The sequence below is a fragment of the Vagococcus lutrae genome (assembly GCF_023299185.1).
In the GTDB taxonomy this organism is placed as follows: Bacteria; Bacillota; Bacilli; order Lactobacillales; family Vagococcaceae; genus Vagococcus_A; species Vagococcus_A lutrae.
In genome coordinates this window covers 1-57671 of the sequence record NZ_CP097017.1, presented here as the reverse complement: position 1 = coordinate 57671, position 57671 = coordinate 1, and the positions used below count along the sequence as shown (strand labels likewise).

The following is a 57671-nucleotide window of genomic DNA, read 5'->3' as shown; positions in this document are numbered from 1 at the left end:
TGTTTTAAAGCAAAAGTAATATTGTCATAGATAGACTTACTAAATGGATTTGGCCTCTGAAAAACCATTCCGATATGTTTTCTCATTTCGTAAACGTCGACTTTCGATGAATTAATATCTGTATGTTGATACATAATTTTACCCGTTACTTTAGTATTGGCAATTTCATCGTTCATTCGATTTAACGAACGTAGATATGTTGATTTCCCACAACCTGAAGGGCCGATAAGTGACGTAATTTTGTTTTTTTCAAATTCAAGGGAGACCCCTTTTATCGCTTCATTCTGACCATACCAGACATGAATATCATCTGTACTAATCGCGATTTCTTTATCTTGTAACGACACCACATGACGCGATGTCAAATCATAATTTTCCATGAATTTACTCCTTTATGCCGATGTTATCCGTTTATGGATTCGTTTTCCAATGAAGCGTGCCAAAATATTAAATAGTAAAACGGCGATAATTAAGACTGCTGACGCACCGGCAGATACTTGTGGTCCGTCGGGCATATTCCCTTCACTGTTGACTTTCCAGATATGTACCGCTAACGTTTCTGCTTGGCGGAAGATATTTAGCGGACTTGAAATACTTAATGGATTCCAATTAGTAAAATCTAAGGCTGGAGCACTTTGACCGGCTGTATAGATTAAAGCAGCTGCTTCCCCGAAGATACGTCCTGCACCTAAAATTACCCCTGTTAAAATGCCGGGTAAAGCTTCAGGCACAACAACACGTAATACCGTCTCCCAACGTGATAACCCTAATGCAAGACCTGCTTCGCGTTGCGTAAAGTGAACGGCGTTTAGTGATTCTTCTACATTTCGTGTTAGCAAAGGTAAGTTGAAAAACGTTAAGGCTAATGCACCTGAAATAATCGAAAAGCCCATCTCTGCTTTCACAACAAATACTAGAAAGCCGAATAAACCAACGACAACTGACGGAAGTGAGCTTAAAATTTCAATGGACGTACGAATGACATCCGTAAACCAATTTTTACGGGCATATTCAGCCAAATAGATACCTGCCCCTAATGAGATAGGGATACTAATTAACATGGTAATAATCAACAGATAGAACGAGTTAAATAACTGAATTCCAATACCACCACCTGCTTGAAACGATTTAGCTGGCGTTGTTAAAAATTTCCATGAAATATGAGGAACTCCTCTAAATAAAATATATCCGATTAAACTGGCAAGAATCAGCACTATCAAACCGGAAACGGCATATAAAATACCTGTCCAAATTTTATCGACTTTTTTTGGATTCATTATTTGAAGGCTCCTTTCTTACCAATCAATCGAATGACAATATTAAAGAATAATGACATCAGTAATAATAACAAAGCTAGCGACCACAGTACGTTATTTTCCAACGTTCCCATAATCGTATTACCAATTCCCATTGTTAAAATACTTGTCAAAGTTGAAGCCGGACTTGTTAAATCTTGAGGCATGATTGCCGCATTACCAATAACCATTTGTACTGCTAGTGCTTCACCAAAAGCACGCGCCATTCCAAATACGACAGCTGTTAAGACTCCTGGAATAGCCGATCTTAAGACTACTTTATAAATCGTTTGCCATCTCGTTGCACCAAGTGCTAAAGAGGCTTCGCGATAATGTCTAGGTACAGCATTTAACGCATCAACTGTCATAGACGTAACGGTTGGTAAAATCATAACAAACAGAACAAAAGTCCCAGCTAAGATACCAAAACCACTACCGCCAAATGTATTACGTACAGCTGGCACGATAACAGTTAAGCCTACGAAACCATAGACAACTGAAGGTATCCCTACTAATAACTCGATAACGGGTTGCAAGATTTTCTTTCCTAATGTAGGAGAAATCTCGGTCATAAAGACAGCCGCTCCTATAGCAAACGGAGTCGCGACAATTGCGGATAGCAAGGTAACTAAAAATGACCCCATTATCATCGGCAGTGCGCCAACGAGTGGCTCCCCATTTTCCCCGACATTTCCAGGACTCCATGTTGTACCAAACAAAAAGTCAAACAGGTTGACGCCATCTTTAAAGAAAGTAGCTAGACCTTTACTAGCGACAAAATAAAAAATAGCGGCAACGACAACGACTATAAATAAAATACAAAGAAAACTAATGAATTTACCAATCTGCTCTAATTTGGCCTTTTTAGATTTTTTTTGTAACTGTTGCTGGATGTTCTCCAAAACAACTCCTCCTCATCTACATACATTTTAACGCGCATTAATCTCTGTGATGTTCCCCGCTGCATCACGTTCCACTTTCATCTCGGTCACTGGAATGTAGCCTAACTGTGGCACCATCTCTTTTTGAATATGATCCGACAACATATAATCTAGATATTCTTTTGTTAAGCCTTTTGGTTCGCCTAATGTGTACATATGTTCATACGACCAAATTTTCCACTTGTTCGTCTTCACATGTTTGTCAAGCGGCTCTACACCGTCGACCTTTAACGCTTTAACCTCATCTGTCACATAAGAAAAAGCAACGTAGCTAATAGCTCCCGGCGTTGTCGCAACAATTTGTCGAACCATCCCAGTAGATTCTTGCTCTTGAGCAAGTTTTGACACTTCCCCATCTAAAACCCACTGTTCAAACGTATGTCGCGTACCACTTCCGCTTGCACGGTTGATTAAAACGATTGGCAAATCAGCCCCACCTAATTCTGACCAATTCGTAATTTTTCCTGTAAAGATATTTTTTAACTCCGTCATTGAAAGATTATTTAAGGATACTTCTTTATTAACAATCGGTGTAATGCCGACGACTGCTACTTTGTGATCGACGAGTTCGTCTGTTTTTAATCCTGATTTTTCTTCCGCAAACAAATCTGAATTCCCTATTTCAACCGCACCAGCTTGGACTTGACTCAGACCGGTACCACTTCCGCCACCTTGGACGTTGATAAATTTCCCTACATGTTCACTACTAAATTCTTCGCCCGCAGCAGCAGCTAAAGGTTGCATTGCTGAAGACCCAACGGCAGTGATTGATTCCCCATTATCGACTAAATCCCCACATCCAGTTAATAATGTTGACATGAGTATTACACTGGCCATACTTAAGATTTTTTTCACCGAAAAATCCTCCCTTATTTTCACAAGAATTACGTCTAAAAAAACCTAATTCTCTTTATTAAACATATAGGTTAGACTCAAAAAAATCAAGTCTTTTTCCTTGAATTTACAGTTTTTCAACTCTATTTACAGAAATCACTCTTTCATTCTTTTTTCACAAAAAAAACAGCCTATAAAAAACGGATTTTCTCCTCTTTTTATAGACTGCAAAACAAAGCATCTTAAATTTTTAAGAAACGACGCATAGACATGATTGACCCAATTGAGCCAATTACCACTCCAATGACTCCCATTAAGATATTCATTCCTAAAACTAAGTCCTGAGCGGGTATCAGTGAAAACGATTGACTGAGTAAAATTTTACTTACAATCGAACTGACTTCTGGATAACCAAACGTCATCATAAGCATAGGGATAACAGCTCCTAAAAGACCTATCCAAGCACCTTCTAAGAAGAATGGCCAGCGAATAAATCCGTTCTTTGCTCCAACTAATTTCATAATCTGAATTTCGCGTTTTCTTGAAATGATAGTAATTCTGATTGTATTTGAGATTAGGAAAATAGCGACAAATATTAGCAAGGCTGTCGCAACAAGTCCCCATGTACGAATACCTTTTGAGATTTTAAAAATCTTATCAGATGAAAGTCCGCCATAGTCGGCTTTATAAACAGCTGGTAACTTTTCAGCAATTTTTTGAACTTTTTTCGTGTCTTCTGGTTCTTTCGTACTGACAATAAACACGTCGTACAATGGATTGTCATCTTCATCAAATAATTTCCAAGAATCTCCATACTTTTCAATTAAGTTATTTAACTGCTCTTCTCGACCGGAAAATTTAACTTTTTCCACACTTGGAATTTTTTCTAATTCCGTTTTAAGCTGGTCCATTTCCTCTTTTTCAGTACCGTAATCAATGAATACGGAGATATCTACGGTTGATTCGATATCCTTAGCAATCTTTGCTACGTTTAAAATCACTGAAAGGAAAATACCAACTAAAATCAATGTCACTGTCACGGCACTCACAGAAGCTAGCGTCATCCAGCCGTTTCGTTTTAAACTTTTTAAACTTTCACCTAAATGGCGGAAAAATGTTCTAATCATCGTAACCGTATTCTCCTTCCGCTTGATCTCGAATAATACGTCCATGCTCAATCGCAATCACGCGGTGGCGGATGGTATTAACAATCGTACTATTATGTGTGGCCATTACAACAGTTGTCCCTTGTGTATTGATTTTATCTAACAATTTCATAATTTCCCATGAGTTTTCTGGGTCTAAGTTTCCAGTTGGCTCATCTGCAATCAAAACTTTGGGCGTGTTAACGATAGCACGGGCAATTGCCACACGCTGCTGCTCCCCACCAGATAATTCGGCTGGGAAGACACGGACTTTGTGTTTTAAGCCAACAAGCTCTAACACTTCCATAACTCGACGTTTGATTTCACGTGGTCGTTTACCAATAACTTCCATCGCATACGCTACATTTTCATAAACTGTTTTTTGATATAAAAGTTTATAGTCTTGGAACACAATCCCTACTTCTCTTCTTAAAAGAGGGGTTTGTTTATTTTTAATTTTTAGCAAGTCATAGCCGCAAACATTTAAATATCCTTTTGTTGCTTTTTCTTCACGATACATCAATTTTATAAAGGTTGACTTCCCTGCACCACTAGGGCCAACGACGTAGACAAACTCGCCTTGGTCAATCGTGATACTAATATTACGAAGAGCGGTTGTGCCGTTTGGATACTTCTTCGTAACGTTTTCCATTTCTATCATTAAGCATTCTCCTACCTTTTTTTGCAATACGCTACGCCTTATTATAACATTAGATGTGCGAAATATATCTTACATTACATTACAATTATGTTTCAAAGATTATGATAATTGTTGACGTAGGTAGGCATCCATAAATTTATCTAAATCCCCATCCATAACAGATTGAACGTCACCGACTTCATAGTTTGTCCGGTGATCTTTAACCATAGAGTAAGGATGAAACACGTAAGAACGAATTTGTGAACTCCAACCAATCTCTTTTGTTTCACCACGAATTTCTGATGCTAGCTCCGCCTTCTTATCCATTTCTAATTGATACAATTTCGCTTTTAACGTCGCCATCGCTTGTTCTCTATTTTGTAACTGAGAACGTTGAGCTTGACTGGCAACGACAATCCCGGTTGGTAAATGGGTAATCCGTACGGCAGATTCCGTTTTATTGACGTGCTGACCACCAGCACCACTCGCGCGATAGGTATCGACCTTCAAATCATCCGGTTTAATTTCTACCTCTACATCGTCCGTCAACTCTGGCATAACATTGATTGAACAAAAGGACGTGTGACGACGATTAGCTGTATCAAAAGGAGAAAGTCTGACGAGACGATGTACACCCGTCTCTGATTTTAAATAACCATACGCATTGTGTCCTTTAATTTGCAACGTCACACTTTTTATGCCGGCTTCTTCTCCATCGTGATAATCTAAATACGTCACATCAAATCCTTTACTCGCACACCAACGCGTATACATTCTAAGTAACATCGAACCCCAGTCTTGAGATTCCGTCCCACCTGCTCCTGGATGTATTTCCATAATGGCATTGTTAGCATCATAAGGTTCACTTAATAATTGTTCCAATTCGTACTGATTCATTTCCTCTTGATAAGTGGCTAAAGATTCTGCCAACTCTTTTTCAAGTTCCTCGTCAGGCTCTTCCACTACCATTTCATAAAGAACCATTAGCTCTTCCAAGTCTGTCGCAATCTTTTGAAATGATTGAAAACGAGCTTTAACATCGTTTAATTCTGATATAACCGTTTGTGCTTTTTGATTGTCATCCCAAAAATCCGCTTCGGTCATTTGATATTCTAAATTTGCAATGCGCTCTTCCATCTCTTCTAAGTCAAAGAGACCCCCTAAAGTCACTCACTTGTTGTTGATTTCTTTCTAATTGTTGTCTGATTTCACTTAATTCCATTTTTTCACTCCTAAAAATAAGCAAGGACTGGATTACTCCAGCCCTCGCTCGATTTGTTTTAGACTGGCTTACCATGACAGTTTTTATATTTCTTACCACTGCCACATGGACATAAGTCATTACGACCAACTTTTTCAACTCGAATAGGTTGTTGTTTTTCTGACCCTTTTACACCGTCAGCTGATTGCTCAGTCGGGTGAACGGCATCGCCTTGTGCGACTTGTTCACGTTGCACGTTTTGACGAATCTGAGCCTTCATGAATAGACGTGTTACGTCATAGTCAATCATAGCAACCATCGCATTAAACATTTCATATCCTTCTTGTTGATATTCAACAAGTGGGTTATTTTGTCCGTATGCTCGTAAACCAATGGATTCACGTAATTGATCCATCGCATCAATATGATCAGTCCATTTTGTATCTACCACACGTAAGATTACAACTTTTTGAAATTCTAAGAGTTGTTCTGGTCCATTTAAATGTGTGATTTTCTCTTGATACAATTCTTTTGTTTTATCCATTAATAAGGATTCGATTTCTTCACGTGTCTTACCTGTTAACTCTTCAACAGATAACGCATTTTCAGGTAATAAACAAGCATGAGCAAAATCGACTATACCTTCTAAATTCCAATCTTTTGTTTCTTCTAATTGTGTATGGTCTGCAACATTACGATGAATTGTGCGTTCCATCATACTCATTAACACTGGAGTTAAATCTTCTTCGGCACTAATGATTTGGTAACGTTGACCGTATATCACTTCACGTTGTTCACGCATAACGTCATCGTACTGTAAGATGTTTTTACGTGTATCATAGTTATTCCCTTCGACACGACGCTGTGCCCCTTCGACTTGTTTCGATAACATCTTACTTTGAATGACTGCATCTTCTTCTTCAACTTTCATCTTCTCTAACAACGCTTTAACACGATCAGAACCAAAACGACGCATTAAATCATCTTCTAATGATAAGTAGAATTGCGTGACACCTGGGTCTCCTTGACGACCTGAACGTCCACGTAACTGGTTGTCAATACGACGAGACTCATGACGCTCTGTACCAATTACAGCAAGTCCACCTAATTCAACAACACCAAAGCCTAGTTTAATATCGGTACCACGACCAGCCATGTTAGTCGCAATCGTAACCGCTCCCTTTTGACCAGCGTTCAAAATGATTTCTGCCTCTTTAAAGTGATTTTTAGCGTTCAACACTTCATGTGGGATTTTTTCTTTATTTAATAGTTGTGACAAGTATTCCGATGTTTCAACAGCTACTGTCCCGACTAACACTGGTTGACCTTTACGGTGACGTTCTTTAATATCCGCCACTACTGCTTTAAACTTGCTTTCCATTGTTGGATACAATAAATCAGGACGGTCATCACGTTGGATTGGACGGTTGGTAGGAATCTGAATAACTTCCATGTTGTAGATTTCACGAAACTCTTCTTCTTCTGTTTTCGCTGTCCCGGTCATCCCCGCTAACTTTTTATACATTCTAAAGTAGTTCTGGAATGTGATATTAGCCATTGTTTTTGTTTCATCTTCAATTTCTACGCCCTCTTTAGCTTCAATCGCTTGATGTAAGCCGTCAGAATAACGTCGACCATCCATAATACGACCAGTAAATTGGTCAACAATCATGACTTTTCCTTCTTGAACAACATAGTCAATGTCGCGCAGCATGATATAGTTGGCACGCAATGCATTGTCTAAATGGTGGGTTAAAGCTGTGTTATCCACATCATACAAGTTTTCTAAACCAAATGTTTCTTCAGCTTTTGAAATACCTTGCTCGGTAAGGGCAATTGTTTTTGATTGGACATCAATTTTATAGTCCTCTTCTTCAGTTAGACGTTTAATAAATGAATCAGCGCGGTTATACAACGCTGTCGATTTTTCAGCCTGACCTGAAATAATCAACGGTGTTCTCGCTTCATCAATTAAAATCGAGTCAACTTCATCGACTACCGCAAAGTTTAACGGACGTTGCACCATTTGTTCTTTATAAACAACCATGTTATCACGGAGATAGTCGAATCCTAGTTCATTATTCGTGCTGTATGTGATATCACAAGCATAAGCTGCTCGTTTTTCATCTGTTGAACGTGAGTTTAAATTTAATCCTACGCTTAAGCCTAAGAAGTTATACAGCTCTCCCATCTCGCTAGCATCACGAGTTGCCAAATATTCGTTTACTGTGACAACGTGAACTCCTTCGCCACTAATCGCATTTAAATAAACGGGCATCGTCGCTGTCAATGTTTTACCTTCACCCGTTTTCATTTCTGAGATATTTCCGTCGTGTAAAACAACGCCCCCCATCATTTGGACGCGATATGGGTATAATCCTAAAACTCGACGTGCTGCTTCTCTAACCGTCGCAAATGCTTCTGGTAAAAGCTCGTCTAGTGTTTCCCCTTTTTGATATCTTTCTTTAAATTCGTTAGTTTTATCTTTTAGTTGGTCATCAGTTAATTGTTCCATTGCGGTTGCGTATGATTCAATTTGATCCGCTATTTTTTCCAAACGTTTTAATTCATGCTTGTCGCTTTCGATGATTTTCTTTAGAAAATTCATGTTCACAGTCTTTCCTTTCTATTTAACTTAGCTAAAATAATTATTTTATCTAATTGGTATAATACATTCTCTGGCAGAATGCTCTATCTGTTTTATTCTAGCATTTTTAAACTTAAAATGGAATAGTTTTATATTTATCATAGCTGTATCATAACAAAAGAGAAGCAAAATGAATGAGCCCATCCATTTTGCTTCTCTTTTATGTATCATGCAGAATCTTAATCTGTTTCAATTAAACCATATTTACCATCTTTACGTGCGTACACAATGCTAATGCCATTTGTTTCCGCATCTTCAAAGATAAAGAAATTATGTCCTAACATGTTCATCTGTAAAACAGCTTCTTCACTGTCCATTGGTTTTAAAGAAAGTCGTTTAGTACGAACAATTTCCAATTCATTTTCTTTTTCAGCTGGTTCTTCTTTAGGTTCTAAGAATAGATTAGCAACCTCTTCTTTTGAAACCTCACGCTGTTTACGATTAATTCTTGTTTTAAATTTTCTAATTTGTCGTTCTAGTTTATCTACGACAAGGTCAATACTTGCATATAAATCATGAGATGTTTCTTCTGCTCTCAATACTAAATAGGGTAATGGAATAGTCACTTCCACCTTAGCATTTTTATCTGAGTATACTTTTAAGTTGACGTGAGCTGTTGCATCTCCTGCACGCTCGTCATCGAAAAATCGTTCTAACTTTGAAACTCTTTTTTCAACGTAATTTCGAATCGCCTCTGTAACCTCAATGTTCTCTCCACGGATATTAAATCTTAGCATAGCATATTACCCCTTTCGTCTACCAATTGAAGAAACGGTAAAACCACTTAGTGTTTCTTCTTACTTCTATTATATCAAAAATAGAAAAAAATACAATTTTTCACGTCTAATTATCGAAATTTATAATAAGACTATCTAAAAATAGTAAACCCTTCCAACTTTGTAACACCAACTTGTGAAAAAACATCCAAAGCATGGTACATCGTACTACCTGTTGTATAAATATCATCGACTATCATCAATTTATTTGTTTTTATACATAGCTCTTTGTTCAACTGAAAGGGCTGTACCATTTCAATGCGCTCCGTCCGTTTTCGTTGAGACTGACGAAGTGTGTCTTGACTTTTTGTCAAAGCGACGTGATAAGGTATCAAGGCTGACTCTAACATGGCGGTCACTTGATTAAATCCTCTTTCTTCTAAACGTTCAGTCGAGACGGGAATGGGCACAAATATATAATCGGAATGTTTCGTATAAAATGCGTGTAACATTTTAGAAAAAGTCGTTCGAAAACGATAGTCACGTAAAAATTTATAACGATGCAACCACTCCTTAGCGATTTGATTATAATAAAATAACGCGTGGTGTTGGTAAGTTATATTAGGATATTTTTCTGCCCACTGTTGACACTCTCCACATACATCTAATTCATGAGATGCGAGTTTTTTTAAACATTTTTGACAACGCTCCACCGTCACGTCGCTTATCGATTCAAATTGCAAGTAACAGTTTGGACAAATTGTTTCTTTGAATAGTGGCTGAAATGACAACAGTGACGTTAAAGAAAGAGCAGGCTGATAGTCACGCTGACATAATAAACACTTCATTTTTCAACTCCTTCCATTTGATTCATTCTTTTAATCTCACGTCGAGCGTTTTTTATAGCTGTAGTTTGTTGATCGTGAAAAAAATAGACATTCCCAGTTGGATAGTCAGCATGACGTCCCACTCTCCCTGCTATCTGAACTAATGATGCTGTGTTAAAGACCGAATGATTAGCCCCAACCACCAAAACGTCTATATCACGAAAAGTCACACCTCTTTCTAAAATAGTAGTCGTAATCAACCAATCACAACGCGCTTCACGCATTGCCATGGTCTTATCGTACCGTTCTGGATCACGCGAATGTGCTACCATAATACTCACTTGCTTAAAGTATTTAATTAAAAGTTGGTATAACTTTTCAGCTAACAAAACACTTGGCATAAAAATTAACATGCGTCGTTGATTACTCATAGCTTTTTGCAAAATAGCATACAAATTGGCAGGCATTTTCCCATCATTAAGACGCTCTGCCCACTTCCAAGACCAGACTAACTGAGGCTCTGGCAATGGATTACCATGATATCGTTTTGACAAAACTAGACGTTCTATTTTCCCTGTCTTCTCGGCTAGTAATAATTGACGGCTAGGTGTCGCTGTTAAAATAACATATACACCTCCCTTTGCTAAAGCCTGATTAGCCCCATAAGCTAACATCTTATTTCCTTTAAATGGGAAAGCGTCAACTTCGTCTATAATTAATAAATCAAAATGATGATAAAATCGTAACAATTGATGCGTCGTACAAATAACAAATGACGTATAATAATCAGGCTTTTCAGCTTTTCCATATAATAACGTCACTTCTTTTCTAGGAAAAGCTTGCTGAAGTCGTGGATGTAACTCCAAACAGACATCTACTCTTGGACTAGCCAAACCAATTCGCCACCCTTTTTCCAAAGCATAGGCCAATGATTCAAATAACATTTCCGTCTTACCAGCTCCTGTTACAGCATGGATTAACGTGTTCTTTTTTACTTCAACATTGTCACGTAATTTTTTTGATACAATTGCTTGACGAGAAGATAACTGGCCGTTCCATTGTAAGGCATTCTTTAACGGTTTAACCATTTGACTAGGTAAGTAATAAAATTGCTCATGACTTGTCACACAACCGAGCGTTAAACAGGCTGAGCAGTAATAATAAGTAAATAACTCATTCTGTACTTCTACTTCTTTTTTATTAAAACAACTCCCGCAGCGCAAACATTGTATCTTATCTTTTGATAATTCTCTCATACAAGGTAGACGTTGTACTTCTTCCGTGACGTCACATTTTCCCTGAGGTAATTCCGATGCTAGCAATCTTCTACCACGTAATATTTCCATATCATCACCTCTCTATTAATAGATACGCTTTTATTAGGGAGGCGTTTGGCTATTTTGACAAAATAAACTATAATAGAGTGAAAGAAAGGGTGACTAACATGAAGGAGAATTTTTCATTTCAATCCCACAGCGAAAACACACGTATTCAAGGTTATAAATGGGTACCTACTGATAAAAAACCCAAACTTATCGTTCAATTAATTCATGGTATGGCTGAATATGCGGAAAGGTATGAACCGTTCGCTCAATTTCTAACAGAAAATCATATGGCTCTTTATGCACATGATCATCTCGGACACGGCCGTTCTGTCAATAGCATGGACGAATTGGGTTTTTTCCATGAAAGAAAAGCAAAAGAAATTTTAATAGAAGACGCACACCTTGTGACAAAACACGTTAAACACGACTACCCTGAAATTCCCGTCGTTGTACTTGGTCACAGCATGGGATCATTTGTCTTACGCAATTACCTAAAAAAATATTCAACTGAAATTGACGGTGCTATTATAATGGGAACAGCTGGTTACAAAAGTGAGCTAGGGGTGGGGTTGAAATTAGCCCAATTACTCGCGCGTCTATTCCCTAAAAAACGTAATAAACAACTCGATGATTTGGCATTTGGATCATTTAGCGACTATTTTTCCGACCATTACTCATCCTTCGATTGGCTTAGTAAAAATCAAGAAAATGTCAAAAAATATTTACAAGATGACTACACAGGATTTATTTTTACCAACAATGGTTTTCATACCCTGTTTGATTTAATGAATGACGCCACACAAACAGATTGGGCAAAAACGCTTCATCCAGACCTAAGTGTACTTGTTATTAGTGGCGAACAGGATCCTGTCGGTGATTTTGGTAAAGGTCCACGTTCCGTTGCTAAAGAATTATCACATGCTGGTATAAAAGACGTTACCCTACATCTCTATGCGAACTTACGACACGAGATTCTAAACGAAAAAGAAAATCAAATGGTCATGGATGATATTTACGAATGGCTTTACGTCCGTTTTTTACACGATACTCACCATGAACATCATCATCACGCATAAAAACACCTCGCCTATGAGTTAAAAGTCTCATGGACGAGGTGTTTTTATGATTATATCATAGCTGAAACTACTGATATTTTCAGTTTTTTCATGACGTTTAAAAGTTCTGAAGGACGGTCAAAAAATTCTACGAGAGGTACCTCTTCTTCTCGATGTACTAAACATGACATACTATCTTGTTTATTTAAACAGTTTCCTTCCCCTAACACTTCGTGCTGTGTCCCGTCATGTAATAAAACCCGTAATTTTCGTGAGGCTAGCAGTTTTACTTTATGAACGTGTTTTAAATCTAATTCGCGTTTAACAATCCCATTCTCTTTTAAGTAATGAACAGAACGAGTGCTACGGACTTGCCCTTGCATAATCCCTTCTCGGGTCGCTTCTATTTCACCAGTGTGAGCATAAACAATTTGACTTGTTGTTCGCTCTTCTCCGTCTTCTGTTTGTATCATCACAGGAAAAAGCAAATAAGGGTCCATTTCAATCTTCACTTGTTTCACATCTTTTTCATCAATAATAATTTCGTCATTTAAGATAAATTGACCATTTTCATAAACATTATGATTATTCATTTTCACACCTCTTTCAATAATTAGTCATTTTACTCTCTTCACCGTCAACAGACAATCTAATCATTAAAAAACTTCCCTTTTTTAATCATTTTTTTAATATTTTTTAATGTGAACTAAATAACAATGTTGTCTACTATTTCATTATCTCATATCGAGTAAATATTGCAATTGTATTCACGACTTGCCAGCTTCCTGATAAACAAGCTATACTAAAAGAAAGGAGTGAGTCATCATCGATCAAACATACTTAACTGTCAAAGAAAATGGCACACACGAAATTGAAATAAAAAAATCCCGTTTTATTGCAACTGTGGCACGTATTTCTTCCGAAGATGAAGCAAAAGAAATCATACAATCCGTTCGCAAAGAGCATTGGAAAGCGACTCACAACTGTGTCGCTTATACATTAGGCAATCATCAAGAAATCCAACGAAGTCAAGACGACGGCGAACCAAGCGGAACCGCTGGTGTCCCAATGTTAGAAGTGTTAAAACAACGTGAACTAATTAACACACTTGTGGTTGTCACACGCTACTTTGGTGGCACGAAGCTCGGTGCTGGCGGATTGATTCGAGCTTATAGCAGTGCTGTGAGCGAAGCGATTGATGCTATCGGCATGGTGAGAGGTGTTTTACAACAAGCACTTTTTGTTACGGTGGATTATGCAAGCCACGGTAAGCTCGAGCACTTTCTCTCACTACATCCTGAATACTATTTAGCCGACACACAGTTTACAGACACTGTAACGCTTCAATTAATGATTGATGAACCAGATATCGAACAAGCTATTGAGGATTTAAATAATTTATTAAACGGTACGGCTACTTTTAAAAAAGGGGAGACGTCTTACGTCGAACTTCCCTATACCTTACCTAAATAAAAAAACTTCCCAAATAAATTGGGAAGTTTTTTATTGACTGAGCACAAACTCAAAGCGGTCTCCTACGTAAAACGAGCGAACTAACTCAAACGGTTGCTCATTATCAAAATAACTGATTTGTCTTAATTGCAGCATGGCTTCTCCACGTTTTATCGATAGGTGTTCGGCCATTTTTTCATTGGCTAATGTCGCAGAAATCGTTTGTTGCGAGTGGGCAATTGTATAGCCACCTTTTTGTTTTAATGTTTGATATAATGCTTGAGTAATTTCTTCTTTGTCAAACGGTGCGACTAATTTTTGTGGAATACTGGTAATTTCAAAACAAATAGGTACGCCGTCTGCAAAACGAACGCGCTCCATACGTAAAATACGGTCGCCCTTTTCTAATTGTAATTTTTCACTTTCAATAGAGTTTGGCGTCGTCACAAAGTAAGCAATCGCACGGCTCGAAGGTGTCTTACCTTGCGCACGGATGATTTCCGAAAAACTCGTTGTCCCCACTAAAGTCTCACTGACTTTTTTGGGTGCCACATATGTCCCCGAACCAATCTTACGTTCTAAAATCCCTTCATCTGCTAACGTCTGAACTGCTTGACGTAACGTCATACGACTCACATTAAAATGCAATGCCAACTCACGTTCAGCTGGCAATTTATCGCCAACTTCCCATTTACCTTCTTCTATCTCTTGACGTAACTGATTATGAATTTGTAAATATATCGGTAACGTTGATTTTTTCATTTCCTCGCTCCTTTCTATTGGTCTACTAATCAAAATGCTTTAAATAAGCGATTGTCTCTCTTTCATTATAACTGGTATATACCATATTGACAATCTTTTTTTATCGTAGGTCTACCACGTGATTGATTGAAAGTAGCACTAGTTTTACAGCTTTAACTGGTTCTTTCAGTGAATGTTCTAACGCTTTTTGATATAGATACATCTGACCACGATACTTTTTCACTACGCGTTCAATTACTTCAGCTGAAGCATTTTCTGGTAGGTAATCCGTTTTAAAATCATAAAGCACGACACCTGTCTCAGTTTTAAAATAACCGTCGATAATTCCATGAATTAATAATTGACTGTCATCCGTCTGTGGATAGTCAGCAAATATTTCATACGCTGGCATCATCATTGAAAATGGTTGCTCTCGTTTAACCACTTGATGATTAATAAATAATTCTCTTCCAAACTCAGATTCAAAAAATGAAATAATTTGAGATAGTGGCATTTTTTTAGCGACTTGTGCATCAATCGCTCCAGTTAGAACAAGTTCTGACGTCAAGGCTTCAAGCGATGAAAGGGTCGGTTGATTTGCTAATGGAAGGCGCTGTAAAAGTAAATGCATGGCCGTTCCAATTTCCGCCGCACTCACTGTTTGTTCCTGTTCAAAGAAACGAGGACGGGCTAACTCTTTATTCGTATAACGATAGCGGTGAACTGGCTTATCTGCTAAATCTAACGTAAGCAAATCTCTATCGTCAGGGTCTTCAAAAACACGCTTAATTTCTGAAACAGACTGATAACTGGCTGTTTTCGTCGCCGCATCATAATCATAGGTAGCTTCGATCTTATCAAGTATCACTTGCCAATCTGGCTGATTCTCCTCACTCATAGAATCGCTATCACTAATAGTTGCATGAGCAGGCATAGCTTGACGTGTGTCAGAAAGAAGTGTTCTTAGCGCATCATAATCATAGAATGAAACTGTAAATCTTGCGGGATGTTCCATTATCCATGTTACTTTTGCTGGTTCATTATCCTCGTTAAAGCTATCGGCATCCGGATGTCGCATTAGCCCCATCCCAATCCAGTCCATTAAGCTATTCGCCGATAAACGTGCGGTATCAGGTAAGACCAAGCGAGAACTTGTGACTGTCTGCCCCCACTTCTTAAGAGCTTGGTCTTTAGAGTCATACGATCCAACTAAAATCAATTTCTCTTCTGCACGGGTTAATGCAACGTAGAGTTTTCTCATTTCTTCAGCAAGTAATTTCCGTTCACGAACGGCAGAAATCAATTGATAGGGTAAACTTTCATACCGTATTCGCGTGAAAGAGTCCGTCCATTTAATCCCCATACCCCACTTTTCATCAAAAATATAGTGGGTTCGTAAGTCCATTTTGTTAAATCGTTTATTTAAGTCCATGACAAATACGACTGGAAACTCTAGGCCTTTTGAGCCATGAATGGTCATGACTTTCACCGCATCAGTTGGTACTTCGGTTGTAGCTTCTGCTAAATCTTTGTCTTTTTCTTGCATTTTCTCGATAAAACGAACAAATTGGAAAAGCCCTCGATAACTCATTTTTTCATAAGCTTCAGCTCGTTCGTATAAGGCATGCAAGTTCGCTTGTCGTTGTTTAGCTGACGGTAATCCCCCAACGTAATCAAGCAAGTGTGTTTCTTGATAGATTTGCCAGATTAAATCAGATAACATTCCCCGTCGTGCCTGCACACGCCATTCTACCAGCCTTTGATGAAAAGTTTTTAATTTTTCTTGTAGCACATGTTCTTCTTCTGTTAAATCCTCAGCTCTGATATATGCTTGCAATGCGTCATAATAATAACCAAAAGGACGTTTCAAGCGGATTGTACTCAGTTCATTTTCTTTTAGACCCACAATCGGTGACCGTAAAACTGAAACTAACGGAATATCTTGATAAGGATTATCAATAATAGTCAGTAGACTCATCATAATGCGAACTTCTGTCGCTTGGAAATAGTTTTGAGCATCGTTAACATAAATTGGGATACCTTCCTCAGCAAAACGGTCGACTAAAAGTAAATTATTCTTCTTAGTAGGAGATAAAATGACAATATCAGAATATTCGATTGGACGAGAGCTTTTCTTTTGCTTGTCATAAATTAACATGCCTTCTTGCTTCATCTGTTTAATCTTATTTGCTATTAAAAGAATCTCGCCTTCAATCCCACTATCAATAGTAAAGTCGACTTCTTCCCCTTCCTCAACCTCAGTCTTTGTCTCCGATTTGTTTTCAAAAATCAATACTTCTGTTTGACAAGCAGGATTTTCAGGAAAGTCTTTAAAGCCATTTTGAAGCTCTGCTGCACTATCGTACTCTAGTTGTCCGACTTCTCGGTTCATTAACTGCTTGAAAATCAAATTGGTAAAATCAATAACCTCTGCTCGTGAGCGGAAGTTTTCTGCCAGTATGATTCGACGTCCACTTTTTTCGTTGGCAAACGCTTCATACTTTTCGATGAAAAGTGTCGGGTCAGCAAGACGGAAACCATATATCGATTGCTTCACGTCGCCAACCATAAAGAGATTGCCATTTTCAACTTCTTCACTGGTAACCCGTGTCAATATCGCCTCTTGTAAGCGATTGACGTCTTGATACTCATCGACCATGACTTCTTTAAATTGTTGACGATAAAAACGTGATGCTTCTGCCACACCGTTTTCGTCTTCTTTTTGCAATATCGCTAACGTCATATGTTCTAAATCATTAAAGTCCACGAGTTTTTTCTCTGCCTTTTTTTGTCGATAAGAATCGGCAAAAGCATTTGTCAGTGAGGCAACTTTTCTAACATAGACTTGAGCTTCTTTCATGACATAGCTAATTTGTTCTGGTTCATGTGCGAAAATACCTGTTTTTAACTCTTCTAATCTTTCTTTGACAGTATCTCGCAACACTTTAGCTTCCTGATTGACTTCTTTCACTGCCTCTTCTGCTTTTCTTGGACTCGACCAGCGTGCAAAGGTAAACGAGGCGAGTAATTGATAGACAGTATTTATATCGTTTCCTCTCAAACTATTCATCAATGATTCAACCAGTGCATATTCCTGACGAACCAAGTCAAGCGGCTTCGCTAACGTTTCTTCTCCTTCTAAAAGAATCATCGCGTCTTTTAACGCAATCAAACTTTCTTCAAACATTTGACTTAAAAGTGGATAAAATAACTCTCGGTACATCTCACTAGAAGTAAATGGCTGAGTCGTATCATAATGTGTCGCAAGAGAAGCTAGCCACTCATCTGGATTCGGATGCGAGCGAGAAAAATGATATAAAGCAATAATCAGCGTGGTCAAACCATCATCATTTCGGTCACTAGAGAAATTTTCAACCAATTCATAAAACCAATCGGCTTCTTCTTCATACAACGACTCTCTTAAGTCGTTCCAAGCATCTTCTTTTAGTAAAATCGTCTCTGTTTCATCTGTTAAAGGCCGAAAAACAGGATCAATCTCAATTAAATAATAATATTTACGAATTACTCTCAAACAAAATGCGTGCAAAGTACTGATATTAGCCATCGGTAGTAAACTCAACTGTTCGACAAAGTGATGTTTCTGTGCAGCCAACTCTTCATCATTAATAGCCTCTTGAATCGCCACTTCAATCCGCTCTTTCATTTCGCGTGCTGCTGCTTCTGTAAACGTCACAATTAACAACTCATCCACGTTCACACCACTTTTTATTTTTTCAATCACACGTTTCACTAAAACGGTTGTTTTACCTGAGCCTGCTGAGGCTGAAATCAGGAGATTACTGCCACTATCATAGATACTTTGCCACTGTTTATCAGTAAACCGACTGTTAGCCGGACGAATAGGTAATGTCTGCATTATGACGGTCCTCCTTTCTTCACTTGCTGTGCCATTCTCTCCAACGCTTCTTCTTTACTTAAAGAAGCTAAACGATGATAATGATTTTCTTTTAAGAGTGGATCGAACTGACACACGCTCTTAAATGGACAAAAACGACATGCTACACGTTCTTTCCCTTCATATGCAGGGTTTAATCTGACACTTCCTGAATAGATTTGGTTACCCGCATGTTCAAATTTTTTACGTGTAAACTCACGCATGACACTAATCTCATCTTCACTCACAAATTGACTAGAGCGGTAATTTTCATTTTTTAGCTGACGATAATTAAAGACTGGCGAAGAGGTTTGCGGTGCTACTTCTCGGTCAAGTTCTGCTAAAACATCTTCATCATTTAGTATGATTCCTTGATATTTATACTGTTCTAGCATTAAGTCTAATGCTTTATCTTCCGACGTGTCATGTGCCAAAGTCGGGTTTTTCACGTGCATATAAAATGCTCCGGCTGGTTTTACATCTTTCACCCCAACAAGCTGTACCGCATTTAATAACGCCACATCTAAATACGTCATGAGCTGCAACGCTAGTCCATAGTAAATATCTTGAAAGTTTAAATCACGATAACTAGATTTATAATCGATAACCCCAATAAACGTCTGTTGACCATGCTTAATCGCGTCTAAACGGTCAATTTTACCATTTATCTTCAGTTGTTTTCGTTCATCTAAATCAATCACAATGCTGTCTAAACCACGCGACATGACAAGTTCACCAAATAATACTTCTGTTTGAATTGGCGTTAAACCTGAGCGTGTTTGTTGTTGTTTTAAAGCCCAACTTGTTCGTCGAATCGTTTGGGCTAATTGATAGCGGATATACGCCATACGATGAGTCGTGGTAAAGACTAAGTATTTAGAGCGGTCAACCATTTCTTCCATCATCGCATCGACCAACTCATTTAACTGGCTTTCCGTCAATTCTAATAAGGATAACTTATGTTGGATAAGGTAAGTAAACAGTCCATCTAACGCGTCGTGGAAAAATTCTCCCGTCATTGCAGGTGTCAATTCAAATTTTTCACGCTCTCGTAATTTTAAGCCGTGCGTCAAGAAGTACTTGTATTCACACTCATAGTAGCGTTCAATTTTAGAAACAGAGGCATACAGCGTATCACCATATAAATCATCCACTATCTCAGGGACCAGGGTTTCCGGAATATTTTGTGCGGATAGGCTTGAAAATACTAGTTCAGCTGTTCCGCTCGTAACTTCGTTTGTTTCCAAAAGATACGCTTTTAGTTTTTGCCATAACGGATGTAACGTCCTCTTTTCATCTACAGCTCGTCTTTCTAGGCGAATTAAATCGGAAATCAAGACGCGTGACGTTGAAATATTCTCTAACGACACTTTTTCTGGTGATAAATCAGCCTGATAACTGATAATCGGCGTTTTCAATCCTGTTGCTAATCGCCGCATATACGGTGACGTGCCTAACTCACGATCTGAATTCAAAAATCTCGGACTCGTCATATATAACCAATCTGTTGCTGAAAGAAAAGAAAGATACGCAATAAAAGGTTCCTCATTAATTGCTTTATATGTGTCGTGCATTAAATATTGATCTTCATCTAAAAATGAGGCCATTTGTTGACGGTCATCGTCCGTCAACAATGTCGTATTTTCAACTTTGCGCGGTAAGTTCTGTTCATTCGCCCCTATAATAAAGGTTATTTTATTTTTAGTCGCATGAACTAAATCAAGAGAAGAGATCATGACTTGGTCGAGTGTCGTAGGAACTTTACTGTATTCAAATCCTTCCAAACCACTTAATAAAATTTCTTCAAACAATTCAAACGTAACAGGACGTTCCCCGAATACTACAACAAACTCATCTAGGACATCAACAAAAGCCTGCCATGTTTGCTCGTGATTTTTAGCGGCATCTTGATTTCCTAATGCGATTTCTTCATCACGCCAATAAACAAGCTGTCGTTCGACACCACAGGAGACTAACAGTTCAAACCAAAGTCTCGCTATTTCTTTACCCGTCTGAGCTTTTTTCATTGCTTCAATGTATGGCATGACATGTCTACGCACATCTTGGCGAATTTCATTCGACCATTGTTCTACTCGTTGATCTTCTGTCATCTCCGTTTGTTCTTCATCAAAGTACGTCACATATTGCCAATTTTCTTCCCTTGTCCAATAAAAGCCTTCATAACCATAAGCCAACATGACATTTTCAGTTAAATCGACTTTTTGACGGTAATCACGAATAGCTTCTTCATAGTCTGAGATAGCTGTTTCTTCATCAATCGTCGCAATGAATAATTCTGTTCTTAAAAATCGCATGATATCCTCATAGCGGTAATATCGCTTCCCCATTCCAAATAACGCATGAAATAGTTCAATCAGCGGATGATGTTCCATACTCAAGGTGTCATTAAAACTAAAAGGAATCTCGTGGTCATCAAAATAAGGCGTCAGCATCGGACGGTAGCTACTTAAATCTCGTGTTAATATCTCAATATCGCGATAACGATAGCCTTTCTGATGCACGAGATGATTAATCTCTTTTGCCACAAACGATAATTCATCTTGAGCCGTTGCCATTTCATATAGTTTTAAAGGCTGGCTGTCACGCTTTAAAGAGAAGGTCTGTTTTAAATTTTGAGTGGCTTGCCAGTATTCATCCACCTCTTCAAAGCGACTAACAACTTGCTCTTTCCCTAATAATTGATCATGCAATATTGGCACTTTTAAAGCACGCGCTACTTGATACAATTCAAAGTAAAGTGTGCCACTATGATAAAATAAATCATTCTTAGTCGGAGGAGCCTCCACGTAGGCACGCGGTAAAACTAAGTGAAAAGTCACTTGTGCCCCACATTCAATTAAAGCAAGGACTAACTCTTTTTCTTGTGCGGTTAGACGTGAAAAACCTGTCATGATAAATTGAACGTGCGATAAATCTAATGTTTTAACGTGTTCCGTTAGTAAGGATAAAATCAGCGGTTGAAAGAGCTGTTCTTGATTTAAAAATTCAAGATATTCTGTATATACTAATTGAATGTCTTTTAGTTTTTGCTGCGTATCAGACAGTGTATGAGTTGCCATTTGTTCAATCATTTTTTCTAAATCATCAGTACCTATTTTTCCTTTAATCAACTCATCTAAAATCTGAGCGAGTTGTTCGATAAACCCCGTCTGATTGACTTCTCCTTGGAAGACTGTCAGTTGGTCTTTTTGGTCAATTAAAATTTTGCGAATCACCATATGCGTACCGGCTTCCGTTAAAGAAGTCGCTTGATAATAATCTGTATGTTGTAAAAAATACCAGGCTAAACGACTCATACTAAAGACTTGCAGACGAATTGAAGCAGTCGTCGCTTGTTTTTCCATCTCTGACAGCTGCTTTAAAACTGCCACCTCTGTTTCAAACTTAATGTGGTTAGGAACTAAATAAAAAACTTGATGTTCCTCTGCCTGTTGCAACCAATTTTGTGCTTGCTTTAATAGGAAAGGCGCACTATCACAAGAAGCCGGACCATAAACAAATTGTAAACTCATCACACTTCAACTCCTTTTAATGTGAAAAAACTGGAACATCGAGATGTTCCAGCTCTCTTATTTTATCATACCAAACTTACTTAGCGGCCAAAAACTAAACTTCAACTCGCCTGAAATATCTTTCGTATCGATTAAGCCAATGTAGCGACCGTCTTTAGAAACTGGACGATTGTCCCCTAATACTAAAACTTTACCTTCTGGAATGACGGCTTCATTTATTCCATTTAAATCCGTTAATTCAAAAGAGGTTACCCAACGATCATCTTTCGTCGGGGTGATTGGTTTGTCTAACAAGTAAGTATCCAACGTGGTAAAGACTTCTCCTTCAGCAAGCGACTGCTTATACTCATCCAAGTATGGTTCAGCTACTTCTTTTCCATTAATCAAAAGCTTATCATTATCATAGGCAACCGTATCTCCTGGCATGCCGATAATTCGCTTAACATAGTTATCTCCAGGCTTATCTGGTGCCGGGAATGTGACAATATCAAACCGCTCGATTTTTGATAGTTTCACGGCCATAATTCGTTCCCTATCTTGTAAAGTTGGATCCATCGAATGTCCTGATACTGCCACAGGAAACATGATATATTTTTTCACGATTAGCATGATAGCTAATAATCCCAAAAACCATATAATTTCTTTTACCCATTCCTTCGCGCTCATAGTCACTCTCCTATCCGGTGATAAATGCCTCACCGTTTACTCATCTTCTATTTTATCATTAAATGGGTCATAAAAAAAGCAAGCTTAGCTTATCTTTCAAGATAAGACTAAACTTGCTCGTTATCATAAGGTTTCGTTAAACGTTTCTTAGATACTTAAGTAATTTGCTACGACATTTTCAGTAGTAAATCCATACTCTTCAATAACAGTATTACCAGGCGCACTTGCACCAAAACGGTCAATTCCCATTACTTTTCCTTCAAAGCCAACGAAACGTTCCCAACCAAATGTTGCACCCATTTCGATTGCTACACGTTTTGTAACAGCTTTAGGTAAGACACTTTCGCGGTAGTCTTCTGATTGTTCTTCAAAAAGATTCATACTTGGCATTGAAACGACGGAAACATCGTGACCTTGTGCTTGTAATTCTTTTTGAGCTGCCACAGCTAATGCTACTTCTGAACCTGTTGCGATTAAAATACCTTCTGGTGTTTCACCTTTTGCTGGAGATAAAACATATGCACCTTTTGCAACGCCTTCTTCAGCTAATGTATCAGTTCCTTCTAAAACAGGTAAGTTTTGACGTGTTAGAGCAAGCACTGTCGGGCGATCATTAGAACGCATTGCTACTTGCCAAGCTGCACGAACTTCGTTTCCATCTGCTGGACGGACAACGTTTAAGTTTGGCATACCACGTAAACTAGAAAGCTGTTCGATAGGCTCGTGTGTTGGCCCATCTTCTCCAACAGCAATAGAATCATGTGTTAATACATATGTGACAGGTGCTGATTGAATCGCTGCTAGTCTGACTGCTGGACGTAAGTAGTCGACAAAGACGAAGAAAGTTCCGCCATATACGCGAGTCCCACCATGTAAAGCAATCCCGTTCATCGCTGCTGCCATTGCAAACTCACGCACACCAAACCAAATGTTACGCCCTTCATATTGTCCCGGTTCAAAGTCTTTTTCATCTTTCATCATGGTGTTGTTAGATGAAGATAAATCGGCCGACCCTCCCCAAAGCGTAGGAACTGTTTTAGAAAGAGCTTGAATCATTTCGCTACTTGTCACACGACTCGCTTTCGCATCATCAGATACATTATAAACAGGCATTTCACTTGCCCAGTTTTCTGGTAATTTATTTTCAAAAGCGTCTTGCAACTGTTTCGCTAATTCAGGATAAGCTTCAGCGTAAGCATCAAAGCGTGCTTGCCAATCTTTTTCCATTTCCTCTCCGCGGTCAATCATCGCTTCTTTAAAGCGTGTCGTCACGTCAGCAGGCACTTCAAAAGTTTCATATTCCCAACCATAGGCTGCTTTAGCGGCTGCGATACCTTCTGCTCCTAATGGGGCCCCGTGTACCTTATTGGTACCAGCGTTTGGTGCGCCAAATCCAATAACTGTTTTAATTTCAATCATGGTTGGTTTTTCAGTTTCAGCTTTCGCCGCTTCAATCGCATCTGAAATAGCTTGTAAGTCATTACCGTCTTCTACTAAGATATGGTGCCAACCTGTTGCTTCAACACGACCTTTAACATCTTCTGAGAAAGAACGATCTAAATCACCATCTAGTGAGATATCATTTGAATCGTACAGCACGATTAATTTATTTAATTTTAAATGACCTGCTAAACTCATCGCTTCTTGTGAGATACCTTCCATTAAATCGCCATCTCCACATAACGCATATGTATAGTGGTCGATAATATCATGATCAGGACGATTGTACGTTGCTGCTAAATGCGCTTCTGCCATAGCAAAACCAACACTCATCGCAATCCCTTGACCCAAAGGCCCTGTTGTCGCTTCAACACCATCTGTATGATGGACTTCTGGATGTCCAGGTGTACGACTTTCCCATTGACGGAACGCTTTCAAATCTTCTGTCGTCACATCATATCCTGCTAAATGCAACAAGCTATATTGCAATGCTGACCCATGTCCAGCTGATAAAATAAAACGGTCACGGTCTAACCACTCACGAGATGTTTTAGGGTTAACCTTTAAATGTTTCGTCCATAACGCATACGCCATTGGTGCTGCACCTAACGGTAATCCCGGATGTCCAGAATTTGCTTTCTGAATCATATCCATACTCAATGTTCGGAGTGTATTCACACCTAATTCATCAATTTTATCAAACACACGCTCATCCCCTTGTTTTAGGTTTTTTTTACCTTTATTAATGAATTGTACTCTGATTAGTAAAAAAAAGCAACTGATATCGTTTTATTCTTTATGTCTATTATGTAGTTTTTTCTCTTTTTGAATAGCTTTTAACTTCTCAGGTGTCACGTCAGTCCCTTCTTGATCGACCACTTTCATCCCTTCAATATGATGACGCATGCCCCCTCTAAATTTTTCTAAGTATTCTTCTCTAAGTGCTTTTTGTTCTTTCTTTTCCGCTTCTGTTAACGGCTCTTTTTTTGATTTATTGGCTAACGCATTAATTCTAGCTAATTTTTCTTTTGATAACATTTTATATCTCCTCCATATCACTCTTATCTTAACGAATAATAGCCTAAAAAACAATGAAAAAAGAATACGAACAAACGTTTGATAACTCAACTATTATATGGTACACTTTATTTAATAAGGAATTAACCTAGGGGGAGCATTATGGGCAAAAAAGAAAATCGACAATTAGAGATTTTACGCTACATCTATGAAGAAGTAGAAAAAAGAGGCTATCCACCTACAGTCAGAGAAATAGGGGAAGCTGTTTCACTTTCGTCCACTTCTACTGTACACGGTCATCTATCACGTCTAGAAAAAAAAGGACTGATTCAACGCGACCCTGCAAAACCACGTGCAATTGAAATTACAAAAACGGCTCTTCATTTACTAGGAATCCAGTCAGATGTTATACCAATGCTTGGGACTGTTACAGCAGGTGAACCTATTTTAGCTATAGAAGAAGCACAAGACTTCTTCCCTATTCCACCTGACGTCAAACATTACGACTCTCCTTTATTCATGTTGACAATCAAAGGAGATAGTATGATACAGGCTGGGATATTAGATGGCGATTATGTCATTGTTAAACAGCAAGCCACCGCAAACAATGGAGAAATTGTCATCGCCATGACTGATGAAAACGAAGCAACCTGTAAGAGGTTTTACAAAGAACATCAGCATTTCCGTTTACAACCAGAAAACGATCAATACGAGCCTATTATTCTTTCAAATGTAACGATTTTAGGTGTCGTTGTTGGCTTATATCGGAGTCAGTTTTAAATGCTCGCAAAGCGCGAGTATTTTTTTCTTTACAAAGAGAACAAATGTTTGTATAATAGAAATATAAATAAGGGAACAAACGTTCTGTATAGGAGTGGTCAATATGACGAGTGTAAGAAGATTAGGTTTATTGATGGTCATTTTGTTGATTGGAATGTATATAGGGTCACTAGGTTTAAAGGCTATCGTAGCCATCTCTGCGCCGCTTGTCATCTTGTGGCTTTTAATATGGGATGACAGATCCTACCAGACCTACCGAAAAAAAAGAGTCTTATCAAAATGATTTTGGAAATCATCGTTCCATATAAAAAAACAGCCAATTGGCTGTTTTTTTTAAAACTCTTTTTCACTTTTACGGTCGCGAATCATAATATCTTGAATGGCTTCTTTTACATCTTTATCTTGATAAAGTACGGCGTAAATAGTTTCAGTAATCGGCATCTCAACGTTTAGCGTTTCAGATAACTCATACGCTGATTTGGTAGTGGCGACCCCCTCTACAATCATCCCCATACTTTCTAAAATATCATCTAGTTTTTTCCCTTTTCCAAGTAAATTACCCGTTCGCCAGTTACGAGAATGAACACTAGTACATGTTACAACTAAGTCTCCAAAACCACTAAGTCCGATAAAAGTTAAGGGATCAGCCCCCATCGCAACACCTAAGCGTGTAATTTCTGCTAATCCACGTGTCATTATCGCGGCTTTTGCGTTATCACCAAACCCTAACCCATGAATAGCACCTGAACCTAGAGCAATAATATTTTTCAATGCCGCTCCTGTTTCAACACCGATGACATCGGTATTTGTATAAATTCTAAAATATTGATTCATAAATAATTTTTGGACATATTCTGCTGCTTTGATGTCCTCGCAAGCAGCAGTAATCGTTGTAATATCACGCACAGCTAATTCTTCCGCATGACTTGGACCAGATAATACGACGATTGCTTGACGATGCTCTAATGCAATTTCTTCCGCTAAAATTTCTGAAATACGCAAGTGTGTATCTTGTTCAATCCCTTTACTCGCATGTATAATCATGGGTTGATGCTCAACAAGCTTATCAAATTGACGAGCGACATCTCGCATCGCGTAAGTAGGAACAACAAACAGTACTGCATCGGCATCGGCAATCGCTTCTTTCATATCCGTTGTAGCTTGTAAAGCTTCTGGAAACACAATGTCTGGTAAATAACGTTTGTTTGTATGAGCTGTTTGGATTTCGCTTACTTGCTCTGAATCTCTCCCCCACATTACAACTTGGTGGCCGTTTTCCACGAGTGTTTTCCCTAAAGCTAATCCCCACGATCCTGTTCCTAACACCGCAATTTTTTGTCCCATATCATCCTTCACTCCTTAATTGATAATCGTTTGTACTAAATCCTTCATATCTTTTACGACAATATCTGGCTCGTGTGGGGAAAGGTCGCTTACTTTTTTCTCCGACCAAGAAACAAACATACTTGTAACCCCTGCTTGATTGGCTGAAGCGATATCTTGCCAATTGTCCCCAATCATAACCGTACTCGTAAACTCACCCTTTAATCGTTCGATTCCTATTAACACGGGTTCAGGATGTGGCTTAGCGCGCTCATAATCATCGCCACCCAATACCACATCAAAATATTTTTCGATACCTAAGCGGTTAAGGCCACGATAAAGCGTCTTATTTTGCTTTGTTGATACCACTCCAATATTTTTACCCGCTTCTTTTAAACGGATTAACCCTTGTTCAACACCCGGAAACAAACGGATATAAGCGTCGTGTTGCGCTAAATTAAACTCACGGTACATCGCGACCATCTCTGTCGCTTTTTCTGGATATAACTGATGAAACACGTCATAGAGTGGTGGACCATTAAATGAAATAACATCCTTTTTAGAATAGCATCCCGGAAAATAATGGTCTAACACATACAAGTAAGAATCACTAATCAAATCATTCGTATCTGCTAGTGTGCCATCAAAATCAAATAAAACTGTTTGAAAAGACATTAACGTACACCTCGCTTATTGTATAACGGCGGCATAACTTTTTTACGACGATAGACAAATAAAATTAATGCGGTCACAAATAAAACAGCTGAGAGTAATTGTGAAACTCGAATCGCATTAAACAGATACAAACTGTCTGTTCGCATCCCTTCGATAAAGAATCGTCCAAACGAATACCATAAGACATACGTCAAGAAAATTTCTCCTTGTCTAAATAAATCTTTTTTGCTACGTAGATACAATATCACAGCAAAACCAATCACATTCCAAATACTTTCATACAAGAAAGTAGGATGATGAAACGCTCCATCAATATACATATTTTCAATAATAAAGTTCGGTAAATGCAGACTTTCTAGAAACTGACGGCTTGTCTCTGGCCCATACGCCTCATGGTTCATAAAGTTACCCCATCTACCAATCGCCTGTGCAATAATCACACTGGGAGCGGCCACATCTAAAAACTTCCAAAAAGAGTAATAACGATGTTGCGTAAATAAGTAAACAACAATGCCCCCTGCAATTAAGCCGCCATATATGGCAAGCCCTCCATTACGAATATTAAAAATTTGTAAGGGATGCTCGATATACGTTCGCCACTCAAATATAACGTAGTACAGACGCGCACCAATAATAGACATTGGCAGTGCCCATAACATAAAGTCAATGATATCATCTTCTTCAAATCCTACTCGAACGGCTTCACGACTCGCCATCCAAACACCTAATACAATACCCGATACGATAATTAACGCGTACCAATGAATGGGAATCCCAAATAGCTTAAAAGCGATGGGATCGACCTGTGCTAAAATCATATAATTCTCCTTCTATCCTTGTTTTGAATTTTCTTCGATAAGTGCAGACAAATTCGCCTCGAATGTTTTCGTAGCATCAAAGCCCATACGCTTCGCACGAAAATTCATGGCCGCTACTTCTACAATAATCGCCACGTTACGTCCTGTTTTGACTGGAATCGATATTTTCGGAATGTCGACATTCGCAATTTGAACAGATTCATCCGCACCACCTAATCGATCAAACTTCTTATCTTGCGTCCAATGTTCTAAATTAACGACTAACTGGATTTCCACGTTGTTACGCACCGCACTGGCACCAAATAAATTCATAATATCAATAATACCGATACCTCGAATTTCAATAAGGTTTTCCAATATCCGTGCTGGTTCACCAATAACCGTTCGCTCATCTTGTTGATAAACGTCGACGCGATCGTCCGCGACTAAACGGTGCCCTTTTTTAATCAACTCAAGACCTGTTTCACTTTTCCCAATACCACTATCCCCTTGGATTAAAACACCTAGACCATATATTTCCATCAAAACACCATGGATAGACGTACGTTTTGCTAGCTTACTTTCTAAGAAGTTTGACATCACTCCTGAGATGCGAGAAGTGGTTAAATCCGATATCAATAGTGGAATACCATTTTCTTCTGCTGCTTGAATCATTTCACTTGGTGGTTTAATGCCGCGCGCAAAAACCACGGCTGGCGTTTCCTTATGACAAATCTTTCTCATCACTAATAAACGTTCATCCGCCGTCATTTTTTCCGAGAACGTCGCTTCCTTACGACCAAATAATTGAATACGGTCATAAGGATAGTAGTTAAAGTAACCTGTTAATTCTAATCCTGGTCTTGAAATATCACTTGTTAAAATTCTATTTTCGAGAAATGCTTCTCCCGCGATAATATCTAATTGAAGTTCATTCACAAGTTCCTGAACTGTTACAAATTCATTCATATGCTTTCTTCCTTCCATCCATAATCTTCTTTATTTTATCATTATAAGAGCGCTTTAGCTATGATAAGGACACAAAAAAAAGAATCAGTTTACAACTGATTCTTTTTTAATAACCTTTTGAACGCCATTTAATGCGTTGTTGCGTCGTTAATTCATAGCTGTCTTCATCATATGAAGTTACAGATGACATTTCGCTCGCTTCTTGATTTAATAACTCGGGCTTGACAATTTCTTCATAACCTTTTTTTAAATTCACATACTGACGATAAATATTACGTTTGACTTGTTGAATGTCCATCTCTTCTCTTCCCTTCTTTTCACTTATTATAAAAAGAAAAGACTACTTTTATAAAAAAGTAGTCTTGACAAACTGGGCTAGCTGGATTCGAACCAACGAATGACGGAGTCAAAGTCCGTTGCCTTACCGCTTGGCTATAGCCCAATAATATGGAGGGGGGCAGATTCGAACTGCCGAACCCGAAGGAGCGGATTTACAGTCCGCCGCGTTTAGCCACTTCGCTACCCCTCCAAAAAAATCAAGTAATAAACTCGACTTTTATATCATACTGAATTTCTAAAAAAAATGCAAGACCTTTTTTGTTTTTTTATTGAAACAAATTCCAATGACGAATGACTACTTCATATCCTTCATCAAAACTCTTAACTGGAAAACTTTCTTGGTCATTAATGACAGCTACAAACTTTTGATTTCCTTGCTCTTCAATCGTCCCTATCACTTTTTTACCAATCATTAATTCATGATGAATATGTGTCTCGCCAGCTGTTTGCACTTGCTTTTCATTAATCGTTACTTCGATATCTTTATTCTTAGCCATGTCATTACTCCTTTTGGGCATTTCTTTAGATACCATACCATAAATTTACTAGATTGTTAACTCCTAACCTTGCAATCCGATAAATTTAAGGGATAATGGAAGTAAAAAAAGGAGTTTCCTATGGGAGCAATTTTATTTCAAGCTGTTGGTTTATTTATGATTATTTTACTAGGTTATTTTTTGAAAAGAAAAGGACTTTTCAAAAAGGAAGACGGTACGATTTTATCAAGAATTATTATGACGATTACTCTACCAGCTGCGATTATGGTTGGATTACAAAACGTGCACGTGACAACTGAGTTTATCTTTTTAATGGTTACGGCTATGATGATGAACACTGTTCTTCTGATAATCGCGAGTTATCTATGGCGTGACCACTCTACATTAGAACGCTCGTTTTTTATGTTTTCGATTACGGGGTATAACGTTGGTAACTTTACACTGCCATTTATTCAAGGTTTTTTACCGCAAGCGGTACCTTACCTGTTTATGTTTGACGTCGGAAATTCTATCATGCTTGGTGGTATCACGATGTTGCTCGTCCAAAAATTTGGTTTGCGAAAAGACGCTGCATTTCGCATAGAAAATTTAACTCGCACACTACTTTCTTCTGTCCCCTTTGTAACCTATCTCATGATGCTAAGTTTAAGAGTGATGAATAAACAACTCCCATTTGCTATCATGCCAACTATTGAACTCGTTGCCAAAGCGAATGGTTTTTTATCTCTCTTTATGATTGGGCTTTATCTCGAACTCTCACTCCCTGATAAAGCACACGCATTAATTATTAAAATACTCGGATGGCGCTATTTATTTTCAGCCATGTTAGCCGCGCTCTTCTTTTTCGTTATCCCTATCCAAAATCAACTCGTGCGTGTCGTCTTAACCGTTTTAAGTTTCGCACCTATCCCTACATTTTCTGTTGTCAACAGTGTTAAAATAGGCATTGATGAGGAGTCAACTGGCTTTATTTCATCAGCTAGTATCTTAATCAGCTTAATCTGTATGACCTTCATTATGTTGCTCATTGCCACTTAAAAAAAAGCTTTATCTCTAAAAGAGATAAAGCTTTTTAAGTTTCTATTAATTGATGGATTTCAAACCGACTATGATGGAACACACTCATGACTTCTTCTTTAGAAATATCAGATAATTGAAAAACAATTTCCGGTTTACCCGTTTCACGATAAACGACAACTTGAACAATATTAACGTGATGTTTTGCTAACAGATTGGTGATTTCTGCTAAAACTCCTTGATGATCTTCATTCACACGAATGACCATTCGCACTCCCTTTTGTAAAAATCCTGTCATATCTAAATAACTATCAAAAACATCACTGGTCGTCAAAATTCCAACAAGACGATGGTCATCACAAACAGGTAAGACGCCAATATGCTCTTGCCGCATTTTTAGAATAGCTTCTTCAATTAAACTCTCACCAGAGATTGTTGTAACTTGTTTAATCATGACATCTTTTATTCGTGTTTTTGTCAGTAAGTAATTCACTTCATAGACACTTAAACTGGTCGCTTTAGACGGTAAAGCTGCTTGAATAGTCCCTTCTGTTAAAAGTCCAACTAATTGATCATTGGACACAACTGGCAAACGATGAATAGCATGACGCTTCATCAATTCGATACTTTCACTTACTGTCGTTTCTGGTGAAACAGTCACCAAGTCATCTGACATAAAATATTTAACCAGCATTTGACGACCCTCCTAAATACGCTTTTTTCACTTCTTCACTCTCTAACAACTCTTGACCATTTCCTTCTAAAACAATATTTCCTGTTTCTAAAACATAGGCTCGGTCAGCAATCGAAAGCGCCATTTTGGCATTTTGTTCTACTAATAAAACAGTCGTGCCGAGTTGATTAATCTCCTGAATGATATTAAAAATCTCTTTAATAAACAGTGGCGCTAAGCCCATGGAAGGCTCATCTAATAATAATAATTTCGGTTGCGACATTAATGCTCGCCCCATCGCTAACATTTGCTGCTCACCACCAGATAAAGTCGCGGCATCTTGATGTTGCCGTTCTTTTAAAATGGGAAAACGCTCGAAAATTTCCCCGATTAGTTCTTTATTTTTTTGTTGGTTTTTTTGTAAAAAGGCACCTAATTGTAGATTTTCTTTCACAGTTAACCCTGCGAAAACATGACGACCTTCAGGTACTTGTGATAAACCTTTTTTAACAATTTTTTGTGCGGGAAGTGACGTTATCACTTCCTGTTCAAAAATAATGTCGCCGCCACTTGTTTCTTTTAATCCTGAAATGGCACGCAGTAAGCTAGTTTTTCCAGCACCGTTAGCCCCGACTAAAGATACAATTTCCCCTTGATTAATCGTCAGATTAATTCCATGCAAACTTTCAATAACGCCATAATTAACTCTTAAATCTTTCACTTCTAACATCCTATTCCCCTCCCAGATACGCTTCAATCACACGCGGATTCGTTTGAATTTCTTTTGGCGTGCCAGAGGCAATTAGCTGACCGTACTCTAATACATATAGACGCTCACAAATGCGCATCACAAGGGACATATCATGTTCGATTAAAACAACACTTAGTTGAAACTCGGTTTTTATCTGATAAATTAATTCTGTCAAGGCTTCGGTTTCTTTTGGATTCATCCCCGCAGCCGGTTCATCCAAAAATAAGATACGAGGTTTTGTCGCTAAAGCCCTAACTATCTCTAGTCGACGTTGGTCCCCATATGAGAGCTGACTCGCTTTATAGTTAGCTTTCTCTTCTAAATGAAATAGCGAGAGCAATTCAAGTGCATCTGCTTCATGTTGACGTAACTTACGATAATAACTTGGCAAACGTAATAAACTTTCAAAAAAACCAGCTCGACTTTTAGCATAAAAGCCTGCCATGACATTTTCTAATACCGTCATCTGCGAAAAAAGACGAATATTTTGAAACGTCCGTCCGATTCCTTTATCAGATACCTTAGCCGGCGATAAACCAGAAATAACACTTGGTTGATCATCTACTTGAAACGTAATTGTGCCTTCAGACGGCGGATAAACGCCTGTAATCAAATTAAACAAAGTTGTTTTCCCAGCGCCATTGGGGCCAATTATCCCTAGAAGTTCACCTTCTTCTACATTTAAGGAAACATTTGAGACTGCCGTCAAACCGCCAAAGTGTTTCGTTAATTGATTGACCTCTAACAGTGTCATAGTGATGCCTCCTTCTTATTCATGTTTCTTTTTAGCAAACGTTTTAAGGAAAATTCTTTTTCTCCCATCAAGCCACTTGGTTTATATAGCATCATCAAGATTAACGCAAGAGAATAGATAATCATGCGGTAGTCACTGACACCTGATACATTTCTCAAAAAGTGATTTAAAATACCTAGCAGTACGCCTGCAACAATGCTACCCGTTAAACTACCAATTCCACCAAAAACCACAATGATGAGAATATCTATCGACTTCATAAAGCCAAAATCATTCGGAACGATTGTTTGCACATAACTCGCATGTAAAGAACCCGCGACACTGGCGATTGTGGCACCAATGACAAAGGCTAACACTTTAATCGAAGTTGGTTGAATCCCAATCGATTCTGCAGCAATTTCATCTTCTCGTACGGCTAACATCATCCGACCTAAATCACTATGAATAAAGTGACTGATAATTAAAATACTAAGCACCATCAAAATATAAATGACTTCCCAATTCGCATAGTTCACCACGCCAAAAATCCCAGCTGCTCCTCCTGTTGCAAAAAGATGTTCACTTGGATCATCCTGACCGTTCACAATCACAATGCGAATAATTTCAGCAATCCCGAGCGTTGCGATGGCTAGATAATCTCCTTTTAAGCGTAATGTTGGAAGTCCTACTAACAAAGCTAACAGTGCCGTAATCATCGCACCTAACACGATACTTAAAAGAAAACCAAGATAAGTAGGGTAATGCATCGTAAAAATAGCTGTTGTATAAGCACCTATCGCCATAAACCCTGCATGACCTAGTGAGAATTGACCTGAAAATCCAATAATCAAGTTCAAACTCACAGCTAAAATGATATTGATACCAATCATTGAAAGAGAATCAATCACCATATCACTCATAAACATTGATTGACGTAAAGCAAAAATAATCCCATATCCCAATACAATCAATACAAACCAAATGATACTTAATCGCTTAGTTGATTTCATATTGCTACACCTTCTCTTTCACATTTTTACCTAGTAACCCTGCCGGTTTCATCAGCAAGACTAAAATTAAAACAAAATACACAATTGCATCTTTATACGCTGACAAACCGTCGATAGACGATGCACTGACAAAAGTTTCTAATAAACCTATGGCAAATCCACCAATAGCAGCACCTGGTATAATACCAATTCCACCGAAAACGGCTGCGACGAACGCTTTTAATCCGGGTGTTACCCCCATCATCGGGTCGATACTATTATAATAAAGCCCTATCAACACACCCGCAGCAGCAGCCAATGAAGACCCTAAAATAAAAGTAAAGGATATCGTCTGGTTGACATTAATCCCCATTAACTGAGCTGCATCGGGGTCTACACTAACCGCACGCATAGCTTTGCCCATTCGCGTATATTTTACAATTACTTGTAACGCAATCATCAATAGACAAGCTGTTAACAAAATAAAAACTTGAATATTAGAAATCGAAATACCACCAAACTGATAAGTTTTTTGTGCAATTACTTGGGGAAAAGCACGCGTATCAGGTCCGCCAAATACTTTTAACTTCATCACATTTTGAATGAAAAAAGAAACGCCTAGTGCTGTAATTAAAGAAGCAATGCGCGGCGCTTTTCGTAAAGGACGATAAGCTAAAAACTCTATTAAAACACCTAAAATGGCACTACCAATCATGGCGACAATCAGTGCTAAAAAGAAGGGAAACTGCCAATATTGAATCAAATAATAGCCAATAAACGCGCCCACCATATAAATCTCACCATGAGCAAAATTAATTAATTTTATAATCCCGTATACCATGGTATAGCCTAGCGCAATCAAAGCATAGATACTTCCAAGCGATAGACCATTCACAATTTGTTGCAATACGTTTTCCATCTTTCTATCCCTTCCAATCTATTAAACCAGGAGCGAAAGCCCCTGGCTTATCCTTCTAAAAGCTTTATTTAGGTTCGACAACTTCTGCACTGGCTTCTTGTCCTTTTTCTAAACCAATGACAACTGCTGCTTTTTCTGGGTTATGATTTTCATCAATCGACATAACGCCTGTTACCCCTACAAAATCTTTTGTTTCACTTAAAGCTTTTTCAACCGCAGCGTGATCTGTACTATCCGCACGTTCAATCGCATCTTTCAACAGATATAGAGAATCATAGCCAAGTGCATTGAAAGAACTTGGGGTTAAATCATAACGTTTCTTAAAGTTTGCTACAAAATCACTGACTTTGTCTGTTGCGGGTGCTGTTTCCGAGAAATGTGATGTATAGAAAACATTCGTCACATTATCTTTTCCGGCAATATCCACTAATTTAGGATCTGAGAAACCGTCAGCTCCTAAAATTGGCTGTTCAATTCCCATTTCGCGCGCTTGTTTGATAATGGCACCGGCTTCTTCGTAATAGCCAGGAAGATAGATAAAATCAAACTCTTTATTTTTAACTTTTGTTAACATTGCTTTAAAATCTTTCTCTTTTGCCACAAAGTTCTCTTCACCCACGACCTCTCCTTCAAAGGTTTCTTTAAATGATTTTGTTAACCCTTTTGCATAGTCGCTTGAATTATCACCGATAATCAACGCTCGATTTGCTTTTAAATTATGACTAGCATATTGAGCCAAGATAACCCCTTGAAAAGAATCTTGGAAACACGTTCTAAAGATATTTTCATAGACGCCATTTTTATCCTTAGTAATACTATCATCCGTTCCAGACGGAGTAATGGCAGGAATTCCAGCTTTTTTCATATTGGGAATAGTTGCTTTAAAAGCACCAGATGTCGCTGGCCCAATCACCGCCACTAAATCTTTTTCATTGGCTAAACTTGCCGCTACAGATGCTGCCTCTGCTGTTTCTGATTTATTATCTTTAATGACAAACTCAACTTTTTTCCCTAAAATACCTCCTGCTTCGTTGATTTCATCTTTCGCCATTTCCAACGCATCTTTTTGTTGCTGCGCATAGGCCGAAACAGCTCCCGATAACTCGTAGTTTAAACCGACTTTTACCGTGTCACTATTAGTCGCTTGTTTCTCATTTTTTGCCTGACTCCCAGAATTTGCTGAGGTACATCCCGTCAGTAGTGCGACGCTTGCAAACGCCAATCCAAGTTTCATCCATTTTTTCATTAAAAACCCCTCCGTATTTCTCATCTTTTTCTCATTTAATAGATAAATCATAATATAGCGAACTATTTTACCATTGTCAAGAATTTTCAGACAATTCAGACAAATAAAAATAGCAAAGTGATTCAACTTTGCTATGACTGATAAATTAAAATATATTGGTCCGTCGCTTGCTGCCCATTTTCAAATATAGGCTCTTCATAATGCGTTAGAAAATAATTCTCCACGATATCTGACAAAACAAAGCCCTGACGCTCGTAAAGTGCTAAAGCAGGATAAGAGGTATTAGCCGTTTTGACATAAATCATACAATCAGGTGTTTCTTGCTTCACTTTATTTTTAATAGAGGTAAGTAAATGAGAAGCCACCCCTCTTCTACGATATAACTTATTAACTGCAAGATTTTTTACTTCCACAATATCCTTACCTATTAATTCGATAACAATGACACCTAAAATCTCATTTTTTTCTGTTGCAACATATACCTCCCCTGAATCGAGGTACGCCTTCACTTTTTCTATATCTGGGTCAGCATCTAATAGTAACTCCCATAGCGCGTCAGTCTGACGAGCCGCTCTAACCTTCATCACGTTTATCACGCTCGTAGGGACCAGGATACGTTTCATTAGGGTTTCGACGCAATGTAAACTTTAACGGCACATAATCAATGCCTCCCTTTACAAACGGATGACACCGCAAGATGCGAGCGGTTCCCATTATGAGTCCTTTCAATGCACCATGATACGTTAAAGAGTCCGCCATATATTGTGAACATGTCGGATGATAACGACACGTGCGACCACGTGCGACCGAAATATGCTTCTGATAAAAACGGACTAGTTTTAACAAGATGTTCTTCATCTATTTTCTCACCTTCTACTTTAAAAACGCTAAGCCATGAATGACTTAGCGTTAACTTAACTATTTAAAGAATTGGAAAATATGCTCCCATGTACCAGATTTTAATACATCTAGAGGCTTTCCATCTCCAATAATCCCATAGCCTATCACTAATCCAACCAAAAATAAGAGCAAGATAAGCAAAATAAACACGGCTACTTTTATTAATTGTCTTAAAATATGTTTCGTACTATCCGTCATATCTTGCACCTTCTTCCTAGAGTTGAAGTGATGAAAGCTGACTAACTGTGTCTTCTACGACATTTCCTTCATGATCATAGCGTTCAATCTTCGCGCCTAGCTTTTGCAATTTTTTATGGAATTGATAGTAACCACGGTCTAAATATTTTAATTGATTGACTTGTGTCCGACCAGTTGCCACTAACCCAGCCAAAACAAGTGCTGCTGCTGCACGTAAATCAGTCGCTGCCACCTCAGCTCCAGATAATTCTTCGACACAATCAATATACGCAATATTACTATCCAGACGGAATTTCGCTCCCATACGTTCCATTTCAAGTAAATGCTGGAATCGATTTTCAAAAACCGTTTCAGTCACCACGCTCGTTCCCTCCGCAATAACTTGTAAAGCACTCATCTGAGCTTGCATATCGGTTGGGAAACCAGGGTGTGGTAACGTCTTAATGTCCGTTGATTTCAATTTAGCCGGTCCAATTACACGAATACCTTCTGATTCCTCAGTGATTTGAACACCCATCTCACGTAATTTAGAAATCAATGGACGATTGTGCTCAACAATCGCTTCTTCAATCAAGATATTTCCTTGAGTCATCGCAGCTGCTACCATAAACGTTCCCGCTTCAATACGGTCTTGAACAATGCGGTGTGTTACACCATGAAGATGTTCAACCCCTTCAATCTTAATCGTTTCCGTTCCAGCACCGATAACCTGTGCTCCCATTTTATTTAAAATGTTCGCCAAGTCAACAATCTCTGGTTCACGCGCCACGTTTTCAATCGTTGTCGTGCCTTTCGCTTTAACCGCAGCCATCATAATATTTTGCGTTGCTCCAACACTTGGGAAATCAAGATAAATTCTAGCACCTTTTAAACCATTTGGTGCTGTTGCTTCAATATACCCATCTTCCTGTTTAATCTCGGCACCTAGTGCTTCAAAACCTTTAAGATGTAGGTCAATTGGACGCTTGCCAATAGCACAACCACCCGGCATCGCTACTCTAGCGTGTCCTGAACGAGCTAATAATGGCCCCATGACGACAATCGACGCACGCATTTGGCTTACATACTCATAAGGCGCTTCAGTTTCCAACGTCTCCGTTGCATCGATTTCTACCGTATTCGTTTCTAAATCAAATGTTACCTGTGTATTTAAATGTTTAATCACTTCATTCATCATAAACACGTCCGATAAAATCGGCACATTGTGTAAAATCGTTTTACCTTCTTCAGCTAACATCGCCGCACCTAAGATAGGTAAGACCGCATTTTTAGCTCCTTCAATAATAACAGAGCCATTTAACTGGCGACCTCCTTGAACAATGATATGTTCCATTGTGTTCCCTCCAAAAATTATTCGTCAAACTCGATTAAGTATAACACATTTCTCTCATTATAAAAGAATAATGTTTCACTCTTTTTAGAAAAAGAGAAGTAAAAAATTAGCCATTAACTTCATCGTCTCTAAAAAAAACGAACTTGCAGTATAGCCAATCGCAATCGCTACTAACGTCAAGATTAATCTGATTTTCGTCACATTTGTCTGTTTAAACCACTGTTCATAGCGAATAGCTTGTAGTGACCAAAATGCTAAATAAACAAAACTAAAATGACTAATAACGCGAATTAACGCTTCAAAACCATATACTTGCATAACTAGCCTCTTTTCTCATTGCTTCTTACATTTTATCACATCATCATAACAAAAAAAAGAAAGAGCCATGGCTCTTTCTTTATCTTTTAGAAACATTAATTCGGTTCAAGGCACGACTTAATGCTACTTCTGCGCGTCGCTGACTGTCAACATTATGCGTTTCTTTAGCACGTTGTAAATGTCCTTCTGCCCGTGACTTAGCACGTTCAGCTCGTTCGATATCAATCTCACTTGGCAATTCAGCACTGTTGGCTAATATGCTAACTTGATTGTCACGAACTTCCATTACACCGCCATTTACCGCTATGACATCTTCATTTTTATCATCACGTTTCACACGAAATTTATCAATTTCTAGAGGAACAATGATAGGTAAATGATTTGGTAATATTCCAATATCACCATCAGCAGATCTACCCACGACAAAATCTGCATCAGATTCGTAAACCATGCCTTGCGGGGTCACTATTTGCACATGTAATTTTGTCATAGAATCCCTCTATTCTAATAACCTAATTGGTTCGCTTTTTCAACGACCTCTTCGATACTTCCGACACTACGGAAAGCTTCTTCAGGTAAATCGTCATATTTTCCTGCTAAGATTTCTTTAAATCCACGAACAGTTTCTTTGACTGGAACATATGAACCAGGTTGTCCGGTAAATTGTTCTGCAACGTGGAAGTTTTGTGATAAGAAGAACTGAACACGACGTGCACGTCCTACTAACACTTTCTCTTCCTCGGACAACTCATCCATCCCCAAGATAGCAATGATATCTTGCAACTCACGATAGCGTTGTAAAATAAATTGCACTTCAGTCGCTACTTTGTAGTGCTCTTCGCCTACGATTTCTGGCTCCAATGCACTTGAAGTCGACGCTAATGGGTCAACCGCAGGGTAAATACCCATCTCAGTTAAACGACGTTCTAAGTTAGTTGTCGCATCTAAGTGAGCGAATGCTGTCGCTGGTGCCGGGTCGGTATAGTCATCCGCTGGCACATAAACAGCTTGAATTGATGTAATAGATCCTTTTTGTGTAGACGTAATACGCTCTTGTAATTGTCCCATCTCGGTCGCTAGCGTTGGTTGATATCCTACAGCTGATGGCATACGTCCTAAAAGAGCTGATACTTCAGATCCCGCTTGTGTAAAACGGAAAATATTATCAATAAAGAGTAGTACGTCTTGACCTTCTACATCACGGAAATATTCAGCGATAGTTAAGCCTGTTAAAGCCACACGCATACGTGCGCCTGGTGGCTCATTCATCTGACCAAATACCATGGCTGTTTTCTCGATAACACCTGACTCTTTCATTTCATAGTATAAGTCGTTACCTTCACGTGTACGTTCTCCAACACCGGTAAACACAGAAATACCACCATGTTCTTGCGCAATATTATTGATTAACTCTTGAATTAAAACTGTTTTACCTACACCAGCTCCTCCGAACAAACCAACTTTACCGCCTCGTAAATAAGGGGCTAACAGGTCAATAACTTTAATCCCTGTTTCCAATATTTGGTTAGTGGTTGCTAATTGGTCAAAGGTTGGTGCTTTTTTATGAATACTACTTTTTTCGACATCTTCTTCAAATGGGGCATCTTTATCAATTGTTTCACCTAGCACGTTGAATACACGTCCTAGTGTTTCTTTCCCCACTGGTACCGAAATCGGGGCACCTGTATCAAGCACTTCCATGCCGCGTTGTAAACCGTCTGTTGATTCCATTGCGATGGAACGAATGACGCCATCTCCTAATTCTAAAGCTACCTCTAAGATAACTTTTTGCTTAGAATCTGTTTTATAAACAACTAAGGCATTATTAATATCAGGTAATGCTTGATCTACTGGAAACTCCACATCGACAACGGGACCGATAACTTGTACTATTTTACCAGAATTCACTCTATTTTCCTCCCGTCATTACTCTAATGCTGCCGCTCCACCTACGATTTCTGTTATTTCCTGTGTTATAGCTGCTTGACGTGCATGGTTATATTTGAGTGTTAACTCATCTATAATATTAGACGCATTATCAGTGGCACTTTTCATAGCTGTCATACGTGCAGCATGTTCCGCTGTTTTCGCATCTAAAATGGCACCGTAAATTAAACTCGCAGCATATTGTGGCAATAACTGATCCAAGATAGCTTCTTCAGAAGGTTCCAAGATATACTCTTGTTCATAAGATTTCGCTTCTGCGGCATCAAGGTCTGTAATAGGCAGCATTTTTTCTGCACGATATTGTGATGAAAGAGAGTTGATATGATGGTTATAGCACACGTATAATTCATCATAAACATTCTCTTGGTACATCTCAATTGCTGTATGAATAATCGAACGAATCTCATCGTATACCGGTTGATCACTCAACCCAATTTGTTCATAGGCAATAGGCGCACCACGTTTTTTAAAAAACTCTGTTCCTGTTCGACCAATTGTCATTAAGACGTACTCATCATGACTTTTATGGTCATTTTGTAACATCTGAATCGTCTGTTTAATAATCGAACTGTTATAACCACCTGCTAGTCCTTTATCAGAAGTAATGACAATATAGCCTGTGCGTTTTACAGGACGTGTTTGAAGCATCACATGATAAGCTTCTTCATCTGTAATTTCTTCGTCAAAAGAATCTGCTTCCATATCAGGATCAATGGACTTTAACTGAGAAGCTGCAAGATGTGTGACCACTTCACGTACTTTTTTAGCATAAAGTTGGTAATTTTTCGATGCAGATTCAGAGCGATTTAATTTTGCTCCTGACACCATTTGCATGGCGCTCGTAATATGACTTGTCTTTTTCGTTGACGTCATTTTTCGCTTTATTTCAATCAATGATTCAGCCATACAAGATCACCATCCTTTACGATTCTTGTTGTGTGGTCGTTTGATTGTCTTGAGTTACTGAGAATAACTCTTTAAATTCATTTAAGACACTCTCAATCTCTTCTTGCTCAGGTAATTCTTTCGTACGTTGAATACTTAAGAAAAGGTCGGGATGTGTATTTTCGATAAACTCAAATAATTCTCGTTCAAATCTTAAAACATCTGGAACAGGGATATCATCAATAAATCCATGCGTTAATGCATATAAGATAACGACCTGTTGTGCCATAGATAATGGTTGATGTATTGGTTGTTTTAGAATTTCTACTGTACGACGTCCACGACTTAATTTTGCTTGTGTTGCTGCATCAAGGTCAGAACCAAATTGCGTAAAGGCTTCTAACTCACGATAGCTCGCTAAATCAAGACGTAACGTCCCTGCTACTTTCTTCATAGCTTTCGTTTGGGCTGAACCACCAACACGTGATACAGACAAACCAGCATCAACCGCTGGGCGTACCCCTGAGTAGAATAAGTCACTTTGGAGATAAATCTGTCCGTCAGTAATGGAAATAACGTTTGTTGGAATATAAGCAGAAATATCTCCTGCCTGTGTTTCAACGAACGGTAAAGCCGTCATCGACCCTCCACCCAACTCGTCACTTAATTTTGCAGCACGTTCAAGTAAACGTGAATGTAAGTAGAAAACATCTCCTGGATAAGCTTCACGACCTGGCGGGCGTCTTAATAGTAAAGAAATTTCACGATAAGCAGCCGCTTGTTTTGACAAATCATCATAAACAATCAACACATGCTTGCCGTTATACATAAATTCTTCACCCATCGCTGCTCCTGCGTATGGTGCCAAGTAAAGTAAAGGAGCAGGTTGTGACGCACTAGCAGTCACAACAATCGTATAATCCATTGCACCATGTTTTCTCAATGTTTCAACATGAGAACGAACGGTTGATTCTTTTTGACCAATCGCAACATAAATACAAATCATGTCTTCATTTTTTTGATTAATAATCGTATCAATTGCGATAGTTGTCTTACCTGTCTTACGGTCTCCAATAACTAATTCACGTTGTCCGCGACCGATCGGCACTAAGGCGTCAATTGCTTTTAAACCGGTTTGTAACGGCTCAGATACAGATTGACGTGCCATAACACCTGGTGCAGCCGCTTCAATAGGACGTGTTTTTTTCGTCAAAATGTCCCCTTCGCCATCGACTGGTACACCTAACGGATTCACGACACGACCAATTAATTCTTCCCCGACAGGAACTTCCATAATGCGCCCTGTACGTTTTACTTGATCGCCTTCTCGAATGGTTTCAAACTCACCTAAAACAATAATACCGACATCTTGTTCTTCTAAGTTTTGTGCCATTCCGTATGAGCCATTAGCAAACTCTAGTAGTTCTCCGGACATGGCGTTTTCTAGCCCATACGCTCTAGCGATTCCGTCCCCAACATACGTGACAACACCGACTTCTTCTACTTGTAAGGCGTCTGAATAGTTCGCAATTTGTTGTTTAATTAGGGCACTTATTTCTTTAGCTTTCGTGCTCAATTGCTTTCACCTCTTCTTTAGCGTACTAAGCCAATAATTCTTTATGCATTTCTTTTAATTGTTTTTTGACACTGTTATCAATCATTTTATGCTCTACTTGAACAATTAATCCACCTAGAATACTTGGATCAAGCTTCTCGCGAATAATTACTTTTTCAGCGTCTGTCATTGCTTTTACTTCTTCTTTTAACCGGGTAATTTCATCTTCTGAAAGCGACACAACAGAGGTGACGTCAGCGACTAAAATCCCTTTGTCTTCATAATAAAAGAATTCAAATTCATCGATGATTTCTGGAATCTCATTCATGCGACCGTACTCGTAGATTACGCGTAAAAATTTAGAAATAGTTTCACCAAATTCTCGGTCTAACTCATGCAAAATGTCTGCTTTTTCAAAAGCAGCTAAACGATCATCAGTTAAGATTTGACCAATTTCTGGGACTTCTTTATAAATATCACGCAACACGAGTAACTCATCATGAATCGCTTCAATTTGATTTTCTTTTTTAGCAATTTCATATAGTATTTTCCCGTATTTACGGTCCACTACGATATTTTCAGTCTTCATCTCGAGCTCCCAACCCTTCAATATAAGAATCTATTAGCTCTCTATGCGTAGCATCGTCCAACTCTTTTTTCAAAATCTTCTCAGCAATAGAAATAGATAAATCTGCTACTTCTTTACGGGCTGATTCAATGAGTTTAGTACGTTCTAGTTCTAACTCTTTTTTACCTTGTTCACGATAACGTTTCATGTCTTCGTGTGCTTCTTTAATGATCGCATCGGCATTTAATTCTGCTGTTTCTTTCGCATTTTTGACAATCGCTGCTGCTTCAGCACGTGATTTCGCTAGTGTTTCTTCATGCTCTTTGACTAACTCAGCTGCACGTTTTCTAGATGCTTCAGCGTTATCTATATCATTGGCGATTTTAGTTTCACGTTCATGCAACATATCTGTGATAGGACCCCAGGCGAACTTCTTAATTAACAACATTAAGATGATAAAAGATAGTGTGACAAAGGCCATGGTCGTAATCGTTGTATTAGCTGCACTCGCAATTACTAAATAATCCGTCATTATCGCTTACACTTCCCTTCTCTGACATCAATATAGAAAGAAAGCAGTGACATTTCGTCCTGCCTTCTGTTATTACCCTAAGAATACTAATAGTAAGGCAACAACGACGCCCAAAATAGGAACAGCCTCGATTAAACCTGCCCCAATAAACATGGTACTACGTAATTCACCTGACATTTCTGGTTGACGCGCCATACATTCTAAAGTTTTAGAAATAACCTTTCCGTTACCGTATGCAGCAGCAATAGCTGATCCAAATACTGCGATAGCTGCAGCAATATAATTTAATCCTTCCATCTATGTTTCCTCCTAAATTTCATTATCATTTTTTAGTGCTCTGCTTCTATCTTATGTGATAGATATACAGAAGAAAGTGTGACAAATATAAATGCTTGGATTCCACCTATGAAAATAGAGAATCCTTGCCAGATCATTTCAAGTGGAACTGCAAACACAAAGGATATCCATCCCTTACTTGCCGCAAAACTCGAAATTAATGTTAATAGTACTTCCCCTGCATAAATATTACCGTATAAACGTAAACCTAACGTTAACACGTTGGTTAACTCTTCCATAAGTTTAATCGGCATTAGGAATTTAGCGGGTTCTGAGTAACTATTTTTAAAATATTTCTTCATTCCGAATTTTTTAATTCCAAAATAATTCGTTAACAGGATAACGACAGCTGCTAGTGTTAATGTCACAAGAGGATCCGCAGTGGGACTCTTCCAATAACTAATCGCTTGTTCACCTTGGTGTACTTCTATTTTAGTTACTAACCCAAGAATATTGGATACGAGTATAAATAGAAATAGAGTAAAAGCTAAAAGGTGATGATTGTTTACTTCATTACCTGGGATATTATCAGATAATATCTTTCTCACAAAGTCCACGACCATCTCTAGAACATTTTGCTTACCCGTAGGCTTCAACTTTAAATTTCTTGAAAAAGAATACACAAAAGCAAATACAATAATACAAGTTAAAACGGTCATAGCCATTAACGTGACATCAAAGTCTAGCGGGCCAATCGTGATTATTTTGGATATTTCATTCATACAACTTCACCTCATTTCACAAAAAAATGTGCACTAACTCATGCGCGTTGAAAGGATTCACTCAACATGTTTAATCTTACCATCAAAATCAGTAAAATACAAAGATTTTTATAAAGCAAAAACGGACAACTTGTCCGTTTTTATGAGTTTTTGATGTGCGAATTAATGATATTTTAACCCGTTTTTCGTTATGCTTTTTAATGGTTTTTCAAGGCACGTTCAACTTCACGATTCACGGCTTTTCTCTTTAAATCTTCTCGTTTATCATATTGTTTTTTCCCTTTTGCTACCCCAATCAAAACTTTAGCGAACCCGTTTTTCAAATAAACTTTTAATGGTATGAGCGTAATTCCTTTGTTTTTTGATTCACCTAGTAGCTGGTCGATTTGACGTTTATGCATTAATAATTTTCTGGCACGTAAAGGGTCGTGATTAAATAAATTACCTTGCTCATATGGGCTAATATGAACATTATGAAGGTATGCTTCCCCTTGACGTATCGTAGCAAAGCCATCTTTTAAATTAATTCGACCTGCTCGTATAGACTTTATTTCAGTCCCTTTTAAGACAATGCCTGCTTCCACAGTCGATAAGATGGTGTAGTCATGACGGGCTTTTCTATTTTGAGCCAACACATTGCTTTCTTTTTTTGCCATCAAGGTTCCTCCTTATTTCTTCTTTTTCTTCTTCTTAGCCACTTTCTTATAAAAAGGAGCTTTATGTTTTGATTTATGAGATGTTTGACGCTTTCTTTTTCCTGAATTTCTTTCACGTTTCTCATGATTTTTTCGCTTTATATTCGTTTGAATCCTCGGATCATCTGCCAATTGCTCAGCATTCAACAATTCAAAGTCAATTTCTCGCGTCTCAACATCTGCTTTCATTAGTTTAACTGTCACTTGCTGGCCAATTTTATACATGCGACGAGTGCGTTCACCTACTAATGTCAAATGATTTTCAATAAAGTGATAGTAATCATCTTTTAACTGACTAACATGAATCAATCCTTCTACTGTATTCGGTAATTCCACAAAAATACCAAACTTCGTAATAGAGCTAATCACCCCTTCAAACTCTTGCCCCACTTTATCTGCCATAAACTCCGTCTTTTTCAGACTATCCGTATCACGTTCAGCATCTACTGAACGACGTTCCATGATTGAGCTATGTAAGGCAATATCAGGTAGCGTGCTTTCTAAGTGATTCGTCATCTTAGGTGTAATCGGCTCGTGCATATATTTTTTAATTAAACGATGCACAATTAAATCGGGATAACGTCGAATTGGCGACGTAAAATGTGTATAGTCATCTGTCGCTAATCCATAGTGGCCTAGTGGTTCTGCTGCGTATTTAGCTTGCTGCATGCTTCGTAATAACATCATGTTAATAATTGGTTTCTCTGGCATTTCTTCCACATGTTTCATAACTTTTTGAAGTTCTTTCGGATCGATATTGTCTTTCGTGCCTTTTACCACAACATCAAAGTTTGTTAAAAATTCAAAGAAACGTTGAATTTTTTCCGTTTTAGGTTCTTCGTGTATCCGATAAATAAAAGGTAATCCTTCTTGCTCATAATGAGCAGCAATCGTTTCATTGGCCATTAACATAAATGATTCTATCATTTTTTCAGCAACACCGCGTTCTCGCAAAACTATCGAAAGTGGTTTGCCAGTTTCATCTAGCTGAATGTAAGATTCCTTACTTTCAAACGAGATAGCTCCACGTCGTTCACGCATTTTTTCTAATATAAAGTGCAACTCAGACATCTCTTTAAAAAATGAACCAAGTTCTGCATAATCTTGACTTGCTTGTGAGTGTTCATCAGAAAGTATTTCATTAACAGCGTCATACGTCATACGCTCTTTTGTCCGAATTACACTTTCATAAATCTCATAGTCCATCACTTTCCCATTACTATCGATTTCCATTTCACAACTTAATGTTAGTCGGTCGACATTTGGATTTAAGCTGCAAATGCCATTAGATAGTCGGTGAGGTAACATGGGAATGACACGGTCAGTTAAATAAACGCTGGTGGCACGTTTATACGCTTCTTCATTCAACGCACTGTTTTCTCTAACATAATGCGCAACATCGGCAATATGAACGCCGAGTCGATACGTTCCACGCTCCGTCTTTTCAAAACTAATCGCATCATCTAAATCTTTTGCCTCTGCTCCGTCTATCGTCACAATCGTTCGGTCTCTAAGGTCACGTCGTCCTTCACGCTCACTGTCTAAGACTTCATCTGGTATCGCTGCGACTTCCTCCATCACTTCGTCAGGAAAAGTCGTCGGAATACCGTGCTGCATGACAATCGTTAATATATCCATACCTGGGTCATTCTTATGTCCGACTGTTTGAAGAATAACTCCTTCTAACGCTCTGTCATAACCCTTTTCAGGGTAATGGGTAATCGAAACAACGCAAATACTTCCTTCAACAGGTTGCAATCCTTCTTTTGCAACATAAACACGATAGTTCGCTAATTTCTTGTCTTGTGGTTTCACAAAACCGTATAAATCTGTTTCCGCTATTTCCTCTTCATCGTAAGGGATAAACTCTCCGACGATTTGTGTCATATGACGTTTTTTTATTTCAACTACTTTTCCTTCGGCCATACGGTCTTTTAAATAATCCCCTGGCGAAACGATGTCAATTAAGACCGTATCACCATCTAAAGCATAATTCGTTTTTTCTTTTGGTATAAATATATCTGGTTCAGATTCATCTAGCGTGACAAAGCCAAAGCCACGTTCATTTGCATGAAAATGTCCTTCTAAAAGTAGCGTATCACGATGAGGTAACGTGACTTTTCCTTTAGAGGTTAATTTGATTTCCTTTTTCTCTTCTAAAAAAGCAATTTCTTTTACCAGTTCTTTGAACGCCTGACTGCTTTCACAATCAAGTTGTTGACTCAATTCTCGAATACTATAGCTTTTTTGAGGATTGGCCTTTAAAAACGCCATAATTTTTTCTCGTATTGTTATCATACTCTCTCCTTTTTTATGACTGACTCCAAGATAGAGATTCAATAAAGGCTAATACATCATCTTGAAGTTCAAGTCGGTCTGGGCCAATCGTAATCACATGCCCACTGTTTTCATACCATTTGACGGTTACATCTGCCGCTGACAATTGTTCTTTTGCTTCATAGACTGTTTGAGGGTTAATCATACGGTCTTTGCCTGCTTGAACTAATAAAGTTGGGACTTTGACGTTTGGCATTTCATTATAAATAACATCCGTCAAGCTAATTAATTCTACCAACTGCTTATCTAATTTCTCAGTCACTGTTGCCAACGCTTCTCCTGTTAAAGTTTCTCCCATTTTCTCTGCTGCTTGTTTAGCAAATTGTAAGAAAACAGGTCGAATATTCGTGTCAAACTTCGGTACAAGTGGTGAACAGAAGGCACCACCGCCGATAATTTCTTCACGATTATCTGTTAAAGTCTTAATAGCGTATTCGCCACCTAGTGATAATCCAAACACCGCAATCTCATTGTGTCCACGTTTTTTTAAAAATTCAATGCTCTCTTCAACATTTTTCTGCCAATACTTTGGCCCATACTCTAATACATCAACGGGTGTTTCTGTCCCGTGCCCTTCAAACATTGGAAGTAACACCGTATAGCCAGCATTATTTAAAAAGCGGCCCATCGCTCGTACATCATTAGGTGTTCCTGTATAAGCGTGAAATAAAATAACCGCTCGTTTACCTCCTTCAAAAAAAGTTGTTTCTGGTTGTTGTTTAATTGTTGATTGCATGACAATACTCCTTTTATCCTATATATTCTTCATCTCTGTTCCTATTGTACCAATTAAAAAGCCTCCTGTTCAAACAGGAGGCTCTTACTTACTTATGCTAACGGTAAATATGCTAATAAGATTGCAACGACAACCCAGGCAATTGCTAATACCGTCGTGATTCGTTGCATGACCGCTTCAAATCCGCGTGCCTTTTGTTTTCCAAATAATTGATCTGCTCCACCGGTAAATGCGCTTGCCGCACTGTTTTGTTTACTAGGCTGCATCATTACAGCTACTATGATCAACAATGATAAAATAATCATTAGTGTGATTAAAAAACTATACACTTGGTAGCCCTCCCTATCTTGTACACATAATATCTTTAATATTATATCATATCTGCATTTCAATAGCTATTCTTTTTGTTGCATCACCCATTGCTGCTTCTATTATTTCCAAGTCTTCTACTTCGATTGTTTTCATATCTAGCCACAAATGCTGATGATGGATTTTTCCTATAACAGGTACCTCGTACTCACGTAAATAATCAGCTAGTGTCTGTAAACTTCCCTGTTTTAACCTTATACATACTGATTTTGAAGGTAAGGAGTCGTTAGGATAGGCACCACCTCCCACTTGTGCCTCTGAGTCTTTTATTGTCACCTCAATAAGATGATGATAAGGAGTCAAACGAGAAGATAAAGTTTCTGCTAATTGTTGTAATTCTTCAACATCACGATAAAGATAATGTAGTGTCGGAATTTGCTGTTTCGCTAGCTCCACGTTTTCATATAAAGCAAGCGTGGCATCTAACGTTGCTAATGTTAACTTATCCACACGAAGCGCTCGTGTTAATTGATTGCGTTTCATCGCGTCAATCCACTCTTTTTTACCGATAATAATACCGGCTTGCGGCCCACCTAATAATTTATCGCCACTAAACGTGACAAGGTCACTCCCTTGATGCAACGCCTCCGTCAACGTCAATTCACGTCGTAATCCTAATTCTGATAAATCAAAAAACAAACCACTACCTAAATCTGTCACAAGTGGTATCTCGTAACGCTTAGCTAGTTGGCTTAATTCTGAAATAGGTACTTCTGATGTAAATCCTTCAATCCGATAATTACTCGTATGAACTTTTAATAAGGCCCCTGTTTCTTCCGATATTGCATGCTGATAATCAGCAAAATGCGTCTTATTCGTCGTCCCAACTTCACGCAATTGAGCACCACTTAAAGTAATGATTTCAGGTATTCGAAAGGCACCACCAATTTCAACTAGTTCGCCACGTGAGATAATTACTTCTTGATTTTGACTTATCGTATGCAGAACTAATAACACGGCCGCCGCATTGTTATTAACGACTAACGCCGCTTCGGCACCCGTTAATTGCCTTAATCGCTCCGTCACATGGTCATAACGCGAGCCTCTCGTTCCCGTTTTTAAATCATATTCCAGATTGGTGTAATGAGGACCTAAAGCGACGACTTTATCTAAAGCAGCTTGACTTAGAACACTGCGTCCTAAGTTAGTATGCAAGATAACTCCCGTAGCATTAATCACCTTTTTTAATTGCATGTGAGTGGAAAGATGTAAGACATGATGAACTGCCTCCACCCAATCACTGACCGTCTCTCTGATTATTGTCGATTTCTCATTTAGAAGTGCTTTACGATAATTCGCTTGTTCTAGCTGAATCGTCCTTTTCACCTTTTCTAAACCATATTTTTCAATTATTTCTTGCATTTCTGATTGCTCCAATAATCGATTAACAGAAGGTATCGCTCTTAATTTTTCCTGCATAGTCTATCTCCTCTTTTTAATAAGCAAACGTTGATTATCCACTCGCTTTGTCCACCCTTGTTTATCCATTGCCTCTAATAGCTGTAAACTCTGTTGACGATTGACATCTAATAAATCACGGCACTCAGCGACAGAAATCGTGCGATTTTTTTCTAAGTAATCAATCACTCGCTCTATCTGATGGTTTAAGTAGGTCACGCCAACAACGCGCTGCCGGTCGACGAAGTAAATATAAGACTGTCTCTCTTTACTATCTAACAGAACGATATCAGGAAATTTTTCTTTTAACGTTTGCCAAGTTGTCGCTTTCAACCCTTGTTGATTTAAAAAAGCGTCCAAGTTCCTTAACCATTCTACTTCCATGTGAGGTTCTTCGCGTGGCAACATGTAGATGTCTTCTTGTTTTACGACCGTTCCATTAGTTATTAAATCTTCTAATATGGCTTCAATCCAAATAGAAGGAATCGCGACAAACACGCGGAATAAATCCGTTAATGTTACGCCTTGAACCCTTTGATTTGTTTCATACAACTTGTCAAGATAATCAATCAATTCTTGTTTGAGCAATGTAAAACGTTCTTTTGTTATAATCGAAGTCGACTTACTCATAATCTGTCCTTCTTTTTCCAGTTGAGATAACGTTTGTTCAAGCGCGACCTCTTCCATTTGCGACCGTTCACTTAATGACTGAAATGATACAATTTCGCCAGCTTTCTTTAATAAAAATAAAACTAACTTTTTGTTATCAGCTGCGAGACGATACGTGAGTTCTTCTAAAATAAGTTGGTCATTGCGACGACTCTTAGTTACAGTTGTATTTAAAACATTACCTCCCGCAATTGTCGTAACAGGTGAATACGAACGTAAGATAAAGCGGTCACCTGGAAAAACGATAACAGGCTGCTCTAAACGTAGCTGAACAAAATCAGACTCATTGGGAGCAATTTCTTCTTTATTTAACGGTACGACACGTCCTTGTATCGTCTGCGTCCCTACATGCAAATGCACGCGTTGCCAATGTGTTAATGTTGCCTGACTTTGTATATTTGTCACGTAAGTATTAAGCATATAACTCGCTTCTACATTTTCCACACACGATAATACACTACCTTTGGGAACATCTGATACTTTCACACCACTGAGCTGGATGGCAACGCGTTGCCCAGTCGTCACTTGACTTACTGGTTGGTCGTGAACGTGCAACTGTCTTATCTTCACTTTCTTTCGCAAAGGATAGACCCAAATTTCATCATTAATCGTTAGTCTCCCTGATAGTAACGTCCCAGTCACAATCGTCCCTATTCCTTTTAACGAAAAAGAGCGGTCGACATTTAAACGAGGGAGCTTGGCAACCTCATTCTTTCTAGCAAAATGACGCGCATACTTTTCAATCTCTGCCTTTAATTCACCGATACCAGTATTAGCAAGGCTATCTACTGGTATGACAGGAACCTGCGTTCTTTCACTATTAAAACCAAATGATGTTAAAAAATGCTCAATAGCTGTTCGACAAGACGTAATCTTTTCAATAGAAACTTCATTTACCTTAGTCATCACTACTATCATATCTTCTATGCCTAGCAATTTTAATATCGATAAATGTTCATAGGTTTGTGGCATAATCCCCTCATTTACATCGACCACTAATAATACGAGGTCCATGCCGATCGCTCCTGAGACCATGTTTTTCAAAAAACTCTCATGTCCAGGAACATCGACTATTCCAACTCGTTGTCCAGTAGACAAATCCATATACGCGAACCCCAACTCAATAGAGAGGCCTCGTTTTTTCTCTTGGGGCGTACGATCTGTATCGATATCAGTCAACGCTTTAATTAGACTTGTCTTACCGTGATCGACATGACCGGCTGTCCCAATAATAAAATCATTCATTTTTTCACCTACCGACTCCACTATATATTAATGACAGTATCGCTCTTCAATAAAAGTTCCGTAATGAAAAACATATTCACTATTTCAGCAGACGTTATCTTCTCTGTTACTTGATACTGTTCTGTACATGCCCCACAAGCAAATAGTGTCACACCCTTTGCTTTTAACTCATCAAAAGAACTAGCCAATTCACCCACTAATAACTTCACACCTTCGTTGTAAAACACTAAATATTTTGGCAATACAGCTTGTTCTAACAAGGAAGCGATAAAGCCTGACATCAACTTTTTACCTAACTCTTCACTACCACTCCCCATAGTTAAGGAATCAAATACCATTGTCTTCATGATATCAGAAGTTTGTGTTTCTTGCTTCTTATCCAAAAGTTTATCCGATACTTCTACCTCACTCTCTTTTAAAAGAAATACTTCATATCGGTTGGCTGCTTGTTTAATACAACGATATGTAACATTCTTTTGTGAGGCAAATTTTTTTAAATTTTGAGTTGCAATTTCATTATCTACTATAATACTTAACGACTTTTCAGTTTCTAACGCACGTTTGGCTTGAATAACAGGTAATGGACAAGCCTGACCTGTAGCATCTATTTTTTTCATCATTCTTTCCCACTTTCTACGACAATCGACTGCCCTGTTTTTTTATCAACAATCTGCCCAATAATTCGCGCATACGGATAATGTACCTTGATTTTTTCTAAAAAAGCTTCCGCTTCTTCAACAGGCAGACTCATTAACAGCCCCCCTGATGTTTGTGGATCATACAGCAATTCTTCCCACGCAAAATCATCCATTTGAAATAACACCTTATCTTCTAAATGATTACGATTTCGTTGTCCCCCCGCTGTTATCATAAATTCATTCGCTAAATCATGAGCACCTGGTAAATATGGAATTTCCGATTGCCATAAAACAGCTTGTTGACTGTCTGAAAGCATTTCTAACAAATGACCTAACAAGCCAAAACCTGTGACATCCGTACAAGCAGAAACAGCATGATCGCGCATATGTTCTACAGCATATTTATTTAACAACGTCATCGAAGCAACCGCTTCTTGAAAGGTCTTTTCATCCGTCTCATGAATACTATACGCAGAAGTTATCACACTGACTCCAATCGGCTTGGTTAAGATTAAATAATCTCCGAGCTGTGCTCCCTGATTAGTTATCATTTTATCCGGATGAACCGTCCCCGTCACCGATAGACCATACTTAGGAAGCGCGTCATGAATTGAATGGCCACCTACTAAAAGTCCCCCAGCCTCTTGAACTTTTTCTGCACCACCTTTTAAAATAAGCGCAAGAATATCTAGGTCACCTTCTTCAGGAAAACAAACAATATTCATCGCAGTCAACACTGATCCTCCCATTGCATAGACATCACTTAAAGCATTCGTCGCTGCAATCTGTCCAAATAAATAAGGATCGCTCACCATCGTTGGAAAAAAATCTAATGTCTGAATCAACGCTTGTTCATCTGACAACGCATAGACCGCTGCATCATCTGACGAACCAAATCCCACCAATAATTTATCCGATTTTGGTTGCGGTAGATCCTTTAAAATAGCGGATAGTTCTCCTGCTCCAATCTTCGCATTACACCCACCACAAATATACAGCTCTTTTCCATTAACCTCGTCACTCGACATCTTGCCCCTCCTTCGTACTCTTTTCTTCTATTCTAGCATACCCTTTATCTAAAATAAGCTTTCGTGTTTTAAGTTTGACCGCTATTCCTTGCTGTGCTATGCTATGAATGGATTTGGGAATGGATGAGTTCTGGTGTTCTCTCTAGTCTTCAAAACTAGCATGAGGAGTTAATAGCTTCTTAGGTGGGTTCGATTCCCACACATTCCCGCCAATATAAAATAAAAAAGCAATCTCAAATTGAGATTGCTTTTCTTTTAAACTCATATTAATCTTTTAATTTATCCACAGCTTTTTCAGCTTTATCTTTTACATCGGCTGCAACTTCTTTCGCCTTACCGACTGCTTGGTCTGCTAAGCCTTCTGCTTGTTTACCTTTGTCATCCGTCACTTTACCTACGGACTCTTTTGCTTTACCTTTTACTTTATCTGATAATCCTCTGTCTGTCATAAAATGACCTCTTTTCTATTTTTTATTTATGCTTTACTCATGAAAAATGATACGACTGCAACTAAAATCACTGCACCTAAGATAGAAGGTACCAATGCCATTCCAGCTAAGCTAGGTCCCCAATGTCCGAATAAACTCTGACCAATCGAAGAACCGACTAAACCTGCAACGATGTTAGCAATCCACCCCATAGAGTTTCCTTTGTTTGTAACAGCTCCGGCAATAGCACCAATAATAGCTCCTACGATTAATGACCATAATAATGACATAATATCCCTCCTAATTCAATCTCTATAAAACAACCCTAATATTTTTTAACAAATATCATATGTTTTATATTATTTATTATACATACTTTTGTTATATTTTAAAAGAAATATGCTCAAACAAACATATCAATAACTTGTTTTCATTGTCTTTTCATACAAATTAAACTCCGTGTTATTAGTTATTTCACCTTGATAAGTGCCGACATAATTAAACCCAGCTCTTTGATACAAGGCATTCAAACCCATCTTTTCCTTCATACAATCTAGTCGTAAAACGGATATTTTAGCAGAATTAACAAGTTCCGACTCCAATCCATTTAAAAAACTTTGAGCAATACCTTGTCCTTCATAACCTCGCTTGATTGCCAACTTGTGCAAATATAAGGCCTCATTCGAAGACTTAAACTGATACCATAAACTTTTATCCCATTCTTCTTCCGGCATTACAAACGCCATTATCACAACCTTATTATCTAACTCACCTACATAAACATGCTGCTTCAAAATACGCGGTAAAATAATCGCCTCTACATCACTTGCTAATAATTCACGCCACTGACTAGAACCCATACTCGCAATTCGTTCAGCCGCTTGAACTAAAATTTGATTTAATGTCTGTAAGTCTGACTGTTTTGCTAGTCTAATATTCATTCACATTTTCCTCCCATATTTCACGATTTAAACGATAAACAACTCGTTCATAAGTATTATCTTGCAATTCAAATGCTTCACGCTTAACAAGAGACAGTGGCAAGTGAAACTTTTTAATTAATGCTATCATAGGATAATTTCCCGTCCATGTTGTAATCGTAATACCATCCAAATACGGTGTCATCAAAAATAAATAATCTACTATTAAAGAGAGCGCCTCTGCTCCATACCCTTTTCCTCGTATCTCTTTATCAAACAAGATTAACCCTATATCAAATACCAACTCATTCTCATTATTGGGATAATCATAAGATATATGGCTCCATGACGTCACACCGATTATCTCATTTTCTTGCATTACTAATAGCGGATTGCCTTCTTCAACCCAATCATGAGCTACTTCAGAAAAAAATAGTTCTTTAGACGGTATAGGCTGTTCATTCAACGGATCATTCATCTGTTGCCACTCTGAGCAAGTCTCACTAATTATTTTCCATATAACAGGCAATTCCCACTCGTCTATTTTCTTTAAATATATTTGTAACATTCACCATCAATCCTTTAAAATTCAACTTGACTTATTAGCAAATCATCAGTAAACTATAATAGTATGTTCTAGCGGTTGTGGCGGAACGGCAGACGCACTACCTTGAGGGGGTAGCGAAGAAATTCTTCGTGTGAGTTCAAATCTCATCAACCGCATCGTTTATCGAAAGACTATCTTTTACAGATAGTCTTTTTTATTATACTTTTTTAAATTAATCACCTAAGTTTTGTATATAACAAAAAAACTCAGTCTTAACAGACTGAGTCAG

General features: G+C 38.3%; 59 protein-coding genes and 4 tRNA genes (1 of these 63 running past the window's edge). 6 read left to right on the top strand and 57 right to left on the bottom strand.

The features are described 5' to 3' along the window. The 11 genes from pstB to M2919_RS00265 form a co-directional block, all read right to left on the bottom strand. Nucleotides 1-380, bottom strand: partial view of a phosphate ABC transporter ATP-binding protein PstB gene (gene pstB / locus M2919_RS00315; RefSeq protein WP_023605676.1) — the 5' end (the start) only. Its footprint begins 424 nt before the window's first position; the window shows 380 of its 804 coding nt (coding positions 1-380); it begins with the start codon at nt 378-380; its stop codon lies off the left edge, out of view. Nucleotides 381-392: 12 nt separating this feature from the next. Next, the gene (gene pstA, locus M2919_RS00310) at nt 393-1277 is read right to left on the bottom strand and encodes a phosphate ABC transporter permease PstA (protein ID WP_023605677.1); all 885 of its coding nucleotides are present in this window, start codon (nt 1275-1277) and stop codon (nt 393-395) included. Beyond that, nucleotides 1277-2197 (bottom strand): phosphate ABC transporter permease subunit PstC, encoded by a 921-nt coding sequence (pstC, locus tag M2919_RS00305; protein WP_023605678.1) that lies wholly within the window; start codon nt 2195-2197, stop codon nt 1277-1279. The genes pstA and pstC overlap by 1 nt, the downstream gene beginning before the upstream one ends. Before the next feature lie 27 nt (nt 2198-2224). Beyond that, a complete protein-coding gene (locus M2919_RS00300) occupies nt 2225-3091 on the bottom strand; it encodes a phosphate ABC transporter substrate-binding protein PstS family protein (RefSeq protein WP_023605679.1) in 867 nt (288 codons plus the stop codon). 221 nt (nt 3092-3312) lie between these two features. Further along, nucleotides 3313-4197, bottom strand: coding sequence for a permease-like cell division protein FtsX (ftsX, locus tag M2919_RS00295; protein WP_222318422.1), 885 nt, complete (start codon nt 4195-4197; stop codon nt 3313-3315). Next, nucleotides 4190-4876 carry a cell division ATP-binding protein FtsE gene (gene ftsE / locus M2919_RS00290; RefSeq protein ID WP_023605681.1) on the bottom strand — a complete coding sequence of 229 codons (687 nt, stop codon included), beginning with the start codon at nt 4874-4876 and terminating at the stop codon, nt 4190-4192. Before ftsE ends, ftsX begins: the two co-directional genes overlap by 8 nt. Before the next feature lie 99 nt (nt 4877-4975). Continuing rightward, a protein-coding gene (gene prfB / locus M2919_RS00285; protein WP_152514057.1) for a peptide chain release factor 2 occupies nt 4976-6077 on the bottom strand; the annotation gives its coding sequence in 2 pieces (ribosomal slippage) (nt 4976-6004 and nt 6006-6077; 1101 coding nt in all). A 58-nt stretch (nt 6078-6135) separates the two neighbouring features. Next, complete coding sequence (secA, locus tag M2919_RS00280; protein WP_248848830.1) at nt 6136-8664, bottom strand: preprotein translocase subunit SecA; 2529 nt, start codon at nt 8662-8664, stop codon at nt 6136-6138. A 218-nt stretch (nt 8665-8882) separates the two neighbouring features. Further along, on the bottom strand, nt 8883-9440 hold the full coding sequence (hpf, locus tag M2919_RS00275; RefSeq protein WP_126763298.1) for a ribosome hibernation-promoting factor, HPF/YfiA family: 558 nt from the start codon (nt 9438-9440) through the stop codon (nt 8883-8885). Between the two features lie 131 nt (nt 9441-9571). After that, the gene (locus M2919_RS00270) at nt 9572-10267 is read right to left on the bottom strand and encodes a ComF family protein (protein ID WP_248848828.1); all 696 of its coding nucleotides are present in this window, start codon (nt 10265-10267) and stop codon (nt 9572-9574) included. Further along, nucleotides 10264-11592 (bottom strand): ATP-dependent helicase ComFA, encoded by a 1329-nt coding sequence (locus tag M2919_RS00265; protein ID WP_248848826.1) that lies wholly within the window; start codon nt 11590-11592, stop codon nt 10264-10266. Before M2919_RS00265 ends, M2919_RS00270 begins: the two co-directional genes overlap by 4 nt. 98 nt (nt 11593-11690) lie before the next feature. Here M2919_RS00265 and M2919_RS00260 point away from each other — a divergent pair, with 98 nt between their 5' ends. After that, nucleotides 11691-12647, top strand: coding sequence for an alpha/beta fold hydrolase (locus M2919_RS00260; RefSeq protein WP_248848825.1), 957 nt, complete (start codon nt 11691-11693; stop codon nt 12645-12647). Nucleotides 12648-12697: 50 nt separating this feature from the next. Here the strand turns inward: M2919_RS00260 and M2919_RS00255 are convergent, their stop codons facing one another. Beyond that, the gene (locus M2919_RS00255; protein ID WP_222318434.1) at nt 12698-13219 is read right to left on the bottom strand and encodes a hypothetical protein; all 522 of its coding nucleotides are present in this window, start codon (nt 13217-13219) and stop codon (nt 12698-12700) included. Nucleotides 13220-13451: 232 nt separating this feature from the next. Between M2919_RS00255 and M2919_RS00250 the strand changes: the two genes are divergently transcribed. Continuing rightward, the gene (locus tag M2919_RS00250; RefSeq protein ID WP_248849515.1) at nt 13452-14099 is read left to right on the top strand and encodes a YigZ family protein; all 648 of its coding nucleotides are present in this window, start codon (nt 13452-13454) and stop codon (nt 14097-14099) included. A 30-nt stretch (nt 14100-14129) separates the two neighbouring features. Here the strand turns inward: M2919_RS00250 and M2919_RS00245 are convergent, their stop codons facing one another. The 6 genes from M2919_RS00245 to M2919_RS00220 form a co-directional block, all read right to left on the bottom strand. Continuing rightward, complete coding sequence (locus tag M2919_RS00245) at nt 14130-14840, bottom strand: GntR family transcriptional regulator (RefSeq protein WP_126763317.1); 711 nt, start codon at nt 14838-14840, stop codon at nt 14130-14132. 100 nt (nt 14841-14940) lie between these two features. Next, complete coding sequence (gene addA / locus M2919_RS00240) at nt 14941-18696, bottom strand: helicase-exonuclease AddAB subunit AddA (RefSeq protein ID WP_248848824.1); 3756 nt, start codon at nt 18694-18696, stop codon at nt 14941-14943. Further along, the gene (locus M2919_RS00235) at nt 18696-22247 is read right to left on the bottom strand and encodes a PD-(D/E)XK nuclease family protein (RefSeq protein WP_248848822.1); all 3552 of its coding nucleotides are present in this window, start codon (nt 22245-22247) and stop codon (nt 18696-18698) included. Before M2919_RS00235 ends, addA begins: the two co-directional genes overlap by 1 nt. A 57-nt stretch (nt 22248-22304) precedes the next feature. Next, nucleotides 22305-22913: a signal peptidase I gene (gene lepB / locus M2919_RS00230; RefSeq protein ID WP_248848821.1), complete on the bottom strand. Its 609-nt coding sequence runs from the start codon at nt 22911-22913 to the stop codon at nt 22305-22307. Nucleotides 22914-23060: 147 nt separating this feature from the next. Further along, on the bottom strand, nt 23061-25058 hold the full coding sequence (tkt, locus tag M2919_RS00225) for a transketolase (protein WP_248848818.1): 1998 nt from the start codon (nt 25056-25058) through the stop codon (nt 23061-23063). 84 nt (nt 25059-25142) lie between these two features. Further along, the gene (locus tag M2919_RS00220) at nt 25143-25391 is read right to left on the bottom strand and encodes a DUF896 family protein (protein ID WP_248848817.1); all 249 of its coding nucleotides are present in this window, start codon (nt 25389-25391) and stop codon (nt 25143-25145) included. A gap of 138 nt (nt 25392-25529) precedes the next feature. Here M2919_RS00220 and lexA point away from each other — a divergent pair, with 138 nt between their 5' ends. After that, nucleotides 25530-26150, top strand: coding sequence for a transcriptional repressor LexA (lexA, locus tag M2919_RS00215; protein WP_371871972.1), 621 nt, complete (start codon nt 25530-25532; stop codon nt 26148-26150). Nucleotides 26151-26483: 333 nt separating this feature from the next. Here lexA and M2919_RS00210 read toward each other — a convergent pair whose 3' ends face one another. The 8 genes from M2919_RS00210 to M2919_RS00175 form a co-directional block, all read right to left on the bottom strand. Next, nucleotides 26484-27494, bottom strand: a complete 1011-nt coding sequence (locus tag M2919_RS00210; protein ID WP_248848815.1) for an NAD(P)H-dependent glycerol-3-phosphate dehydrogenase — start codon at nt 27492-27494, stop codon at nt 26484-26486. Nucleotides 27495-27509: 15 nt separating this feature from the next. Next, the gene (ppaX, locus tag M2919_RS00205) at nt 27510-28148 is read right to left on the bottom strand and encodes a pyrophosphatase PpaX (RefSeq protein WP_248848814.1); all 639 of its coding nucleotides are present in this window, start codon (nt 28146-28148) and stop codon (nt 27510-27512) included. After that, nucleotides 28148-28963, bottom strand: a complete 816-nt coding sequence (gene lgt, locus M2919_RS00200; protein ID WP_248849513.1) for a prolipoprotein diacylglyceryl transferase — start codon at nt 28961-28963, stop codon at nt 28148-28150. Before lgt ends, ppaX begins: the two co-directional genes overlap by 1 nt. Nucleotides 28964-28978: 15 nt before the next feature. Continuing rightward, on the bottom strand, nt 28979-29914 hold the full coding sequence (gene hprK, locus M2919_RS00195) for an HPr(Ser) kinase/phosphatase (RefSeq protein ID WP_126763334.1): 936 nt from the start codon (nt 29912-29914) through the stop codon (nt 28979-28981). A 106-nt stretch (nt 29915-30020) separates the two neighbouring features. Further along, the gene (locus M2919_RS00190; protein ID WP_126763336.1) at nt 30021-30212 is read right to left on the bottom strand and encodes a hypothetical protein; all 192 of its coding nucleotides are present in this window, start codon (nt 30210-30212) and stop codon (nt 30021-30023) included. A gap of 72 nt (nt 30213-30284) precedes the next feature. Then, nucleotides 30285-30356 (bottom strand) — tRNA-Gln (locus M2919_RS00185). Between the two features lie 6 nt (nt 30357-30362). Beyond that, nucleotides 30363-30443, bottom strand: a tRNA-Tyr gene (locus tag M2919_RS00180). A gap of 76 nt (nt 30444-30519) precedes the next feature. Further along, nucleotides 30520-30750, bottom strand: coding sequence for a DUF2969 domain-containing protein (locus tag M2919_RS00175; RefSeq protein WP_023605703.1), 231 nt, complete (start codon nt 30748-30750; stop codon nt 30520-30522). 120 nt (nt 30751-30870) lie between these two features. Here M2919_RS00175 and M2919_RS00170 point away from each other — a divergent pair, with 120 nt between their 5' ends. Continuing rightward, nucleotides 30871-31788 carry an AEC family transporter gene (locus M2919_RS00170; RefSeq protein ID WP_126763338.1) on the top strand — a complete coding sequence of 306 codons (918 nt, stop codon included), beginning with the start codon at nt 30871-30873 and terminating at the stop codon, nt 31786-31788. A 34-nt stretch (nt 31789-31822) separates the two neighbouring features. On the opposite strand, the gene M2919_RS00165 is transcribed toward M2919_RS00170, so the two are convergent. The 27 genes from M2919_RS00165 to selD form a co-directional block, all read right to left on the bottom strand. Next, nucleotides 31823-32461: a CBS and ACT domain-containing protein gene (locus M2919_RS00165; RefSeq protein WP_248848813.1), complete on the bottom strand. Its 639-nt coding sequence runs from the start codon at nt 32459-32461 to the stop codon at nt 31823-31825. Further along, nucleotides 32451-33170, bottom strand: coding sequence for an ABC transporter ATP-binding protein (locus M2919_RS00160; RefSeq protein ID WP_023605706.1), 720 nt, complete (start codon nt 33168-33170; stop codon nt 32451-32453). Before M2919_RS00160 ends, M2919_RS00165 begins: the two co-directional genes overlap by 11 nt. A gap of 1 nt (nt 33171) precedes the next feature. Continuing rightward, the gene (locus M2919_RS00155) at nt 33172-33945 is read right to left on the bottom strand and encodes an ABC transporter ATP-binding protein (RefSeq protein ID WP_248848812.1); all 774 of its coding nucleotides are present in this window, start codon (nt 33943-33945) and stop codon (nt 33172-33174) included. Beyond that, on the bottom strand, nt 33942-34934 hold the full coding sequence (locus tag M2919_RS00150; protein WP_248848811.1) for a branched-chain amino acid ABC transporter permease: 993 nt from the start codon (nt 34932-34934) through the stop codon (nt 33942-33944). The genes M2919_RS00155 and M2919_RS00150 overlap by 4 nt, the downstream gene beginning before the upstream one ends. Nucleotides 34935-34938: 4 nt before the next feature. After that, nucleotides 34939-35832 carry a branched-chain amino acid ABC transporter permease gene (locus M2919_RS00145; protein ID WP_248848810.1) on the bottom strand — a complete coding sequence of 298 codons (894 nt, stop codon included), beginning with the start codon at nt 35830-35832 and terminating at the stop codon, nt 34939-34941. Nucleotides 35833-35896: 64 nt separating this feature from the next. Then, nucleotides 35897-37078, bottom strand: coding sequence for an ABC transporter substrate-binding protein (locus M2919_RS00140; RefSeq protein WP_248848809.1), 1182 nt, complete (start codon nt 37076-37078; stop codon nt 35897-35899). A gap of 131 nt (nt 37079-37209) precedes the next feature. Then, on the bottom strand, nt 37210-37662 hold the full coding sequence (locus M2919_RS00135) for a GNAT family N-acetyltransferase (RefSeq protein ID WP_248849511.1): 453 nt from the start codon (nt 37660-37662) through the stop codon (nt 37210-37212). Then, nucleotides 37652-37936 (bottom strand): membrane protein insertion efficiency factor YidD, encoded by a 285-nt coding sequence (gene yidD / locus M2919_RS00130; RefSeq protein ID WP_248848808.1) that lies wholly within the window; start codon nt 37934-37936, stop codon nt 37652-37654. Before yidD ends, M2919_RS00135 begins: the two co-directional genes overlap by 11 nt. Nucleotides 37937-37996: 60 nt before the next feature. Next, nucleotides 37997-38176, bottom strand: a complete 180-nt coding sequence (locus M2919_RS00125) for a DNA-directed RNA polymerase subunit beta (RefSeq protein ID WP_023605713.1) — start codon at nt 38174-38176, stop codon at nt 37997-37999. A 16-nt stretch (nt 38177-38192) separates the two neighbouring features. Then, on the bottom strand, nt 38193-39509 hold the full coding sequence (murA, locus tag M2919_RS00120) for a UDP-N-acetylglucosamine 1-carboxyvinyltransferase (protein WP_248848807.1): 1317 nt from the start codon (nt 39507-39509) through the stop codon (nt 38193-38195). Nucleotides 39510-39593: 84 nt separating this feature from the next. Continuing rightward, nucleotides 39594-39827 (bottom strand): DUF1146 family protein, encoded by a 234-nt coding sequence (locus tag M2919_RS00115; protein ID WP_126763358.1) that lies wholly within the window; start codon nt 39825-39827, stop codon nt 39594-39596. A 79-nt stretch (nt 39828-39906) separates the two neighbouring features. After that, a complete protein-coding gene (locus M2919_RS00110) occupies nt 39907-40317 on the bottom strand; it encodes a F0F1 ATP synthase subunit epsilon (RefSeq protein ID WP_023605716.1) in 411 nt (136 codons plus the stop codon). Nucleotides 40318-40331: 14 nt separating this feature from the next. Further along, nucleotides 40332-41735, bottom strand: a complete 1404-nt coding sequence (atpD, locus tag M2919_RS00105; protein WP_126763360.1) for a F0F1 ATP synthase subunit beta — start codon at nt 41733-41735, stop codon at nt 40332-40334. A gap of 18 nt (nt 41736-41753) precedes the next feature. Beyond that, complete coding sequence (locus tag M2919_RS00100) at nt 41754-42680, bottom strand: F0F1 ATP synthase subunit gamma (RefSeq protein WP_222318496.1); 927 nt, start codon at nt 42678-42680, stop codon at nt 41754-41756. Between the two features lie 16 nt (nt 42681-42696). Then, complete coding sequence (gene atpA, locus M2919_RS00095) at nt 42697-44235, bottom strand: F0F1 ATP synthase subunit alpha (protein WP_126763365.1); 1539 nt, start codon at nt 44233-44235, stop codon at nt 42697-42699. Between the two features lie 25 nt (nt 44236-44260). After that, the gene (atpH, locus tag M2919_RS00090; protein ID WP_248848806.1) at nt 44261-44803 is read right to left on the bottom strand and encodes an ATP synthase F1 subunit delta; all 543 of its coding nucleotides are present in this window, start codon (nt 44801-44803) and stop codon (nt 44261-44263) included. Beyond that, nucleotides 44793-45314 (bottom strand): F0F1 ATP synthase subunit B, encoded by a 522-nt coding sequence (gene atpF, locus M2919_RS00085; protein ID WP_126763370.1) that lies wholly within the window; start codon nt 45312-45314, stop codon nt 44793-44795. Before atpF ends, atpH begins: the two co-directional genes overlap by 11 nt. 72 nt (nt 45315-45386) lie before the next feature. Further along, nucleotides 45387-45611: a F0F1 ATP synthase subunit C gene (gene atpE, locus M2919_RS00080; protein WP_023605722.1), complete on the bottom strand. Its 225-nt coding sequence runs from the start codon at nt 45609-45611 to the stop codon at nt 45387-45389. A gap of 32 nt (nt 45612-45643) precedes the next feature. Then, nucleotides 45644-46372, bottom strand: a complete 729-nt coding sequence (atpB, locus tag M2919_RS00075) for a F0F1 ATP synthase subunit A (RefSeq protein WP_126763372.1) — start codon at nt 46370-46372, stop codon at nt 45644-45646. A 197-nt stretch (nt 46373-46569) separates the two neighbouring features. Further along, nucleotides 46570-47028, bottom strand: coding sequence for an SsrA-binding protein SmpB (gene smpB, locus M2919_RS00070; protein ID WP_023605724.1), 459 nt, complete (start codon nt 47026-47028; stop codon nt 46570-46572). Between the two features lie 12 nt (nt 47029-47040). Next, the gene (gene rnr / locus M2919_RS00065) at nt 47041-49365 is read right to left on the bottom strand and encodes a ribonuclease R (RefSeq protein ID WP_248848805.1); all 2325 of its coding nucleotides are present in this window, start codon (nt 49363-49365) and stop codon (nt 47041-47043) included. Nucleotides 49366-49378: 13 nt separating this feature from the next. Next, a complete protein-coding gene (locus tag M2919_RS00060) occupies nt 49379-50140 on the bottom strand; it encodes an alpha/beta hydrolase (RefSeq protein WP_248848804.1) in 762 nt (253 codons plus the stop codon). 92 nt (nt 50141-50232) lie between these two features. Next, nucleotides 50233-50469 (bottom strand): preprotein translocase subunit SecG, encoded by a 237-nt coding sequence (gene secG, locus M2919_RS00055; RefSeq protein ID WP_023605727.1) that lies wholly within the window; start codon nt 50467-50469, stop codon nt 50233-50235. A gap of 46 nt (nt 50470-50515) precedes the next feature. Next, nucleotides 50516-51928 (bottom strand): L-seryl-tRNA(Sec) selenium transferase, encoded by a 1413-nt coding sequence (gene selA / locus M2919_RS00050; RefSeq protein WP_248848803.1) that lies wholly within the window; start codon nt 51926-51928, stop codon nt 50516-50518. A 3-nt stretch (nt 51929-51931) separates the two neighbouring features. Beyond that, the gene (gene selB, locus M2919_RS00045) at nt 51932-53821 is read right to left on the bottom strand and encodes a selenocysteine-specific translation elongation factor (RefSeq protein WP_248848802.1); all 1890 of its coding nucleotides are present in this window, start codon (nt 53819-53821) and stop codon (nt 51932-51934) included. Between the two features lie 20 nt (nt 53822-53841). Next, complete coding sequence (gene yedF / locus M2919_RS00040; protein WP_248848801.1) at nt 53842-54441, bottom strand: sulfurtransferase-like selenium metabolism protein YedF; 600 nt, start codon at nt 54439-54441, stop codon at nt 53842-53844. Then, entirely contained in the window at nt 54438-55487 is a 1050-nt protein-coding gene (gene selD, locus M2919_RS00035) for a selenide, water dikinase SelD (RefSeq protein ID WP_248848800.1), read from the bottom strand. Before selD ends, yedF begins: the two co-directional genes overlap by 4 nt. A gap of 115 nt (nt 55488-55602) precedes the next feature. Here selD and M2919_RS00030 point away from each other — a divergent pair. Further along, nucleotides 55603-55699, top strand: a tRNA-Sec gene (locus M2919_RS00030). A gap of 54 nt (nt 55700-55753) precedes the next feature. Here the strand turns inward: M2919_RS00030 and M2919_RS00025 are convergent. The 4 genes from M2919_RS00025 to M2919_RS00010 form a co-directional block, all read right to left on the bottom strand. Then, the gene (locus M2919_RS00025) at nt 55754-55936 is read right to left on the bottom strand and encodes a CsbD family protein (protein ID WP_126763387.1); all 183 of its coding nucleotides are present in this window, start codon (nt 55934-55936) and stop codon (nt 55754-55756) included. Between the two features lie 26 nt (nt 55937-55962). Further along, on the bottom strand, nt 55963-56205 hold the full coding sequence (locus M2919_RS00020; protein ID WP_023605729.1) for a GlsB/YeaQ/YmgE family stress response membrane protein: 243 nt from the start codon (nt 56203-56205) through the stop codon (nt 55963-55965). 126 nt (nt 56206-56331) lie between these two features. Further along, nucleotides 56332-56856: a GNAT family N-acetyltransferase gene (locus tag M2919_RS00015; protein WP_248848799.1), complete on the bottom strand. Its 525-nt coding sequence runs from the start codon at nt 56854-56856 to the stop codon at nt 56332-56334. Next, on the bottom strand, nt 56846-57403 hold the full coding sequence (locus M2919_RS00010) for a GNAT family N-acetyltransferase (protein WP_248848798.1): 558 nt from the start codon (nt 57401-57403) through the stop codon (nt 56846-56848). Before M2919_RS00010 ends, M2919_RS00015 begins: the two co-directional genes overlap by 11 nt. A 71-nt stretch (nt 57404-57474) precedes the next feature. On the opposite strand from M2919_RS00010, the gene M2919_RS00005 reads away from it, so the two are divergent. Next, nucleotides 57475-57558 (top strand) — tRNA-Leu (locus tag M2919_RS00005). Nucleotides 57559-57671: the final 113 nt, after the last annotated feature.

Excerpts from the sequence above, each read along its gene's own strand:
- pstA (WP_023605677.1), bottom strand. The coding sequence starts at position 1,277 with ATGAATCCAAAAAAAGTCGATAAAATTTGGACAGGTATTTTATATGCC.
- ftsX (WP_222318422.1), bottom strand. The coding sequence starts at position 4,197 with ATGATTAGAACATTTTTCCGCCATTTAGGTGAAAGTTTAAAAAGTTTA.
- ftsE (WP_023605681.1), bottom strand. The coding sequence starts at position 4,876 with ATGATAGAAATGGAAAACGTTACGAAGAAGTATCCAAACGGCACAACC.
- secA (WP_248848830.1), bottom strand. The coding sequence starts at position 8,664 with ATGAATTTTCTAAAGAAAATCATCGAAAGCGACAAGCATGAATTAAAA.
- hpf (WP_126763298.1), bottom strand. The coding sequence starts at position 9,440 with ATGCTAAGATTTAATATCCGTGGAGAGAACATTGAGGTTACAGAGGCG.
- M2919_RS00270 (WP_248848828.1), bottom strand. The coding sequence starts at position 10,267 with ATGAAGTGTTTATTATGTCAGCGTGACTATCAGCCTGCTCTTTCTTTA.
- M2919_RS00265 (WP_248848826.1), bottom strand. The coding sequence starts at position 11,592 with ATGGAAATATTACGTGGTAGAAGATTGCTAGCATCGGAATTACCTCAG.
- M2919_RS00260 (WP_248848825.1), top strand. The coding sequence starts at position 11,691 with ATGAAGGAGAATTTTTCATTTCAATCCCACAGCGAAAACACACGTATT.
- M2919_RS00255 (WP_222318434.1), bottom strand. The coding sequence starts at position 13,219 with ATGAATAATCATAATGTTTATGAAAATGGTCAATTTATCTTAAATGAC.
- M2919_RS00245 (WP_126763317.1), bottom strand. The coding sequence starts at position 14,840 with ATGAAAAAATCAACGTTACCGATATATTTACAAATTCATAATCAGTTA.
- addA (WP_248848824.1), bottom strand. The coding sequence starts at position 18,696 with ATGCAGACATTACCTATTCGTCCGGCTAACAGTCGGTTTACTGATAAA.
- M2919_RS00235 (WP_248848822.1), bottom strand. The coding sequence starts at position 22,247 with ATGAGTTTACAATTTGTTTATGGTCCGGCTTCTTGTGATAGTGCGCCT.
- lepB (WP_248848821.1), bottom strand. The coding sequence starts at position 22,913 with ATGAGCGCGAAGGAATGGGTAAAAGAAATTATATGGTTTTTGGGATTA.
- M2919_RS00220 (WP_248848817.1), bottom strand. The coding sequence starts at position 25,391 with ATGTTATCAAAAGAAAAATTAGCTAGAATTAATGCGTTAGCCAATAAA.
- M2919_RS00210 (WP_248848815.1), bottom strand. The coding sequence starts at position 27,494 with ATGGGACAAAAAATTGCGGTGTTAGGAACAGGATCGTGGGGATTAGCT.
- ppaX (WP_248848814.1), bottom strand. The coding sequence starts at position 28,148 with ATGTCTTTTCAAACAGTTTTATTTGATTTTGATGGCACACTAGCAGAT.
- hprK (WP_126763334.1), bottom strand. The coding sequence starts at position 29,914 with ATGAATGAATTTGTAACAGTTCAGGAACTTGTGAATGAACTTCAATTA.
- M2919_RS00190 (WP_126763336.1), bottom strand. The coding sequence starts at position 30,212 with ATGGACATTCAACAAGTCAAACGTAATATTTATCGTCAGTATGTGAAT.
- M2919_RS00175 (WP_023605703.1), bottom strand. The coding sequence starts at position 30,750 with ATGGCTAAGAATAAAGATATCGAAGTAACGATTAATGAAAAGCAAGTG.
- M2919_RS00170 (WP_126763338.1), top strand. The coding sequence starts at position 30,871 with ATGGGAGCAATTTTATTTCAAGCTGTTGGTTTATTTATGATTATTTTA.
- M2919_RS00165 (WP_248848813.1), bottom strand. The coding sequence starts at position 32,461 with ATGCTGGTTAAATATTTTATGTCAGATGACTTGGTGACTGTTTCACCA.
- M2919_RS00160 (WP_023605706.1), bottom strand. The coding sequence starts at position 33,170 with ATGTTAGAAGTGAAAGATTTAAGAGTTAATTATGGCGTTATTGAAAGT.
- M2919_RS00155 (WP_248848812.1), bottom strand. The coding sequence starts at position 33,945 with ATGACACTGTTAGAGGTCAATCAATTAACGAAACACTTTGGCGGTTTG.
- M2919_RS00150 (WP_248848811.1), bottom strand. The coding sequence starts at position 34,934 with ATGAAATCAACTAAGCGATTAAGTATCATTTGGTTTGTATTGATTGTA.
- M2919_RS00145 (WP_248848810.1), bottom strand. The coding sequence starts at position 35,832 with ATGGAAAACGTATTGCAACAAATTGTGAATGGTCTATCGCTTGGAAGT.
- M2919_RS00140 (WP_248848809.1), bottom strand. The coding sequence starts at position 37,078 with ATGAAAAAATGGATGAAACTTGGATTGGCGTTTGCAAGCGTCGCACTA.
- M2919_RS00135 (WP_248849511.1), bottom strand. The coding sequence starts at position 37,662 with ATGAAGGTTAGAGCGGCTCGTCAGACTGACGCGCTATGGGAGTTACTA.
- yidD (WP_248848808.1), bottom strand. The coding sequence starts at position 37,936 with ATGAAGAACATCTTGTTAAAACTAGTCCGTTTTTATCAGAAGCATATT.
- M2919_RS00125 (WP_023605713.1), bottom strand. The coding sequence starts at position 38,176 with ATGACGGATAGTACGAAACATATTTTAAGACAATTAATAAAAGTAGCC.
- murA (WP_248848807.1), bottom strand. The coding sequence starts at position 39,509 with ATGGAACATATCATTGTTCAAGGAGGTCGCCAGTTAAATGGCTCTGTT.
- M2919_RS00115 (WP_126763358.1), bottom strand. The coding sequence starts at position 39,827 with ATGCAAGTATATGGTTTTGAAGCGTTAATTCGCGTTATTAGTCATTTT.
- M2919_RS00110 (WP_023605716.1), bottom strand. The coding sequence starts at position 40,317 with ATGACAAAATTACATGTGCAAATAGTGACCCCGCAAGGCATGGTTTAC.
- M2919_RS00100 (WP_222318496.1), bottom strand. The coding sequence starts at position 42,680 with ATGGCTGAATCATTGATTGAAATAAAGCGAAAAATGACGTCAACGAAA.
- atpH (WP_248848806.1), bottom strand. The coding sequence starts at position 44,803 with ATGAAGACTGAAAATATCGTAGTGGACCGTAAATACGGGAAAATACTA.
- atpF (WP_126763370.1), bottom strand. The coding sequence starts at position 45,314 with ATGACGGATTATTTAGTAATTGCGAGTGCAGCTAATACAACGATTACG.
- atpE (WP_023605722.1), bottom strand. The coding sequence starts at position 45,611 with ATGGAAGGATTAAATTATATTGCTGCAGCTATCGCAGTATTTGGATCA.
- atpB (WP_126763372.1), bottom strand. The coding sequence starts at position 46,372 with ATGAATGAAATATCCAAAATAATCACGATTGGCCCGCTAGACTTTGAT.
- smpB (WP_023605724.1), bottom strand. The coding sequence starts at position 47,028 with ATGGCAAAAAAAGAAAGCAATGTGTTGGCTCAAAATAGAAAAGCCCGT.
- rnr (WP_248848805.1), bottom strand. The coding sequence starts at position 49,365 with ATGATAACAATACGAGAAAAAATTATGGCGTTTTTAAAGGCCAATCCT.
- M2919_RS00060 (WP_248848804.1), bottom strand. The coding sequence starts at position 50,140 with ATGCAATCAACAATTAAACAACAACCAGAAACAACTTTTTTTGAAGGA.
- selA (WP_248848803.1), bottom strand. The coding sequence starts at position 51,928 with ATGCAGGAAAAATTAAGAGCGATACCTTCTGTTAATCGATTATTGGAG.
- selB (WP_248848802.1), bottom strand. The coding sequence starts at position 53,821 with ATGAATGATTTTATTATTGGGACAGCCGGTCATGTCGATCACGGTAAG.
- yedF (WP_248848801.1), bottom strand. The coding sequence starts at position 54,441 with ATGATGAAAAAAATAGATGCTACAGGTCAGGCTTGTCCATTACCTGTT.
- selD (WP_248848800.1), bottom strand. The coding sequence starts at position 55,487 with ATGTCGAGTGACGAGGTTAATGGAAAAGAGCTGTATATTTGTGGTGGG.
- M2919_RS00025 (WP_126763387.1), bottom strand. The coding sequence starts at position 55,936 with ATGACAGACAGAGGATTATCAGATAAAGTAAAAGGTAAAGCAAAAGAG.
- M2919_RS00020 (WP_023605729.1), bottom strand. The coding sequence starts at position 56,205 with ATGTCATTATTATGGTCATTAATCGTAGGAGCTATTATTGGTGCTATT.
- M2919_RS00015 (WP_248848799.1), bottom strand. The coding sequence starts at position 56,856 with ATGAATATTAGACTAGCAAAACAGTCAGACTTACAGACATTAAATCAA.
- M2919_RS00010 (WP_248848798.1), bottom strand. The coding sequence starts at position 57,403 with ATGTTACAAATATATTTAAAGAAAATAGACGAGTGGGAATTGCCTGTT.